The sequence below is a fragment of the Microcoleus sp. D2_18a_D3 genome, assembly GCF_036702455.1.
Lineage (GTDB): Bacteria > Cyanobacteriota > Cyanobacteriia > Cyanobacteriales > Microcoleaceae > Microcoleus.
Map to the genome: position 1 here is coordinate 1 of NZ_JAUBTK010000057.1, position 51,051 is coordinate 51,051.

At 45.0% G+C, this 51,051-nt stretch carries 51 protein-coding genes, 1 tRNA gene and 3 pseudogenes; 19 read left to right on the forward strand and 36 right to left on the reverse strand.

Features of this window, described 5'->3' with window-relative positions; translation table 11 throughout:
• Nucleotides 1–84: 84 nt before the first annotated feature.
• A complete protein-coding gene (locus QUB06_RS22995; protein ID WP_333437244.1) occupies nucleotides 85–2,565 on the reverse strand; it encodes a S8 family peptidase in 2,481 nt (826 codons plus the stop codon).
• Between the two features lie 7 nt (nucleotides 2,566–2,572).
• Nucleotides 2,573–3,571: an AAA family ATPase gene (locus QUB06_RS23000; RefSeq protein WP_333437245.1), complete on the reverse strand. Its 999-nt coding sequence runs from the start codon at nucleotides 3,569–3,571 to the stop codon at nucleotides 2,573–2,575.
• 716 nt (nucleotides 3,572–4,287) lie between these two features.
• Between QUB06_RS23000 and tnpC the strand changes: the two genes are divergently transcribed.
• The 7 genes from tnpC (at nucleotide 4,288) to rppB (ending at nucleotide 12,936) form a co-directional block, all read left to right on the forward strand.
• Entirely contained in the window at nucleotides 4,288–5,784 is a 1,497-nt protein-coding gene (gene tnpC, locus QUB06_RS23005) for an IS66 family transposase (protein WP_333437246.1), read from the forward strand.
• Between the two features lie 181 nt (nucleotides 5,785–5,965).
• Nucleotides 5,966–6,130, forward strand: a complete 165-nt coding sequence (locus QUB06_RS23010; protein ID WP_333437247.1) for a hypothetical protein — start codon at nucleotides 5,966–5,968, stop codon at nucleotides 6,128–6,130.
• A gap of 177 nt (nucleotides 6,131–6,307) precedes the next feature.
• A complete protein-coding gene (locus QUB06_RS23015) occupies nucleotides 6,308–6,685 on the forward strand; it encodes an HNH endonuclease (RefSeq protein WP_333437248.1) in 378 nt (125 codons plus the stop codon).
• A gap of 292 nt (nucleotides 6,686–6,977) precedes the next feature.
• A complete protein-coding gene (locus QUB06_RS23020; RefSeq protein WP_333437249.1) occupies nucleotides 6,978–7,640 on the forward strand; it encodes a hypothetical protein in 663 nt (220 codons plus the stop codon).
• A 103-nt stretch (nucleotides 7,641–7,743) separates the two neighbouring features.
• Nucleotides 7,744–10,893 carry an efflux RND transporter permease subunit gene (locus QUB06_RS23025; protein WP_333437250.1) on the forward strand — a complete coding sequence of 1,050 codons (3,150 nt, stop codon included), beginning with the start codon at nucleotides 7,744–7,746 and terminating at the stop codon, nucleotides 10,891–10,893.
• Nucleotides 10,890–11,603: a two-component system response regulator RppA gene (gene rppA / locus QUB06_RS23030; RefSeq protein ID WP_333437251.1), complete on the forward strand. Its 714-nt coding sequence runs from the start codon at nucleotides 10,890–10,892 to the stop codon at nucleotides 11,601–11,603. Before QUB06_RS23025 ends, rppA begins: the two co-directional genes overlap by 4 nt.
• Before the next feature lies 1 nt (nucleotide 11,604).
• The gene (rppB, locus tag QUB06_RS23035; RefSeq protein ID WP_333437252.1) at nucleotides 11,605–12,936 is read left to right on the forward strand and encodes a two-component system sensor histidine kinase RppB; all 1,332 of its coding nucleotides are present in this window, start codon (nucleotides 11,605–11,607) and stop codon (nucleotides 12,934–12,936) included.
• Between the two features lie 527 nt (nucleotides 12,937–13,463).
• On the opposite strand, the pseudogene QUB06_RS23040 reads toward rppB, so the two are convergent.
• The 9 genes and pseudogenes from QUB06_RS23040 to QUB06_RS23080 form a co-directional block, all read right to left on the reverse strand.
• Nucleotides 13,464–13,654 (reverse strand): annotated as a pseudogene (locus QUB06_RS23040) (IS701 family transposase); the annotation flags it as partial.
• A gap of 290 nt (nucleotides 13,655–13,944) precedes the next feature.
• On the reverse strand, nucleotides 13,945–14,184 hold the full coding sequence (locus tag QUB06_RS23045) for a hypothetical protein (protein WP_333437253.1): 240 nt from the start codon (nucleotides 14,182–14,184) through the stop codon (nucleotides 13,945–13,947).
• Nucleotides 14,185–14,193: 9 nt separating this feature from the next.
• The gene (locus tag QUB06_RS23050) at nucleotides 14,194–14,436 is read right to left on the reverse strand and encodes a hypothetical protein (RefSeq protein ID WP_333437254.1); all 243 of its coding nucleotides are present in this window, start codon (nucleotides 14,434–14,436) and stop codon (nucleotides 14,194–14,196) included.
• 32 nt (nucleotides 14,437–14,468) lie between these two features.
• Complete coding sequence (locus QUB06_RS23055; protein ID WP_333437255.1) at nucleotides 14,469–14,858, reverse strand: hypothetical protein; 390 nt, start codon at nucleotides 14,856–14,858, stop codon at nucleotides 14,469–14,471.
• Between the two features lie 14 nt (nucleotides 14,859–14,872).
• On the reverse strand, nucleotides 14,873–15,097 hold the full coding sequence (locus tag QUB06_RS23060; RefSeq protein ID WP_333437256.1) for a hypothetical protein: 225 nt from the start codon (nucleotides 15,095–15,097) through the stop codon (nucleotides 14,873–14,875).
• Nucleotides 15,098–15,140: 43 nt separating this feature from the next.
• Nucleotides 15,141–15,344: a hypothetical protein gene (locus QUB06_RS23065; protein WP_333437257.1), complete on the reverse strand. Its 204-nt coding sequence runs from the start codon at nucleotides 15,342–15,344 to the stop codon at nucleotides 15,141–15,143.
• A 46-nt stretch (nucleotides 15,345–15,390) separates the two neighbouring features.
• Complete coding sequence (locus tag QUB06_RS23070) at nucleotides 15,391–15,624, reverse strand: HNH endonuclease (protein ID WP_333437258.1); 234 nt, start codon at nucleotides 15,622–15,624, stop codon at nucleotides 15,391–15,393.
• A complete protein-coding gene (locus QUB06_RS23075) occupies nucleotides 15,614–15,949 on the reverse strand; it encodes a hypothetical protein (RefSeq protein WP_333437259.1) in 336 nt (111 codons plus the stop codon). Before QUB06_RS23075 ends, QUB06_RS23070 begins: the two co-directional genes overlap by 11 nt.
• A 35-nt stretch (nucleotides 15,950–15,984) precedes the next feature.
• On the reverse strand, nucleotides 15,985–16,308 hold the full coding sequence (locus QUB06_RS23080) for a hypothetical protein (protein ID WP_333437260.1): 324 nt from the start codon (nucleotides 16,306–16,308) through the stop codon (nucleotides 15,985–15,987).
• A 208-nt stretch (nucleotides 16,309–16,516) separates the two neighbouring features.
• On the opposite strand from QUB06_RS23080, the gene QUB06_RS23085 reads away from it, so the two are divergent.
• Nucleotides 16,517–17,254 (forward strand): hypothetical protein, encoded by a 738-nt coding sequence (locus QUB06_RS23085; protein ID WP_333437261.1) that lies wholly within the window; start codon nucleotides 16,517–16,519, stop codon nucleotides 17,252–17,254.
• Between the two features lie 194 nt (nucleotides 17,255–17,448).
• On the opposite strand, the gene QUB06_RS23090 is transcribed toward QUB06_RS23085, so the two are convergent.
• From QUB06_RS23090 to QUB06_RS23180, 19 genes are all read right to left on the reverse strand, one after another.
• Nucleotides 17,449–17,613: a hypothetical protein gene (locus QUB06_RS23090; RefSeq protein WP_333437262.1), complete on the reverse strand. Its 165-nt coding sequence runs from the start codon at nucleotides 17,611–17,613 to the stop codon at nucleotides 17,449–17,451.
• Between the two features lie 112 nt (nucleotides 17,614–17,725).
• A complete protein-coding gene (locus QUB06_RS23095; protein ID WP_333437263.1) occupies nucleotides 17,726–18,484 on the reverse strand; it encodes a hypothetical protein in 759 nt (252 codons plus the stop codon).
• 127 nt (nucleotides 18,485–18,611) lie between these two features.
• The gene (locus QUB06_RS23100; protein ID WP_333437264.1) at nucleotides 18,612–18,962 is read right to left on the reverse strand and encodes a hypothetical protein; all 351 of its coding nucleotides are present in this window, start codon (nucleotides 18,960–18,962) and stop codon (nucleotides 18,612–18,614) included.
• A 51-nt stretch (nucleotides 18,963–19,013) separates the two neighbouring features.
• Nucleotides 19,014–19,217 carry a hypothetical protein gene (locus QUB06_RS23105; RefSeq protein WP_333437265.1) on the reverse strand — a complete coding sequence of 68 codons (204 nt, stop codon included), beginning with the start codon at nucleotides 19,215–19,217 and terminating at the stop codon, nucleotides 19,014–19,016.
• 58 nt (nucleotides 19,218–19,275) lie between these two features.
• Nucleotides 19,276–19,560, reverse strand: coding sequence for a hypothetical protein (locus QUB06_RS23110; RefSeq protein WP_333437266.1), 285 nt, complete (start codon nucleotides 19,558–19,560; stop codon nucleotides 19,276–19,278).
• 106 nt (nucleotides 19,561–19,666) lie between these two features.
• Complete coding sequence (locus QUB06_RS23115) at nucleotides 19,667–19,888, reverse strand: hypothetical protein (protein ID WP_333437267.1); 222 nt, start codon at nucleotides 19,886–19,888, stop codon at nucleotides 19,667–19,669.
• A gap of 38 nt (nucleotides 19,889–19,926) precedes the next feature.
• Nucleotides 19,927–20,607 (reverse strand): MT-A70 family methyltransferase, encoded by a 681-nt coding sequence (locus QUB06_RS23120; protein WP_333437268.1) that lies wholly within the window; start codon nucleotides 20,605–20,607, stop codon nucleotides 19,927–19,929.
• On the reverse strand, nucleotides 20,604–20,942 hold the full coding sequence (locus QUB06_RS23125; RefSeq protein WP_333437269.1) for a hypothetical protein: 339 nt from the start codon (nucleotides 20,940–20,942) through the stop codon (nucleotides 20,604–20,606). Before QUB06_RS23125 ends, QUB06_RS23120 begins: the two co-directional genes overlap by 4 nt.
• 2 nt (nucleotides 20,943–20,944) lie before the next feature.
• On the reverse strand, nucleotides 20,945–21,322 hold the full coding sequence (locus QUB06_RS23130; protein WP_333437270.1) for a hypothetical protein: 378 nt from the start codon (nucleotides 21,320–21,322) through the stop codon (nucleotides 20,945–20,947).
• Nucleotides 21,323–21,400: 78 nt separating this feature from the next.
• Entirely contained in the window at nucleotides 21,401–21,817 is a 417-nt protein-coding gene (locus QUB06_RS23135; RefSeq protein WP_333437271.1) for a DUF1257 domain-containing protein, read from the reverse strand.
• 33 nt (nucleotides 21,818–21,850) lie between these two features.
• Nucleotides 21,851–22,162 carry a hypothetical protein gene (locus QUB06_RS23140; protein ID WP_333437272.1) on the reverse strand — a complete coding sequence of 104 codons (312 nt, stop codon included), beginning with the start codon at nucleotides 22,160–22,162 and terminating at the stop codon, nucleotides 21,851–21,853.
• A gap of 211 nt (nucleotides 22,163–22,373) precedes the next feature.
• Nucleotides 22,374–22,595 carry a hypothetical protein gene (locus QUB06_RS23145; RefSeq protein WP_333228070.1) on the reverse strand — a complete coding sequence of 74 codons (222 nt, stop codon included), beginning with the start codon at nucleotides 22,593–22,595 and terminating at the stop codon, nucleotides 22,374–22,376.
• On the reverse strand, nucleotides 22,582–24,063 hold the full coding sequence (locus QUB06_RS23150; RefSeq protein WP_333437273.1) for a hypothetical protein: 1,482 nt from the start codon (nucleotides 24,061–24,063) through the stop codon (nucleotides 22,582–22,584). Before QUB06_RS23150 ends, QUB06_RS23145 begins: the two co-directional genes overlap by 14 nt.
• Nucleotides 24,064–24,165: 102 nt before the next feature.
• The gene (locus QUB06_RS23155; RefSeq protein WP_333437274.1) at nucleotides 24,166–24,525 is read right to left on the reverse strand and encodes a hypothetical protein; all 360 of its coding nucleotides are present in this window, start codon (nucleotides 24,523–24,525) and stop codon (nucleotides 24,166–24,168) included.
• Nucleotides 24,526–24,612: 87 nt separating this feature from the next.
• Nucleotides 24,613–25,026 (reverse strand): DUF6876 family protein, encoded by a 414-nt coding sequence (locus QUB06_RS23160; protein WP_333437275.1) that lies wholly within the window; start codon nucleotides 25,024–25,026, stop codon nucleotides 24,613–24,615.
• Nucleotides 25,027–25,085: 59 nt separating this feature from the next.
• A complete protein-coding gene (locus QUB06_RS23165; RefSeq protein WP_333437276.1) occupies nucleotides 25,086–25,391 on the reverse strand; it encodes a hypothetical protein in 306 nt (101 codons plus the stop codon).
• 69 nt (nucleotides 25,392–25,460) lie between these two features.
• Nucleotides 25,461–27,029, reverse strand: coding sequence for an AAA family ATPase (locus QUB06_RS23170; RefSeq protein ID WP_333437277.1), 1,569 nt, complete (start codon nucleotides 27,027–27,029; stop codon nucleotides 25,461–25,463).
• A 343-nt stretch (nucleotides 27,030–27,372) separates the two neighbouring features.
• On the reverse strand, nucleotides 27,373–28,605 hold the full coding sequence (locus QUB06_RS23175) for a hypothetical protein (protein ID WP_333437278.1): 1,233 nt from the start codon (nucleotides 28,603–28,605) through the stop codon (nucleotides 27,373–27,375).
• A 167-nt stretch (nucleotides 28,606–28,772) separates the two neighbouring features.
• The gene (locus QUB06_RS23180) at nucleotides 28,773–29,033 is read right to left on the reverse strand and encodes a hypothetical protein (RefSeq protein ID WP_333437279.1); all 261 of its coding nucleotides are present in this window, start codon (nucleotides 29,031–29,033) and stop codon (nucleotides 28,773–28,775) included.
• 323 nt (nucleotides 29,034–29,356) lie between these two features.
• On the opposite strand from QUB06_RS23180, the gene QUB06_RS23185 reads away from it, so the two are divergent.
• The 3 genes from QUB06_RS23185 to QUB06_RS23195 are packed head-to-tail and all read left to right on the forward strand — an operon-like array spanning nucleotide 29,357 to nucleotide 33,289.
• On the forward strand, nucleotides 29,357–29,686 hold the full coding sequence (locus QUB06_RS23185; protein WP_333437280.1) for a hypothetical protein: 330 nt from the start codon (nucleotides 29,357–29,359) through the stop codon (nucleotides 29,684–29,686).
• On the forward strand, nucleotides 29,676–33,116 hold the full coding sequence (locus tag QUB06_RS23190; protein ID WP_333437281.1) for a VapE domain-containing protein: 3,441 nt from the start codon (nucleotides 29,676–29,678) through the stop codon (nucleotides 33,114–33,116). Before QUB06_RS23185 ends, QUB06_RS23190 begins: the two co-directional genes overlap by 11 nt.
• Nucleotides 33,113–33,289 carry an NblA/ycf18 family protein gene (locus QUB06_RS23195; RefSeq protein ID WP_333437282.1) on the forward strand — a complete coding sequence of 59 codons (177 nt, stop codon included), beginning with the start codon at nucleotides 33,113–33,115 and terminating at the stop codon, nucleotides 33,287–33,289. The genes QUB06_RS23190 and QUB06_RS23195 overlap by 4 nt, the downstream gene beginning before the upstream one ends.
• Nucleotides 33,290–33,477: 188 nt before the next feature.
• Here QUB06_RS23195 and QUB06_RS23200 read toward each other — a convergent pair whose 3' ends face one another.
• The 3 genes from QUB06_RS23200 to QUB06_RS23210 all read right to left on the reverse strand — a co-directional run bounded on the left by QUB06_RS23200 (nucleotide 33,478) and on the right by QUB06_RS23210 (nucleotide 35,201).
• On the reverse strand, nucleotides 33,478–34,638 hold the full coding sequence (locus tag QUB06_RS23200; RefSeq protein ID WP_333437283.1) for a tyrosine-type recombinase/integrase: 1,161 nt from the start codon (nucleotides 34,636–34,638) through the stop codon (nucleotides 33,478–33,480).
• Between the two features lie 134 nt (nucleotides 34,639–34,772).
• A tRNA-Ala gene (locus QUB06_RS23205) sits at nucleotides 34,773–34,845 on the reverse strand.
• Between the two features lie 152 nt (nucleotides 34,846–34,997).
• Complete coding sequence (locus QUB06_RS23210; RefSeq protein ID WP_190659577.1) at nucleotides 34,998–35,201, reverse strand: hypothetical protein; 204 nt, start codon at nucleotides 35,199–35,201, stop codon at nucleotides 34,998–35,000.
• A 407-nt stretch (nucleotides 35,202–35,608) separates the two neighbouring features.
• Here QUB06_RS23210 and QUB06_RS23215 point away from each other — a divergent pair, with 407 nt between their 5' ends.
• A complete protein-coding gene (locus tag QUB06_RS23215; protein ID WP_333437284.1) occupies nucleotides 35,609–36,196 on the forward strand; it encodes a Uma2 family endonuclease in 588 nt (195 codons plus the stop codon).
• Between the two features lie 54 nt (nucleotides 36,197–36,250).
• Nucleotides 36,251–39,586, forward strand: a complete 3,336-nt coding sequence (locus QUB06_RS23220) for an Eco57I restriction-modification methylase domain-containing protein (RefSeq protein WP_333437285.1) — start codon at nucleotides 36,251–36,253, stop codon at nucleotides 39,584–39,586.
• Between the two features lie 36 nt (nucleotides 39,587–39,622).
• On the opposite strand, the gene QUB06_RS23225 is transcribed toward QUB06_RS23220, so the two are convergent.
• On the reverse strand, nucleotides 39,623–39,901 hold the full coding sequence (locus QUB06_RS23225; protein WP_333437286.1) for a type II toxin-antitoxin system RelE/ParE family toxin: 279 nt from the start codon (nucleotides 39,899–39,901) through the stop codon (nucleotides 39,623–39,625).
• Nucleotides 39,888–40,157, reverse strand: coding sequence for a type II toxin-antitoxin system Phd/YefM family antitoxin (locus QUB06_RS23230; RefSeq protein WP_333437287.1), 270 nt, complete (start codon nucleotides 40,155–40,157; stop codon nucleotides 39,888–39,890). The genes QUB06_RS23225 and QUB06_RS23230 overlap by 14 nt, the downstream gene beginning before the upstream one ends.
• A 335-nt stretch (nucleotides 40,158–40,492) precedes the next feature.
• Here QUB06_RS23230 and QUB06_RS23235 point away from each other — a divergent pair, with 335 nt between their 5' ends.
• Both QUB06_RS23235 and QUB06_RS23240 read left to right on the forward strand, forming a co-directional pair.
• Entirely contained in the window at nucleotides 40,493–40,726 is a 234-nt protein-coding gene (locus QUB06_RS23235) for a hypothetical protein (RefSeq protein WP_333437288.1), read from the forward strand.
• Between the two features lie 37 nt (nucleotides 40,727–40,763).
• Entirely contained in the window at nucleotides 40,764–41,033 is a 270-nt protein-coding gene (locus tag QUB06_RS23240) for a type II toxin-antitoxin system VapB family antitoxin (protein WP_333437289.1), read from the forward strand.
• Between the two features lie 148 nt (nucleotides 41,034–41,181).
• Here the strand turns inward: QUB06_RS23240 and QUB06_RS23245 are convergent, their stop codons facing one another.
• Nucleotides 41,182–45,912 (reverse strand): glutamate synthase-related protein, encoded by a 4,731-nt coding sequence (locus QUB06_RS23245; protein WP_333437290.1) that lies wholly within the window; start codon nucleotides 45,910–45,912, stop codon nucleotides 41,182–41,184.
• 719 nt (nucleotides 45,913–46,631) lie between these two features.
• Here QUB06_RS23245 and QUB06_RS23250 point away from each other — a divergent pair.
• The 4 genes and pseudogenes from QUB06_RS23250 to QUB06_RS23265 all read left to right on the forward strand — a co-directional run.
• A pseudogene (locus tag QUB06_RS23250) lies at nucleotides 46,632–46,940 on the forward strand (hypothetical protein); the annotation flags it as partial.
• Between the two features lie 141 nt (nucleotides 46,941–47,081).
• Nucleotides 47,082–47,468, forward strand: a pseudogene (locus QUB06_RS23255) (sensor histidine kinase); the annotation flags it as partial.
• 138 nt (nucleotides 47,469–47,606) lie between these two features.
• Nucleotides 47,607–50,225, forward strand: a complete 2,619-nt coding sequence (locus tag QUB06_RS23260; RefSeq protein WP_333437291.1) for a phosphodiester glycosidase family protein — start codon at nucleotides 47,607–47,609, stop codon at nucleotides 50,223–50,225.
• A 215-nt stretch (nucleotides 50,226–50,440) separates the two neighbouring features.
• Nucleotides 50,441–51,051 (forward strand): serine/threonine-protein kinase (locus tag QUB06_RS23265; RefSeq protein ID WP_333437292.1); only part of this gene is annotated, 611 nt, incomplete at its 3' end.

Consider the following 51,051-nt stretch of genomic DNA (forward strand, 5'->3'; position numbering starts at 1 on the left):
CATAATGTTGTATTTTAATGAGTGTTATTTTTTGGTACTCGCACGACCACTTCATCATATCCTAATTCAGCAACGCCCAATTTTTTAAGTATCGATAGCAATAGACGTGCTAACAATGTTGGAAACAGGAGTATAAATGTCGGCTTCAACTTCGGGTACTCGAATTGAAATAATTAGTGAATAAAGAGCCATCTGATTCCAGCGATTTAAATACTTTTTCTCTTTCCACCACCCCCCCACGGGATATACAGCAATTGCATCTTTCTGTGCCAATTCTACTGCATTGCCATGCCAAATATCAGAATGAATTGAACCACTATCCCTCGTATTAGGTCCGAGGAACCAATTATTTTCATCCGACATAGTTGAGATTGTTCTACCTTCTTCTTCTTCTCTCGTAGCTTGATTGATTCGCCATTTAAAATCATCGTCTGTTTCCAAAGAGCCTTTGACTTTAAAGCGTAAACCGTGAGAAGCGTAACGGTGGCGATATGCCCATCCACGCTCTCCTGGGTTCGGTTCAATGAAGTAGGATAGGGTAATCTTTAGCTCTACTTTTTCCTCTCCTAATTTTTCTAGTTCTTCGCTAGGCCAAGGTAGCTTGTGGAGCTTCATCTCTTTAGTTTTAACCAGGTTCGCCTCTAAATAAAAAGGTTGTAGTTCATCTTCAATAATTAGTGTTAAATCATTACTAGCACTTTGAAGGGCGCGTCTTAAATCAGGAACTCCATAACCATAGCGTCTTAAAAGAGTGCGTCTAGCAGTTTTAGAAGATGCGACTTTGAAATGATTCTGCATTGCTGGAGTCCATTCCGCAGAGTGTACGATCAGCGCGCGTACAGTTTCTGGACGATAATGAGAATGTTCTGACATGATGCGTGCTGCCATGTAACTGGCGAGAGCAGTTGCACAGCTTGTGTCGTTCATTCTATCAAACATTCTGACATTTGGGCGGTAGTAAGTTGTAAGAAGGCAAAGATCGTCAATGGTTTCGGCTGAATTTTGACCGTTAAAAGCCATATTTCCACCTTCAAAAACGACATCTGGACGAATTGGCCATTGAGAGTCCCATCTTACCGAAGTCCTGCTGCGAGGCGAAAGATCGCCTCCAGGTGCTAATACCTGCCAGCCCGCATAGTTAGGGTCGAGAATATTAATTTGTTCAGTACAAGCACCCACAATTAGAGGGTTCCAGGCTTGTCCGGGATTTTCTATTGTTTCAAGATCGTTAATATTGAGGTAATCTTTTGGAAAGATTTCTTGAAAAATATTACCTGCGGAAACAATCATTAGTCGTCGGAATTCACCATCGTTAAAGCATAGCTGATCCACTGCTGCTGACCAAGACGATGGCGTTCCTGCATTGCTAGAGTCTATACTGCTCGTTACCGCCATACAAAAAACTCGACGGCGTTCGGGAGCTTGAATTTCAGGTAAGGAAACACCCTGCTCCGTGATGGCACCGTAAAGATCGGGTTCGTTTTGTCCCGTATGTGGCAGTATTTTGACTGATTCAAGGCGATGTAAAAGTTTCACTTTTTCGGATGTTGCCAGCATCGCGATGAGTGAGTCAGAATACAAACACAAACCAGCCATTGCAGTACCGTGACCCCGCCAATAAACACTATCATTAACCCCCCAAGAGGGTTCGACAGAGTGCATGTCGTCTAAAGCCATTCCTGATGAAAGTAACGGATGAATTCGTGCAACCCCACTATCCAACAAACAGATCGATACAGCGTGTTTACCAGGTTCAAGCAGTCGTTTTTCTAAATCGTTGACCCATTGAACTTGGTCTGAAGCTGCAATTTCAAAAAACATTGATGGAGTATCTTTGGCGATACGTAATTCTGCTACTGCATCAGAATTATGGATGACTCGTGCCATTCCTTCTACATCGGACATTGCTAGAACAATTTCGCGTTCAGGGAAAGAAATTGCATGAGGCTTTGTGTGAATTTCCAACTTTTGAGTAATCTGGTTAAATTCCTCCCGTTTATCCTTGCGGAGCCAAACCTCCCACCAAATTTTTCGCTCGTCTTCTGGAAATAAAGCTGGATTATCGGTGAATAGCGATGTTACTTTACCAATCTGAACATTTTCTAAACGAGATATCAGAGCTTCATTTTTGGGTTTTTTTGTTTTGGTATTTTTATCCCGATATTCTTCTACTTTTTTCATAAAGTAATCAGAGGATGACTCGGGAACGAAGACTATTGCTCCAACCATATCTTCCCGTTCGGGGAGTTTCTTTACTACCACCAATTCAATTCTTTTTTGCTGGTTTTCTAGGGACTTTAAAGCAATTGTTTCCTTAGCTTGAATCTCAAATTCTAGATAAAAGCCCGAGACTCCTGTAGCCAGTTTAGAATCGCGGGAGTTTAGCTGTTTGCGAGCTTCTTGAATTGCTCTGCCGATCGCTTGTTCTAGATATTTAGCATGAGCTGCCCTATTACGTTCGGGAGGGGAATTAGCTCCACCACCTCGCTTGGGTCTGGTGTAATTTTCACTTGTGCCATTTTCAAATAAATAGATATGAGGAAGCTCGCGTGATTGTTTGGACATACTACAATTAGGATTTTTTCAATACTCGGAGGTTCATTTCACGTCGTTCTAAGATAGTCGCCAGCAAATTTTCTTTATCAATTTTCTCATCCTGGAATAGTACAGCCTGCTTTGCAGATTCATCCGCAGCGCGAACAATTTCAGCTAGACTCAAGTGTTGTGCAGCATTCAAAATCTCTGACCAGTCATTCCATTGCAGGTCAAATAAGACAAGCCGTGTCTCTAAAAGACGGCGAATCATTTCTTCAGTAGGAACTGTATATTCAATGATATCATCGAATCGACGAAACAGAGCTTCATCTAGTAAATTTGGGTGATTTGTTGCGGCGACTATCAAACTCTCACTTCGATCGTTTTCTATAAATAGCAAAAATGAATTTAATACGCGACGGATCTCTCCAACATCATTGGCATTGTTGCGATGCGTTCCAATTGCATCAAATTCATCAAAAAAATAGACCCCCCGCGTGAGTGACATCGCCTCAAAAATTAATTTAAGTCGGCTGGCGGTTTCTCCCATAAACTTGCCAATCAGGCTACTGTAGATAGCAGTAAAAAGAGGAAGCTGTAGCTCACCGGCTAAAGCTGCTGCGGTCATTGTTTTACCAGACCCAGGAGTACCTACCAAGAGAATTTTTCTGCGAGGCGATAGATTATAATCTTGCAAGCGGTGGCGTTGTTTCTGTTCTGTAAGAATGCGCTTAAGTTTGGATTCAAGCTCGCGTGAAAGCACCAGATCAATTAGGTTAGTCTCTGGGTAGTGTGCTGAGAGTAAATTAGCTAATTCACCTTTTGGCTGAACTAACGGAATTGGATTAGTTTTACGCTCTATTGAAGAACGTTGGGTTTTTGCTTCTTCAATTAATTCACGAATTTCTTCAGCAAGTTTCCCGTGTCCCTGCCTTGCTTCATGCGCTGCAATCTGGAGAGCCGCAGAATAAAACTGCTGCTCTTCGCCTTCTATGTGGCTTTTTAAAAGCGCTATGATTTGACGAGCAGTAGACATAACTAAGCTATACCTTTCCAGAAAAACTCACGTTTGGTGATACTATAGTTTAACTATTATAACTTATCATGACACTTACCAAACACGAGATTATTAAAATTATTTTTAGCTAATTAAGAAGGATGTATTTTAATTAAAAAACTAAATATTTATCAACAAAAGACTCAGGCAAGATTTGCACTATAAAATATATAATTATGAAATGAGATTAAATAGAAGCCCTCCACGAGCTTGAGATGTTGCGAGATCAAAAAGCTAAGGTGGCAGATCAGGCAATCCATACGTTATGTGTGGCCGCCTTTTGTGCAACAGGTAGTGTTATCTTAGCTTCTGTACTTTCAATGTTATAAGCTGGAGCTTTTCAATGTCGGACTCACAGAATCAGCAATCTAACTCCCACGAAGACAAAACATCCCAGAGACAAAAGTCAGGTGAGCGAAGTCTGAAGAAACCAGCCCCGGAAGACCCTCCTTATAACCAAAGGACAAACTCCATAAATTTCGGGCAGGGTAAATCTGATGGAGAAGTAGAATTCTGATTCCAGAGGCGATCGCTTCGAGTGGATGTTGTGGTGGATGTTGGGGTGAAAGAAAGGAACCCGTAACTGCTCACCGCAACTGCGTTGCGGTATCGCCAATGATGGGTCATAGCGGGCCGGGGAGCAAGTGTGGTAAGAGTTTGAGCCAAATAGGTGAAAATAGAGTATAGTAGCTGTCATGCCGAATCCAACAGCGCGGACAAACCAACCAGTAGAGATAGCCATTGTAGTAGAGAAGATGGCTATTGCAGTGTTGTCTTTGGGAGAATGGCTACTAAAACAACAGCAGCAGCTCAAACAGCAACAACGAAAACTGGTAGAAAAACAACGCCTGATCGAAGAGCAGCAACAGGAGATTGAACAGTTAAAAGAAGCGTTAGAGAAGCTAAAAAACCGCACCTCATCAAACAGTTCTACTCCCCCATCAGCAGACCTGCTCCTCAAGCCCAGCGACAAAAGCAAGCGAAAAAAAGGAAAAAAACGCGGTCCCAAATATGACCATCCGGGCAAGACGCGCAATGGATTTGGTGAACCTGACCAAATTATAGAGCTAGAACTAGAAACTTGTCCGGTTTGTCAAGCAGCAGTGGAGCCAGTTACAGCAGCACCCCGTAAAGTGCAACAAGTAGCCGAGCTCATAGAGCAACCCGTAGAAATTAGAGAATATCGTCGTCCCTTATGCCAGTGTAACGATTGTGGCTGGTCGGGATACTCTCAATTACCACCCGGAGTATGGGAAGGATTTAGCTACGGCGGCAGATTGTGTAGTGTGGTTGGTTGGCTAGGATATGGGGGTAACTTACCGTGGCGAAAACAAGAATATTTTGTGGAACACGTCTTGGGAGTACCCATCTCTCAAGGTTCTCTAGCCAAGATGCAGCGTTACTTCCAAGAGAGCTTGCAGCCAATCTATCAGCAATGGTTGAGCTACGTACAACAACCGGGTGTGCGCTGCGTTGATGAAACTACTTACTGCATTGATGGAATCAAATATTGGTTGTGGGTAGCCACCAGTGACAAGGTTTGTGTATTACTATTAGCTCCCACCCGCAGTAGTGCCGAACTAAAACAGCTATTGGGAGAAGACTTTGAAGGCATTCTTAGTAGTGATTGTTTCAGCGCTTACAACCCTCAATCAGCGGCAGCTAAACAGAAATGTTTGACCCATCTGCAACGAGATTTAGAAGCACTAAAACTGAGTCGTTTTGAGGGCAATCGACTATTAGCTGGGGCAGTTAGTGAAATTTTAACCACTGCTAGAACCCGATATAGGGAGTATCATACTGGTCAATTGAGTCGGGAAGCGATGGCGGCAGAACGTCTTGTACTGGAAGCCAAATTGCAAGATGTCTTGACTAATGCGCCTGTCAAAGGTTGGCCGGCCGATGCCCAACGATTAGCCAACCGGATTCAACGTCATTGGACAGAGTGGTTTACTTTTTTAGATTATCCAGAAGTTAAACCTGACAACAATGATGCTGAACGAGCTTTACGCCCCGTGGTCGTGCATCGGAAAGTAACTGGAGGAGCGCGTAGTGATTGGGGCGCTCAATTAGTCGCTCAAATGTTTAGCTTTTTAGAAACAGTGCGCCTGCAAGGTGGCGAAGCGATCGCACAACTATATGAGTTACTTTCTTTAGCTGGTCGTAGTCCTCCAGGTTTACAATTCAACTGAACTTTCCGTTGAAAGAAATTGAATCAACCAGTTTTCCACAAACTTCCTTTTTGATTGTGGCCAGTTTTTCTGGAATACCACCTACTAACTAAAGTGCATAGCGCTCGCTGACATCATTGGCGATACCGCAACGCTGTTGCGGTGAGCAGTTACAGGAACCCTAGAAGTTGAAACGTGACAAATGACTGACCCGCCCATTGAACAACTGGATTTGTTAGATACCGACTATGCCGACATCCTTGCCAGCAGCAAATATCCCGCGTTAGAACTACAACTGGTAAAATCGGGCATTAACCCATCAGAAGCCCACATCAAAACCAATTTCCTCACTCTGGTGCTACTTTAACCGAAGCATGGGAAGTAGCTTGCGAATATAAGCCCACGGTTGAAGATTTTCGCTTATTGGCAGAATTCCTGTGGGAGATTCAAGACAGCGTTGAAGTTGATTAGCTGCTGATAATTTTGAATTGAATTTACTTAACAGAGCGATCGCCATATTTTGAAAATATAAGCTTTTACCGCTATGCCTAAACCAAAGAGGTATCCCGATAATTGGCAAGAGATTGCGCTCTCGGTGAAAGAAAACGCGGGGTGGCGTTGTGCAAAGTGCCATCAACAATGCCTCCGACCCGGCAAACAAAGCGGCTTAACCAAATCTGAACGGTGTGCTTTAACTTTGGCGGTGCACCATCGCAACCGGATACCGGAGGACAACCGCCCTGAAAACTTAATCGCTCTGTGTACCGCGTGTCACCTGTCGTACCACAACCGCAGGCAGTCTAACGTATCGCCGGGGCAATTATCCCTGTTCCCGGATGATGCGGTGGATTGGAATATCATTAATTTTTACCAGGAATCGGCACCGGACACTTTATCGGCTGTTAAATTGAAGAATTTGTAGCTATTGCTTCAAGCAGAAACAAACCGACTTTCTTGTGCAGTCCCTGGTTGTGTTGGGTACAGCCAATCTGAATCAAGCATTTAGGGCACCCGTCAGAACACTCGCAATGCACGAGGTTTACTGGTTTCTGCAAATATCTGTAGACTTCGTTTCAAAGTTTCATCAAATTTTTATTTCGGCCTGACATTCTAGCGGGGGAAGATACACGACAAGAAGGGTGAGACATAGATAACCCTTCAGAGGAGTGGCTATTTTCATCACACCCGTTCCTAAATGTGAGGAGGAAATTTCCATGTTATCGAAGTCGTTGCAGTTGAATTCTTTATCGATCGTCCGTTACGGATCTAGTTTTGTTTTGGGATTAGTGTTGTGCACGGGTTCAGCTCCGGTGCTAGGGCACGTTGGGCATGACAACGAGTTTGCAGGTGGCGATGCGGCGAAGATTATGCAACCCATTGAGGTTGATGCCAGTAAAGCAACCGCATTGGGAATTAAGACAGAGGCGATCGCCCCCACGACCGATGGAGGTATTCTAAAAATTCCCAGCACCAGTTTGATTGATGCCAATGGGCAAAAGCTCGTCTACATCCAAGAGGGAACGACATACAAACCCATCTCAGTTCAGGCTGGTACCGACTCTGGAGATGTGGTGGAAATTAAAGAAGGCAATTTAGTTCCGGGGAATCAGATTGTGATGCAGGGGGCAACGCTTTTGTACTCCGAGGCATTGCGAGGTAAACCTCCGGCCCAAACGCAGGCATCACCCGCTACATCGCAAGTAGAAACGCAGGCATCACCCGCTACATCGCCCGCTACATCGCAAGCATCGGCCGCTACATCGCCAGCAGAAACGCAGCCGGCTCAAGGATCGTCACCTTTGATGTGGGTAGCAGGCGCAGGAGTTTTACTGGTGGGTGGATTCGCCCTCTTTGGGTTAAAAGGCAAGGATCGGTAGACATTCAAAAACCAAGATTTTTGGTAACAGTCGATCGCGACTGAGTAAATTTCTTTACTCCGTCTCCTAAAAGCTTGCCTCATGCTATCCAAATTTCATCCTTATGTTAAACGTCATCCCCAAATGGTCTATTGCTCAACGATGGTTAGTGGTGTTCGGGGCGATCGCCCTAACCATCTGGAGCCTGCATACTGTAAGTCGAATGCCCCTCGACGTGTTGCCCAACTTTGCGCCCCCTCAAGTAGAAGTACAGACCGAAGCCCCCGGTCTAGCCCCGGAAGCGGTGGAATCGTTGGTGACGTTACCGCTAGAAAGTGCGGTCAACGGAACACCAGGAGTTGAAGTCGTCCGTACCTCCTCAGCCGTAGGAATTTCTGTACTGCGGGTAGTGTTTAAATGGGGTACTGACCCCTATCAAGCTCGTCAACTCGTGGCAGAGCGCTTGCAGGACGCGCAAGACCGACTTCCAGAAGGCATAGGTACACCGCAGATATCGCCCCTAGCTCCCCCCATCGGGACGGTGATTCAATATGCTTTCACGTCAGACACTACATCGATCATGGAAGTACGGCGTTTGGTGGATGGCAAAATCAACAATCGCTTGCTGGCAGTTCCAGGCGTATCGCAAGTGCTAGTCTACGGCGGAGAAATTCAGCAGTTTCAGGTCATTGCGAATCCTGAAAAACTCAAAGCGTTGAAGGTTTCGCTACAGGAAGTCGTCAAGGCTGCAAACGAGGCAAATGCCAAAACCGCCGGTGGATTGTTGATTGACCCCGAACGCGAATTAGTGATTCGGGGACAGGGACAAATCCAGAACATCGAAGATTTGCAAAAAGCGGTCGTCAAGGTGCAGGAAGGAAAAGCGATTCTACTGCGGGATGTGGCAGAGGTGAAGATTGGGGCTGCACTCCAGCGAGGCGATGCCAGTTGGAATACTAAACGGGCTGTGGTGGTGATGGTCAACAAGCAACCTTTGGTGGATAGTCCCACCGTCACGCAAGCCATCATCGAGGCGATGGAGGAAATTAAACCGGGCTTACCCAAAGATGTGAAGGCGAATGTCACTTTCCGGCAAGATGCCTACATTGATGCCTCAGTTGGTAATGTGCGATCGGCGTTGATCGAAGGCAGTTTGATTGTCGCAGCCATCCTGATTCCCTTTCTGATGAACTGGCGCACCCTCACCATCTGTTTGCTGGATTTCTTTCTCTCGCTACTGTTCTCACTGTTGGTGTGTTCCTGGATTGGACTGGAACTCAACACCATGACCCTCGGCGGATTGGTAGTGGCGATCGGGACAGCAGTTGATGATGCGATCGTCTACTGCGAAAATACCTACCGCCGCTTACGGGAAAATCGCCTCTCGCCCAATCCCCAGCCAGCAATGGAAATTATTTTTGAGGGTTCTCAGGAAGTGCGCGAGTCACTGATTGGAGCCACGTTAATTGGGATTATTGTTTTTTCACCAATCTTCACGCTTTCTGGTGTGGAAGGGCGCATCTTCACCCCAATGGGCATTGCCTATCTGGTGGTGGTAATCATCTCCAGCCTGGAATCCCTAGTAATCTCCCCTGCATTGTGTGCCATTCTGCTGCCCCACAGCCGGATGCAGACGACAGAACCCTTCCTAGCCCGGTGGTCTAAACAACTTTACGATCCGTTGCTGCGAATGGCGATGCGTCGCTCTACCTTAATTTTAGGATTGGCCACAGCCTCAATGGTAGCGGCAATGTTGATTGTGCCGACGTTAGGACGGGATTTTCTGCCAACGTTCCAGGAACGATCGCTCATGAATGCGATCGCCCTTTATCCGGGTTCCTCATTGGAATCAACCAATCGCGTCGGGTTAGCGATTCAAACAGCACTTAAGGATGACCCCCGGTTTGAATCAGTACAACTCCGGGCAGGGCGTGCTCCGGGTGATCCGGATGCGGCATCGGTGAACTTGGCCCACCTGGACGTGGAACTGAGTGAAGCTGCGATGCAAAACCGTCCTGCCTCGATTCAAGCCTTGCGGGAGGCATTGGGTCAGTTTCCGGGAGTTGCTACCAATATCGGTGGCTTTATCAGTCACCGCATGGATGAAGTGTTGTCGGGGGTGAGAAGTGCGATCGCCATTAAAGTATTCGGCAACGATTTACAAGAACTACGCCGCATTGGAGAACAAATCGAAACGACCATGAAAGGCGTGAAGGGATTGGTAGACCTTCAGCTTGAGCCCCAAATACCGATCCGTCAAGTACAAATTCAATTTAACCGAGATGCAGCCGCCCGCTACGGATTGACGATCGCCCAATTGTCAGATTTCACGGAAACAGCCCTGAATGGTCGCGTGGTTGCTCAAGTACCCGATGGTCAACAGTTGGTCGATGTGTTGGTTTGGGTCAACGAATCAGCCCGTCGCAATCTCAACACGATTCGCAACCTCCAAGTTAATACCCCAACAGGTCAAATCATCCCGCTTTCGCAAGTGGCAAAGGTTGACTTTGGCAATGGACCAAACACGATTAACCGAGAAAATGTCTCTCGTTTAATTGTGGTGTCAGCCAACGTACAGGGACGCGATGTTGGTTCGGTCGTCGGTGACATTCGTGCCAAGGTTAAGCAATCAGTGCAACTGCCCCAAGGCTACTATATTCAGTACGGCGGACAGTATGAGTCGGAACAACGCGCTGCTCAAAACTTCCTAATTTTCGGAATCTTAGCGGTGGTGGCGATCGCAGTATTGATGTACTTCACCGTAAAATCCGTTCCTGCGATGCTGATGGTGATGATCAATTTACCATTAGCACTGGTTGGCGGTGTCATCTCCGTGCTGCTAACGGGCGGTGTTCTTTCTGTTCCCTCAATGGTGGGCTTTGTGACGCTATTTGGCGTGGCGACGCGCAATGGATTGCTGCTGGTAGACAACTACAACACCAAACTGGCACAAGGAATGCCGCTTCCCAAAGTCATTGTCGAAGGCTCGATGGAACGGTTGCTGGCGATTCTGATGACTGCACTCACATCGGCATTGGGGATGATTCCCTTGGTGTTAAGCGGTGGAGCCGGAAAGGAATTGTTGCAGCCGTTGGCGATCGTTGTCCTCGGCGGACTCTTTACCTCAACTGCTCTCACCCTACTGGTTCTACCTGCATTGTATGCTCGATTTGGGAAGTTTCTGATGCCTAAACGGGTGATGAAAGTGCCCGATCTGAGAAACTACAACGTGGAGCAGCCACCAACGAAAGGGGATGAGGTAGCGATCGAATGAGAATTCTGCTGGCGGAAGACGAACCCGATTTGGGTGCCATTGTGCAACGCACCTTGAGCCGAGAAAAGTACCTGGTGGATTGGGTGCAAGATGGCACAACTGCTTGGAACTATCTGGAAGACCAATGGGCCGAGTACACGGTGGCGATTTTTGACTGGTTGCTACCGGGAACTTCTGGGCTAGAATTGTGCCAACGTTTGCGCCGGCAGAATAATCCTTTACCTGTTTTGATGTTGACGGCAAAAGATCGCACGGAGGATATGGTGGCCGGGCTGGATGCTGGGGCTGATGACTATTTGATGAAACCGTTTGTGAAAGCGGAGTTGTTAGCCCGGTTGCGGGCTCTCCAGCGACGGGGACGGAGTTTGTCGCCAGAACAGTCGCCATATTTCAATCCTGCCCAACTTGAGGCGGGGCGATTGCTGCTTGACTATACTAAATCCATCATCTCCACTACGGATGACGGAGGACAGCTAAGGGTGATTCCTCTAACGGCTAATGAGTTTCGGTTACTGGAATATTTCATGCAGCATCCGAATCAAATCCTCACGCGCGATCGACTTTTGACTCGGCTGTGGGATGTGGATACTGACCCGATGAGCAATGTAGTTGCTGCTAGAATTCGTCTGTTGCGCCGCAAGCTGGCAGATTCTGGCTGTGACGGGATGATTGAAACGGTTCATGGATTCGGGTATCGCTTGAACAAGTAATATGCACTCCAACAAGCTATTTAACCGCACGCGCTGGCAACTTGCAGGTTGGTATGCGATCGTCCTGGGGTTTTTGTTAGGTATATGCGGTGTTGCAGTCTATCAGGTTGTGTTTCACACGCAGCGATACATCCTCCAGGAAAAACTACAGTCCTTAGCCGGAACGCTGCATGACACTATCGAACCACAATTACAACAACCGGGACAGCTTTCATCCAGCTTGAAAACTATTTTGCCCGGTTTGTGTCTGTGGAATGAAAACTGTTACTCTTCAGGCAATGACGGGGTGCGACATACTGCTAGGGTGTTTCAGCAGGAGGGATATTATCTCCGCTTTTTAGACCAATCTGGGGCAATATTAGGGAAGGTTGGAGAGCAGCCGGATGTATTAGAAAACTTTGCACCAAAAGAGTTTTGGCAAATTCTGCATCTTTCTAATGGCGATCGCTTTTATCAAATTTCTTTATTACTGAGAACAAACAGCGGTTTGCCTTGGGGTTATATGCAAATTGGGCGATCGCTCAAAGAATGGGATGCTTATCTGAACACTTTGCGATTGTTGCTCTTTTTAGGCTTACCCTTGGTCATGCTGCTAGTGGGAGGAGCTAGTTGGTGGTTATCTGGATTAGCGATGCGACCAATTTATCAGTCCTATCTCCAGATGCAACAATTCACCTCCGATGCCGCTCATGAATTGCGAACGCCTCTGGCTGTCATTCAGACTACTGTTGAGGATACTCGTCTGGCTGAAGATTTACCGGAGGTTAGTCAAAACCTGGATATTATCGAACGACAAAACATCCGCCTTTCTAGGTTAGTGAAAGATTTATTGTTTATTTGTAGAATTGAGCAACAACAGATTCCGACTCAATTGCAGCATTGCTGTTTCCACTATCTAATCGGCGATTTAGTAGAAGAACTTGCAGGTTTAGCAATGATGGCTGAGGTGGAATTGAAGTTAGAAATTCGTGCTTCGCGAGCCGTTGTAATTCTTGGGGATGAAGCCCAACTTTACGGGATGGTGACGAACTTAATTACAAACGCCATTCACCACACCCCGCCAGGAGGGTTAATCCTTGCCATCCTCGATTGCACCGACAAGGAAGCCATAATTCAAGTTCAAGATACAGGTGTTGGTATCGCCCCAGCCGAACAAACGCGAATTTTTGACCGCTTCTACCGAGTGCAGAACGATCGCTCTAGAGCTACAGGTGGGGCAGGATTAGGGCTATCGATTGCGGCTGCGATCGCCCACGCTCATCAAGGTAGCATCCAACTTCAGAGTGAGTTAGGCAAAGGCAGTACATTTACAATCCGTCTACCGCTCAAATGAGAGCAATTTTTAATTATCACAGAATAAGGCGATCGCACAGAACCAAGATGCGATCAGCTGTACAAGGGTGAGGAAGCGAAAGTCTCCACAAGAGTCCTCAACTGTAGCAATCTGCGATTGCCACAGTTGACCCGCCCCGTCAATTTATCCCTCTTCTGTCACGTTTGGGAATAAGCAAGTAGTAAATAATCTAAATCATCCAAAAGCATAACAGGGTTTAAAGTGATTGATTGCAGCAATTAATTGATTGAATCCCAGCAATAAAGGTGAATTAGAAAAAATACTTAATCAGGGATAAATCAACCAAAATAGTGTAAGGATTCAGGTCACTGAACTCCTTGCTGGGCAAAGACTTTAGATCTGGAGCTTGATGCTAAATAAATCTCTATTCTCAATAAATGACAAAAAATGACAGTTTTTCGTCCTTTATTGACAATCAACCACGAAAGACAAAAACCCTTATTTTGCCCTAAAACCCTTGCCAGACAAGCGTTGGAGCCGCAAGTTTTTAGACCTGAATCCTTACAAAATAGTAAAAGCGGTTGATAATGAGACGCAGATTATTTAAAGTATTTTTCCATCCGTATTCAGGATTCCATTGTGGATAATTAAAAAAATCCACATCACTATTTTCTTGTGCCTCAGTCTCAAGTTGACGCGATTGATTTAAGCCTAAAAATGCTGGACAATTTAAACTAATCATCGTGTAAACACAAAAACTGCATTTCTATTCGGCATTTGAAAGCTCCTATTGCTAGGGTAAAGTTCAACTGGTCAATGTTATCTAGGCGGTGTCGAGGTCAGCCACACTACCTAAACCCAAATCGGACGTTTAATGACTGACAGCAGAGCCGAGAACTGTTGAAGCATTCTCGGGTGCTGTGACCTGGATAACGTAGCTCTCAAGGAGCTTAGACGGGTCAACTACAGACTTTTGCAAGCCCTCACTAGAATCTATGATTTAGTGCTGGGTCGTTGACTAACTCAAAACCTCAGAGCGAAGCATTATTAACTGAAAAGAGTTTTCAGGAAATATTTTTCATCAATTTTGTTGTCGCACACAACCATTGACTTAGCTGCTTGTTCGGCTAGCGATCGATTGCAGCCTTTGAGTTCCGATTTAGCTACCAACTCAAGTTCTGGCATAACGATTGCTTCTAGGTAAAATACATTGCCTGGTGAATCGTCGTAGTAGCAAGAGCTTTCGATCGTAAATTTCCAATTTGACCAGTAAAATGTACTTTTCATTGCTGGTTCTTAATCGCGGTACAGTTCAACCTCAACAATGGAACTATGAGGATTTTCAGAAGCACGATTCTCCTCAGTTAAGCGTAAGTCAGCATCCAATCGAGTATCGAAAAAATGGGCTGCTTCAAAGTCTTCAGTCCATTTTCCTTTCATTTCGAGAAGCCAGTAAACGCAGCCATATTCAGTAGCATCGCCAACCCAATAACTCGCCTTAAGAATCGCAAACTTGATTTCAGACTTAGGCTTAGACATAATTTAAGACCGGGAGCGACCCGGCAATCACGCTATTCACTACACAATTGATAGGCAAATATCAAGCACAGGATGAAATTGCTTTCCAATCCGTAGCCTTCCCAGCGACTATTTCTGATTCCAACAATGTGACGGCATCGCTTAAGCCATTCAACACCGCCTCGCTGTGTAATTGCTTCAAAGAGCCGAGGATGTTGCTGTAATTTGCACACAAGGATTTCCGTCATAATCTCGATCGATTCCTGCATATCAGGGCTTTTGTGCTTTTGATAGGCAGATTCAGCATCACGGAAATTCACACCATTGAATGTTACCGGGTAATGATTTTTGATTTTGTTCTTTCGGAAAGCTAGCTCTGTAGGATTGGTCAAAGCTGCACCAATCCCAATATCAGAGCCAGACCAAATATTAATGCCTTCCATCTTATCAGCTCCAATTAAATAGACTGAGCGATTTGATAGGCTTGTTGATAGAGTGGATCATTACTCTTTGGCTGCTGACCTTCTTTTTGATCGCTGACGGCTAAAACTACCTTGATTTTCTGAGTTTCAATCTCGGAAGGTAGTTTCTGATTATGATAGTAATAGTTGGCAGAAGTGTGGAAAAAGGTAGCGAGATCGGCTTCATATTTCAGAAACCGAACTAAATCTTCTAATTTCATAGCAGTGAAGAAAATAACACTACTTTACAGCGAAGCATTACTCTCAATTTTTCTTGTTACCTTCAAATTCTTCAATTTGAATGCCGATCGGATATGACTCTTCATCATATTCCCCAAGATATGGATCGACTTGGCTAGATTCAGTTACTTTGCCTGAAGTAAATAGAGGACTGGTTGCTGCTAGTGCGACGATCAAAGCTGTTGTAACGGCAAGAATCGTGTGTTGTGTTTTCAGGGAAATACCCAAAATGGTTTACTGGAACTGGAATAACTTATTTGAGCAAGCTGTTGATTTAAAGCCACAAATCGCCTACTTGAATCAGAGGAAGCTCGACTTCAAGTTTCTGTCTTAGAGAACGGACATGGTATCGTCCGTGAACAGAAGGACTAGAACAAATCACCAGGTTTTCTGGCGAGTTATTAGATTTGTCCTCGTCCAGGTGATGAACAACTTCGCCGGGTCTGAGCTTACGATCGACGGTTTGTTCTGCCACCATCCGATGCAGATACACTCTTTTATAGGTCATAGGTTTTGCGATTGAAGTAAATGGGAAATACTGCTACGGCGTTTTCTAAGTCCAGAGGCTCAACTTCGGTTTGTTGACGAATTTCTTCAAGCCAAACAACATTAAGAGCAAATATTCGAGCAATACTGGGTATCAACCAGTCATACTCACTGGATCGCACATCAACTCGGTTGTTTTCGATTTTTGCTAGCAGGCAGCGGTCGATCGTCTCAAAAAGCTCTGACGGCGTAACCAGCAATTTACACAAATCTTTCTGGCTCAACCCGTACTGTTGCCGAGCATTTTTAATGGTTCTACCCAGCGTTATTTTGCTTTGGTCGTACATAGTAAGAATTCTGGGAGCGACCCAGATATGCGCTATTAAAGTGTTATATAACCAAATTGTTGATTTGCTAGCTCAACAACTTTCTGAATTAGTTCCTGTCTTTTTGCATCAAATTCAGCATGAGGCAGTTTGATATACCGATAAACTGTTGAGTTAGACCATCGGCTTTCAGAGTCATATCCTTCATCGCCACTAATCACTACAATCTCAATTGATGTAGTTTTTGGCCATCTGGTAATTTGGAGATGATACTCGCTCCAATCGTCGTAACTATTAAGCTGGCAACTTTCTTTTGTGTATTTTATTAGTTTGCCATCTTTGCTTTCCCAAGTACCATATTTTATCTCGAACTCTGCCATTATTTAATCCTCTATCTCAAACCCTCACAAGCGAAGCATTAGAAACATTGCGAAAAACATTACTAAAAACATTGGGAGAAACATTAGTGGAAACATTACTGACAACATTACTGACAACATAGTAAATAAGGCTTTACAACTAAAATAGTTGCTCACTAAACAAATAAAGCGTTAAACTAGAAAAGATTTATTCTTGAGTAGAGGGAATATGGGCGAAGCTAAACGTAGAAGAGAGGCGGGATTAGGATTCGATCCAAATCAAAAGCTAATAACTGGTTGCTATATAGCTCCGGCGATGATAAGCGATCGACACACAGTATACTTAGGAATCAGAAGAAGAAAGGCTGATTTAGTGTGCAGCCAAATGTTGTCTATCCATACAAACATAACAGATGCTTGGAAAGTTTTGACAGGCTGTAAAGAAATCTTGAAGGATTGCTCTTTTTCTATGAACCAATCAGATGAAGAGGTTTTTAAGTTATTCAAGGGAATGCTTCTGTCTACCTATGGAAACCAGAGTGAGGAAGGCGATCGATATCAAGTATCGGGCAACATAGATGCTTTCAATGCCTGGATGAACGAAGGCAACTACCGAGACAAAAATAATCCACTGCCGGGGGTGAAAATTACCCATTTAACATCGGTTGTCAGGAAACGTTACAGAGTTTTCAGCAGTCCCATTAAAAAGGAATCACCCAAATTCTATGGAAATCCTGAAGATAATTCGGTGTTTCACGTAGGTGAAAACTTTGACCGCCCCATTGCCGGAACCAAAAACGAAATGTTTATCTGGCAAAGTTATGTAATTGCAGGATTCTTCGCTGATTACCTGAATCTAAATAATAAAAATTCCCTGAGCGCTGAGGAAGCCCAAAGACTAACTCACGAAGTACAGGATTTGATGAATCAGGAGCGATCGCCGGGAGTTACATTACAACGCGCTTGACGGGGCGCTACTCCCGTCACTGCGCTGCTGACTCTATACCTCGCCTATACCTCGCCTATACCTCGACTGGGCAACCAGGCTATACCTTATTCGCCGTGGTTGCCCAGTCGAGAGCAAACTTTGCCATTTTTGAAACCGAGGCCATGACCGGGACAAACCCTGTCGCAGTCATCGATGCGCTCCGCGCCCGCAAGCTACGAAGTAGGAAAAGTTTTGTAACCCTGGTGCGGGCAGATATTATCGACCAAAACCTGATTTTGGTAAGCTTCCTCCAAATCAGGCATGAAATTGTAATAGGAACCCATGAACGGCATTTCTTTGAGGCAAACCATCTTTTTCAGGAATGGTTCATTAATCACGTCCTCCTCAAGTTGAACCCGAGATGGCCAATCATCAGGCTTTCTATAAATTGAATAACTGACCTCAAATCATTTACAATCTGAAAGGAAAGCCTGGACGATCGTTAGCTGATTATTCAATCACTAAATCTTCAAATGAGGAAGAAATTAGTCTTGAGAAATCCTCTTCAAACCAAGGAAGCAAACTGTGATAAATGCCTTGGCTTAACAATCTGGGTTCAATATTGTTAGGAAACTTATTTCTAGGTATTTCCTTCTGATAAGCTACGCAAATATCATAATACGTTTGGCAGTAGTAAACAAAGTTCAAAATTATTACTCTTCTTAGCTTTTCGGCTGAAAGAATTTGTACTAAGTAGTTGATTGAATTGCTTAAAGTTTTTCTGTTGCCTTTAGCCCATTCCCAATTTTGAACTTGAGAAAAGGTGATATAGCTGTAGCCTCCGCCGAAATACCATTTCTTTTTCCCGTACAATGTGTTTATGTAAGCAAGAAGTTTTTCACAAGCTAATCGCAAAGTATCTATTTTGCTCTCAGGATATAACTGTCCATGTCCAATAAGATACCATCCCAAATCATCAGTCACTAAAGTATCGTTTAACATTGAAGAAACGTAAGTTTTCCCAGCCTTTTTTACTGCTGGGTCGATCGACTTATCGTGCAAGAGCTGGACAATCAAATCAAAACCAGCCTCACCATATTTGGAAGCTTCAGAGATGGCACCAATTTTGGCTCCCAGGTGAGGTGACGCTAAACGGCTCCTGACACCGGATAGACCTCCGAGTACCGCAGCACCGACGGGAACTGAGACTTGATTGCCTAGTACCGCGTCATATTCTGTGGGTTGAGTTGACTGTGTGGCATCTAGCATTGTTGTCACCTGATTAAAAATCGTTACCGACCAAGCGAAGCACTGCATTATGAGTGTGGGGCGCAACTCCCACGTAAATGCGCTGAAATTGATGCTAGTTACTGACTCTCGATCGATCCAAAGCGTGCTAACGTGAATGTGCTTGATAGAGTTTGGTTTCTCGTTTCACCAACTCTACCTGCTGTTTAGTGAGCAAGCAGAAATCTTCAATTTGTGGATCGATCGCCACAACGAGAACTTGTCCCTGAAGGATGACACGCTTTGGAGTAAGCATAGTTGGCTGATGAGCCTTCCGCAAGAAGTCATCATCAACCAAAACAGCGAGTGATTGGTCAGAATAACAGCCATAGACCGCTTCAAAGAAAGCTTCTTCGTCTGGAATTCCTACAACTTTTTGAATTTCAGCAACCATTGGCACTTCAGTTGCTTCTACTTCTTGAATTCCTGTTGAGTTGATTAAAGCGTAAAATCGTGACATTTTGGCTCCTGTAAACAATGTGAAATCAATATCCTATAGCGAAGCTAAACACTATCCCTCGATTGGGATTTCCAACAATATTTTTGCTGTTTGAATATCTTCGGCTAAAACGTAAAGGGTAAACTTGCCTTGATAAACGTAAAACTCTAGCTGATAAGGTATTTTCTTGACAGCATTCAGAACTGTATGATGCTGATTTAACGGAAAATCAGCTACTTTGTGGAATCCGGCAATATTTATCTCAGGTGAAACCATATTTAGGACTGGAGCGACCCAGTAATTACGCTATTATTTGCTATTTGCTGGTGAATTCCTAGTTTACAGGGGCTGTTTCTGTAGCTCTACACAAATCTCTGGCTGCTTCAAGATGTAAAAGAGCAACATAGACTCTGAAAGCACCTTCTCTCCACAGCATTTTCTCATTATGAGGATGAAACTCTATCTCATGCGGAATGTCACTATTTTTCATTGCGGTGACGATCGACTCATGCTGATATGCGAAGAAGTCACTCACAATAATAAATCCGTTTTCAGCAATCTCTGGCAATTCATTAGATTCTGATTCTGTCGTTGTGCAGTCGTTATGAACGGTTGTCATGATGGTAAATATGAGAGAACAAATCAACATCTCAAAGCGAAGCACTAACGGAGAGACTTAACCCTAGTAATTCCATTGAAAAACTAGGGAAAGTATTCAATTGCTATTAGTCAATTGAAAGACAGTCTTTGTTCACATCATTCCAATAGACCTTAAGAACCGAAACCTCAAAATAATTGGGTCGAAGGCATTGATTAAACTCAGCTAATGCACTGGCTTCATCATCAAATACCCTTGCATCGTCAAGATTATCAATCCATTTGCCATCAATTCCTAAGAAAAGAAGATTGCCAGTTTTCGCTACATCAAAGGAAAATCTAGCTGCCACAATTATGAATTTGAACATATCAACACCTAAACTTCATGTCATTCCTCGCTTGGCAAAGCACTAGGCAAATTAGCTTCAGCACCCCAGGCATCCCAGTTTGAGCGCTGTTGCCTTGCAAATAGCTCAATCCTCGACGGTTGCGACAATTGCCCCAATTCCTCACAATTCTCTAGTTTTTCTGCCAGTTGATTTGCGATCGTCCAAAACTCTTCCGGCTTCTGAGAATGCTTACCTCTCCGCGCTCTGATGATATTCGGGATGTTGGTTAGACCGTGGGTGCTAAAACTCCCTGGTTCACCTTTGGTAGCTACCAGGAAGTGCTCAGTACAATTTCTCCCGTAGTGACCCATTCCGATGTGAGGTCGGCCATCCTTCGTGACCTTCTCCCATGTGAAGGTCGATCGATGCGTGAATCCCCAGTTTTCTAAGCACCGGAACCCTAGCGCTTGATGGTTATTTGTCACCCACAGAAGTAGATATGAATCATTTTTGGCGATCGCACTGATTGGCATATTGAGAATTTCCTCCTCGGTCATAGATGGATAACTGCAACGGCCCCGGTGAGTTTTGTCTGTTTCCCGAAGTGAATAGACCCAAGGAGGATCTATTACGATAAGCCGATAATCCTTGCAGGGAATCGGGGGCAGATTCGGTATCAGATGGAGTGCGATCGATAGTTTCAGTTGTCCAACCGAGTCATCAGCTTTGTAAGTTTTCATTTAGCTACCCCAATTTGATTATTGATGATGAGCAAACCATCCAAAAGTAATTTGACTGCGCGTTGCATCGCTTCTTTTTTCCCTTCTCTTGATTGAGCAGCTAAATCATCAATGAGTTTATAAGTCTCGGCTGCTGGAATATTAGCTGCTTTCTCAACTAATATTGAGGCTAGAGTTTTTTCTGGGATAAGTCCAAGAATTGTCCCTAACCAAACCTTCACAGCAAAATCCTGAATTGACCAGTTTTGAATTTCTGCCTCTCTGAATAATCCTTGAATCTGTCGGCGGACAAGTAGAAATGCTTTCTCTTCTTTCATATTTTTCGTGTCAGACATGGCTAATTTCTCCTTTTCTTCGAGATTTGCTTCGATATTTTCTCTTCTGCCAACCGTTGTTCAGCTTTGTTTTTGTTGATAATTAATCCACGAACGAACATTTCCTGTGCTTGCTTAATTTTCAAAGTATCCTGTTGCTGAACTTTAAAAATCAAAAACTTGAGGACTTCGATCGCACTTTTGCCATCAATTTCTGTGACATTTTGAATAAGTTGAACACCAATTGCAAAATATCCTAAGTCAAAATCTGTAGCTCCCGCTAAAACTTTGACCGCAAATTGTTCCAAACTCCAGTTATTCGATCGAGCTATCTCAAAGATTTGATCAACCTCTATTTGAATTCTTTCAGCTTCTTGTACTACTTCTGTGCCATGCTCCATGATTTTCAATCCTTACTATTTTCACTTTACAAATCAGCTTTTTAAAGCGAAGCATTAACTTCGCTTTATAATTAATCATTAACACCACTTACCAGCAACTATGACAACTTCACCATTTTCTTCAGTTTGAGACTCAATATTAAACCCTTGACTTCTCAATACTGATAGAGTATTTTCCCGTGCATACCAGGGTAGAAGCTTCTCCATAAATTGCTTAGCAGCATGGATGGAACCATCACGAGTTAGAAACTCGTACTCGTCTGTCCCTTCTATCAATTTGAAGCCAAAATCATAACCACCCTGATAGCTTTGTTTGCGCCGAATAACAAACTCTGCTAGTTTACTGTTGCCGAAAGGGTCATGGATATGGCTGTTAGTTTCCAGATAGGCTCCTGTAAGAATTCCATCAAGCTCAGATTGAATCATTTTCTGAAGAATCTCTTGTAGGACGATCGGATTCTTGATTTGAGTTTTGATTTGTGTTAAGTGTGACATCTAAGTTTCCTAAGAGTTGGGACAATGAACGAGTTAGTCTTTTAAAGTTTCAGCAAAAGTTGCCCGTTGTGCGCCATCAATCTCAAGCTTTTTTATCTGGGAGTACCGCATTAATGCGAGTCGCAGAGCTAGATTATTGTTGCGAAGTTGATGGTAAATCCAGCCAACACATTCAAGCAGTTTCTCATCCGTGGAGTAGTGGCAACCCATTAATCGCATAGGGGTTGTTACTTGATGGATAACTTCTGAAATATCAATGTCTGGATTGGCGATCGTCTGATTCAAATTGCGGTGATTTTCCCGGTTATAGCCAGAATTTTGCTCAAATCTCGGTCTAGTTTCCACGGACAATTAGCGCATTGTTTTGTTTGTGTCAGTTGCATAATTAGTATTTGACAGAAATTATCCGGTCGAATTCGTCTCTGACAATTTTCGGACTTTTGCTAAAATTCATTCCACAGTGTCGGCAAGTAAAGTGTCTCAAGTATCCTAATTGACCAAGAAACAGTAGCTGACCGTTGCAGATTTGTATCGGCTCAATAAGTAGGGGTAGCAGTTATTCTAGTTGCCAAGACAAGCCCAAGGGATGAAGAGAAGATTTTTCGCGAATAATCGTGGAGAGAGAGGGAATGATTCCAAGTTGAGAAATTCGGTCACGGACATAATCAAAAAAACTGATTCCCAACTGACGAGTAGTGGCAACAAGAGACATAAAAGTATCCCATGCCTGAGTACCCTCAATCGTCTGAGTTGCATAGCTAATATTACGTCGCTGCACCTCGCGTTCTGGCAGCTAACTCAGCCGGATTATTGTGCAAGGGTAATTCAGGATGCTCTAAAACCCTGAGCAACTCCGATACTTTTGTCGCAGTTAATTGTTTGCGTTCATCTAACAATTCATAACCGCTTGGAGTTGTAAAAAGCCGCCCAAATTTAGACTTTAATTGGTGTGCAGATTCTGCACTAGGAGCATCTTTGTAAGCTAATAATTCCCGATAATAATCCCAAAAATCTTCGATAAATTTCCCTAAAATTACTTGATGGCAAGCGACTACCGGGCTTAACTTCTTGTAATGCCTTCCCTCATGCACCCAACATAACGCTCTATCAGCAGTAATTAACTTGAATTGCGGAGCATCATCACAACAAAGAGTTTGTACGACGGGACAATCGGTTTGCTGATGATAGAAAGCAATAGCTGCTGATTCCTTAATCCTGGTCAGTTGTTGAGAACCCAGTTTGGGTACATAATTATTGAGTAGGTAATTAAACTGTGCTTCACTCAACACTGTTTCTTGAGGTAATAGTTTGAGAGCTTTTTGCCATTTGGTTGGGATTTTGAAGTCCTGAATTAGTAAGAATGTCAGTGGATTCAGAATAAATTTGAGTTCTCGTCCCGGCTGTAATCCTTTCAGTACCGTCAGTCGGTCTTTATTGGCTGTCGTAAAGTAGACTGTATATAAAGGGTTGCAGATGACATTGGTGGTATAGTTTACTCCACCTACACGCGCACCAGTTTGGTCGAAGTGTTGCCAAGGGCTACTTGCTAGTCCTGAATCATAAACTTCTTTTTTCTCGGTTTCAAAACCTGAGTGGTTTTTGATTAATAGGTTGGATAAATAACCGGCTGACATGGAAATCCCTAAATCGGCTAAAAAATCTAGTAGTTTGCCTTGCGTCATATTGCCACCATAGTACAAACCGATCATTAGGGCTTTTATTCCTGGTCCAAATTCTCCTTCGTAGCCCACTGGTAATTCTGCTACATAAGTTTTCCCAATTGAGGGTGAGTAATATTTCTGTTTCCGGAATAATATATTGTCGGTTGCCAAGCTGATATCTTGAATGATTACTTGTTCGTATCCTTTAAATTCTGCATCTGCTGGCAGTTGGTCTGTGGGATATTCTAGTATTTCTTCTCGATCTATTTTAATCGTGGCGTTCTTACTGCGTTTGCTATGCTTTTTTGGCGTTTTTCGCTCTTTTTCTGATGAGTGCTGACTTTTGAATCCTTTGGACTTGGTTTTGATGTCTGGTTTTCCTTGTTCTCCCTTCAATCGGTTGTTTTCATCTTTCAACCGTTGATTCTCTGACTCCAAGTCTTTGACTTTTAATTGTAATTGCTCTATTAGGTTCAGTAATATCTCTACTGTGTGACGCATGGATTCGTCTGCAATACCTGGGGGGTCGATGGTTTGCAGTATCTTGAAGGATGACTTGTCTTCTGAAATAATCTTTTGCGTCATGTGTCCTATTTTATGACACTTTGTGTACTCTGCTTACTTTTTTTCTCTGCTACCCCTACTTATTGAGCCGATACGCAGATTTTGCAGTTCAAATTTGCCATTTTAGTTTTCTTGTTTGAGACTGAGACTATTGCTGATAATTAAACCATCATTTATTAAATTGACTGACCACTGTGCGATCGAAGCATTTTTATCAAGAGTTCCATCAGCTAAATATCGCAGAAACCGAACCATTTCGTCTCCCTGAAAATTTGTGCTGTGGTGAATCATGCGACTGGCGATCGCTACATAAGCTGCTTTTTCTTGCATTGCGTTTACCCAAATTTCAATGGCGAAATCGACTGTTTTGACTTGATTAGCAATTGCTTCAGCAAAAATTATGTCAACATCTACCTGCAATGCTTCCAATTGTTTTTGCTTTTGTTCCCCTGTAATTACGGGGGTTTCTTGGTTGTTACTCATTTGATTTGTTTCCAATGTTAGTTAAATTATGTAGCGCAAAACTCTGTCCAGTCTTCAGTCTCTGAAGACTGGACAGGCTCTTACTGCTTAGTTTTCGCTAGGCAACAGAAGCATTTTCTCTTGCATATAAAGCTTAATTTCAGGCAAGGGAAAATCGGTAAAAGGTATCTGTTGAATAATCGCAGGTTGAGTATCAGCGGTAGGTGTATCTTCCCAACAAGTCAAAACAGCAGCATTGTCTCCTCTAGGCTTAATAAACTCATGTGCATTTCCGACATGAAGGAACCAAAGCTGAAACTCTGTTAATCGGTGAATTCGGTTAGCTCTGGGCTGATGAGAGCCGATCGCATCAAGCAACCAAAAGCATTGAGCATTTTCTGCTAAATATTTGATTGCATCGGTGTAACAAAAACCCAGCCAATGCTTGTAATATTGCTCCGAACCACAAAACTGTTGCAAATTCTGTGAGAGTGTTTCAGCATCCATCATTGCATTCGCCATAATCTGATTCCTAAATTAACAAACATCATTTCCTTACAGCGAAGCATTGCATTACAATTTCAATGTTCTGAATCTTGATTTGGTTGAAATGCTTCGGCTAATTTATCATCAATGGCAAATGCAATAATTCCGATCGCATCTCTCATCGCTGCTTCATCTCCCTGCTTAGAACGCAAAAGTAGTAAAGGAATTCTGCTTTTATCAGGAAATACCTCATTAATCAAAATCAAAGCATTTTCGTTGCCAGCGAGGGCGGTTGACCAAATCACTGAGGCGAAAGCCCAACTATTTATTACTTCTTTTTTGCCTTCATCGGTATCGATTGTCTCCAAGCTTGACAAAGGATGAACAAAATGGGGTTCCATATTCTGCCTCAATTTATGTGATTTCATTATCAAAAAGCGAAGCAGTTGTACTTCGCTTTTTGATAGTGATTAATTTTCGTCAACCTCAAGAGGGGAAAGATGAGAGTAGGAAGTCACAGGTGTTTCAGTGCGATCGGCAATGCTGGCGGATTTAGCGCCCGATCGAATTGCCCAAGTTTTCAGCTCGTCAATTTGTGCTTGAGCAATCCGTGCCAGAGGAACGCAGCCGGTGATCGCTATAGTCAAATCTCGCTCTGTGAATTCTCTCCCGGCACTGAATGCGGTTTGCATTGCCTCACAGATAACTTGCTCAATCTCCGCACCCGACAGACAGGGCGACTGACTAGCCAGCATTCCGCAATCGAAATCCCCTGCCTTAACTCGCGAAGGCCGGACGCGGGTGAGGTGAACTCGAAAAATTGCCTCCCGCTCTGTGAGGTTCGGCAGGTCAACCCAGAAAATTTCATCAATGCGACCTTTGCGAATCAGCTCGGCTGGTAAGACTTCAGCGCGGTTCGCAGTCATCACCACAAACACTGGCGCGGTTTTTTCTTGCATCCATGTCAGGAGCGCACCAAACACCCGCTGGCTTGTCCCTGAATCTCCATCCATGCCAGACGTGATGTTGGCGAACGCTTTGTCTACTTCGTCTAGGAATAAAATCACCGGTGCGATCGCCTCCGCCAACTTAATGACTTGCCTGATGCGGTTCTCGCTTTCGCCGACCATGCTCCCGAACACGCGCCCGACATCGAGGCGCAGCAGAGGCAATTTCCATTCAGCAGCAATGGTTTTGGCTAAGAGACTTTTGCCTGTTCCCTGAATGCCGGCGAGTAACACACCTTTGGGGTTGGGCAAACCATACTCACGGGCTTGGTCGCTGAAAGAGCGCGATCGAACTGTTACCCATTGCTTGAGATTTTCGAGTCCGCCGATTGACTCCAGACCTGATTGAACCGGGATAAATTCGAGGATGCCTGTCTCTCGGATGGTTTGGCGCTTTTCCTCGATGACCGCAGCGAGGGCCCGAATATCAACTTTTCCAAGAACTAAGCACTTGGCAAGGACGCGAGAGATTCGGCACCGAGTCAGCCCCTGGCAAGCCTTTGTTAGCTGTTGCCTTTGTTCCGGGTTGAGTTTGATATTCTTGCCAACCAGTCGATCGATCAACTTCGATATCTCCTCGATGCCTGGTAAGGAGACATCTACCACCGTAATTTCTTCGCGCAGTTCTTGAGGAATTCGGAGTTGGTCGGAGAGAATGACGAGACAGCGACGGTCACGGGCGATGGTCACTGCCAAATTTTTCAGTTCCCGGACGATCGCTAGTTGGTTACTTGCTATCTGCCCATTCGCACCCGGTGCAATCAAAGTCGCAATGTCTTTCATGACGAACAAAGTGACTTGTTCCATTGCCGGCGCTTTGCTGATCCGCTCCAAGGCTTGCATCGGATTTCCCTTGGATGTACCCGAATCTGTCCAACCTCTGGCAAAATCCCAAAAGTAGATTTGCCCTTCCTTAGCTTTTGCTATATCACACAAAATTTCTTCGGCGGTTTCCTCTTCTGGGCTTACTACCCACAACAAAGGAAATCGTGCCATCAACATTAGCTGAATTTCTTTTTTTAGGTCTATCATATTTCTATCCCCTGATTAAGTAAGTCGGCGCTTTAAAACGCAACTATGTAAACGATGTAAAGTGTCCAAATGCTTTCTAATGGCTAACTTAAGCCTATTTACATACGGTTACATTATTCGGTTTAATCCCGCCTATCTACTTACTACCGATTACCAAGTAGCGATTGCCAATTACCCTATTACTGGTTGACGATTACTGGTTGATACGAGAGTGATTATGAGTTTTGAGTTTGAGTCCTCACTCACTACTCAAAAGTCAAACCACGAAACCCAAAATTTCTCTCTTTTTTCTCAGTAACAGTTGTTGAGAGCTGTTACTGAGTTTTTGTTTCTGTTTGCGTTTCTAGTGAACAAGAGCAAGTTTTTGTTTCTTGCTTTTACTGGAATTTTTTTCAGAAACGTTATCAGAAACATTATCAGAAACGTTATCAGAAACGTTATCAGAAACGTTATCAGAAACATTATCAGAAGTGTTTTCAGAAACGTTATTAAAAGTGTTGTCAGGAGTGATAACAGGTGATAAATGAGCTATCATGCTTTTCAATTCTTCAATTTCTTTGAGAGCATCAGACAAGTCACCATGCAAAGTCTCGTTTTCGACCATAAGCTGTGCGTCTGTAACGATACCATCATCACTATCATCAAATTCTCGATCGACTTCTAAAGCCCCACTAACTTTTTGTTGACTTTGCAGGTTAGTGATTGTTGTTGAAGCTTCTCTTAGCTGAGTTCTCACTTGTTCTAGTTGAGCTTCTAGGACTTGTTTCTCGCCAACTTGTGCTTGTAGAGCTTGGATTTGAGAATGCAGACTCGACACTTCTCGTTCTCGTGCTTCGATTTGACCGTTAAGTTTGGATATCTCACTGAGTCGATCGCGAGAAGCATTTTCAAATTCTGCAACTTCGAGCAACCGTTTTTCAGCAAGTGTCAATTTGGCTTTCAATTCATTGTTTTCGGCTTGAAGCAAATCTAACTGCTGACGAAATTCTTCAGAATCTGTCAACTTTTGCTTGTTGAGATTCATGTACGCTTCCCTTAGCTCATTCCGCTGGCGTTCGTACTCCGATTTATAAAACGTCAACTCCATTACATTTTGAGGAAAATCTTTGAGTTGTTGGCGCATCAACTCATTTTCCTGAGCTAACTGTTTCATCCGATCGCCACTCACGCTGGTATCAGCTTTTTGATAAGCCAGTCTGTAGAACGCGATCGCCATTTGATGAGAAACCTTGAGAATATCTTCAGGTATTTCGGAGTCCTCCAGCAAACCATCGTCCGCTGCTTCCAACAGTGCTGTTGCTAAATCCTTCTCTGATTTTCCTTGCTTCATCAGCGACAGATTATCTGTACGCCATTCTTTCAGCAATTTGCAGATAATATCGGTGCTCCCTCCGATTCCGTAAATTTCCTTGAGCGCTGCACCCACACTCCGAACCACAATGCCTATACGATTTTTGTTAAGCACAGCGCACGTAAAATCAATCATTTCTCGGTTGATTCCTGTGTATTGTTGAGTTCGATCGAACTCAAATCCTGTCAAGTCCAGCGCTTGAAACGTTGTCGGTAGTTTTGGCATGGTTTTTTTAACTCGGTAATTTTGGACGTTCTGTTCTTAAGTCAGCAACCATCTCCTGCAAAATTTGACAAAAAGACTCCGCACTTCACTTATGAAGCAATGTTGCGTTTGGTCAATTTTTAATGCCTGAGAAATTTAACCGAACATTGACGTTCGCTTACCTCATGCTAAATAACTTGCACCTTCCTGTCAATGGGCTGAATATTTTTTTTACTCGTTGCCAAAACTAAGTCATACAGATTGCATTGGAGAACGAGACACATCTCCAAAGTCTCTCTAGGCGTCAGTTTAGGCTCAAATTTTCCGTTATTCCATTCCCTAATGCTTTTGGGAGTAATTTTGCGGTCGCTTCCGATTTCAGCAAACCGTCTAGTCAGAATTTCAGCAAACTCTTTTTGGCTGAAACCAGCTCTCTGATACAGGTTCATAAAGCTATGCTCATCTATTTTTTTTTTCATGTGCGTAAATAACGCACACCGGTGTTCTATACTGACTATAGCGCACATCGGTGTTCGCTTCCTAGTAAATGATTCAAGACAGAGTAATGGCTGTCTTAAGTCATAAAAAACAACCAGCGATAGGACTGAATGACACCTCAGCCCTGTCGCTACTACTATTTTCGCAGCCTTCTCAGCAAATTCATGCAGATACGAATCCTGAACGCAAAACCGTCTCTCGTGAACCAGCTTTTCTGTGCAGGTAAAGTTTTCCTGCATATAAAAGCACGGGTTTGCCAAGCGGATTGTCGCCTGTGACAAGCTGCAACCACGAAAAACTGTCTCCTGAAAATCAAGTACGGAGTTTTATGACCAATAACGGATGGTGCCGCTCGAATTATCACAAAAACGGCAAACGTCGCTTTGGACAGCTAGCAAACGGATTCTGTAACGAATGCAGCATTTTATCCGTGATGCAAGTACAGAGCAAAGATGCCGATAAAATCACTCCTCTCGAAGGAAAAATATCAGATTTGGAAGAAAAACGCGATCAACTTAATTCAGAAATCCAAGGACTTCGGTTCAAATTAGCATCCCTCATCAAATCAAGGGAAAAATCAGGAGAACAAAATCATGAGAATTGAAATCGATCGTGAATTGGCACAAAAACACCTGAACTACTTGGGATATCAACCAGGTGAAGCTTTCTTGAGATTTTTCTATCACAGCTCGGACGATCGTAAAAAAAAGGACAAAGGTCGCAAAGAACATGGTGTGGACTGGGAAACAATAGAAAATCATCAGACAGACGGGCGCGGGGTGTACATCGTGGTTAATGGTGCGGGCGGAGGACACACCGATGCTGACATCACACAATGTTGTGCCATTTTCTGTGAATGGGATGATATCCCGCTAGCCGAACAATTTGAAAAATGGAGCGAAGTAGGTTTTGTTGAACCGACCTTCACCATATTTAGCGGTGACAAGTCAATGCAACCGTATTGGCTGTTTGAGGAGCCGATCGCACAGGAACAATGGCGGGAACTGCAAGTGCTTCTGATCGAAGTGATGGAAGCAGACGAGAGCAACAAAAATCCAAGTCGTGTTTTTCGGCTCGCGGGTGCGTGGCACGTTAAGCCCGATCGCGAACCCATTAAAACCGAAATTGTTGGAGAGGCCGGCATTCGCTACAGCTACAGTGATTTGCGCGATCGGCTTCTCATTCTCTATCAAGAGTTACTCGCTCGGAAACAACGAGAACTTGAGGAACAGCACCAAGCTTTACTGCAATTTTCTACCACTGCTACTGCCACTGCCACCCACAGCGCTACTGTCTTAGACAGTGCGACTGCCACGACGGGGCGCACTGCCACCGCAACTCTAACTGCGACACCGGAGGAAATATCTCAACGGTATAAAGACATCACTGTTCCGGTGCCGGTGCCAATTTCTCTACAGTGCGGTCTGGGAAAGCCCAACAAGGAATTTTTGAATGGAGTAGCGACTCTCAGAAATACCTCAATGGCAACACTGGCACGGGATTTAATTGGAGTTCAATCTGAGTTCAGCCGACTCGGACAAGTAACCAATGAGGATGCCTACACTCTATTTCTTGATGCTTGTCGGCGTTGTTCTCCCGGCGGTGGCTGGGATCAAGAAGAGTGGGATCAAATCTGGAATTACGCAGTTAAGTCGAACCCCATAGCCAGCATCTCAAAATATTTTAGTGACGGGATTGAGAGCTGCATCAAAGGTGAATACTGGCGATTCATCAAATCTCTGCAACCTGATCATTTAGTTTCGCGAATGGAGGCAGAGGCTGAATCTGATTTGGTACAGACGCCCTGGCAGGGCGTCTCTCCTAATGCTAATTCTGCTGCTAGCTCTGATTCATCACCTGAATTTAATATTTTAAATTCAGATAACAGAATGATTCAGGATTACCGAAAAATCATTAGAAAATTTGGCAAACGGCTTCGCTTGAATAAACTAAGCAAGCGAATCGAAATTGACGGTACACCAGTATCACTCGATCGAGTGCGAATTCAACTCGCAATCAAACACGGAATTCTCGTAAAATCCAGTCGAGAAGATGTTCAAGATATCCTGACAGAAATAGCCGTAGAAAATCAGTATTCACCAATTGAAGAGTATCTAAATTCTTTGCCACCAGCACCAGATACTTCGTTTTTAGATAGTCTCGCTGAAAAATATTTTGGTGTCAACGATCCAATTTATGAAATGTTTGTCCGAAAAACATTAATTGGTGCTGTGAAACGAACGTTTGAACCAGGATGCAAAATAGACACAGTTCTGATTCTGCAAGGGAAACAGGGCTATAGAAAGTCAACTTTTTTTAAGGTGCTGGCGGGAGGCAAATATTTTGACGATTCCCTGGGAACTGTTTCTGACAAAGATGAACGGCTGAAATTGCACCAAGCCTGGTTTGTAGAATGGGCAGAGCTAGAGAGTGTTTTCAGACGGCGCGATGTCAGTGCAACCAAAGCTTTTTTATCCACCGGAACAGACAAAATTCGACCGCCATATTGCCGAGATATTGAAGACTTCAACCGACCCAGCATCATTGTCGCAACCACCAACAAGCAAGAATTTCTCGCTGATGAAACAGGCAACCGGCGATTTTGGGTAATTCCGGTCAAGCACCGGATTGATACTAAATTGCTTAAGAAAGAACGAGATGCGATTTGGGCTGCTGCGATGCTGGCTTACAAATCTGGCGAAGAACCTTGTCTTGACTATGAAGATGAAGAAACTGCCGAACACATTGCTCAAGAGTTTCAGTCATCAGATCCCTGGGAAGATGTCATCGAAAATTTTATTGAACACCGCGAATATATCCGACTCAGCGACCTTCTCACTCATCTCCAAGTTGACCTGAGCCGACAAGAGCGATCGCACCAGATGCGCTGTTCCGCCATCCTCAAGAAATTTGGGTGGGAGCGAGAGTTTCGATCGATATCCAGCAAACGAGTTCGAGTTTGGTGCAAAACTGAACCCGAACCCGAACCTGTCTCCCTCCCTCTTGAGCTTGCTGAATCCGACCCCGAATTTGACGCCGAATTTGAGGCTGATTCAATCCCTGTTGAGGCTGCTGATCAACCTCAAGTTTTGAAAAGCCCCTTAAAAAGGGAGGTTGATCACGAGGTTGATCACCCTGCTACACAAGGATTTGATCAACCTGATCAACCTGATCATCCTATTTCTGAAAAAATACTAAATTCAGATCCGACCTCGAATCCAACTTCAGATCCAACTTCAGATCCGACCTCGAATCCGACCTCGAAAGGAACAGTAAACTGGATGGCTGCTTCCGCTTTTAGTAATTCCACGGCAGCGAAAGATTTTCCTAGTTTTGGTAACAAGGTTGATCAGGTTGATCAGGTTGATCAATCCTTTGCACAGCAAGGTGATCAACCTAGCGATCGACCTCAAAATTTGGAGCCATTTTCAAAAAATGAGGTTGATCAGCAGACTCAACAGAACAACGAAACAGGGGATCTGGTCGAATATATCCGGCTAGCGATCGAAGTCGGCGATCGAGAAACAGCTCTTGATATTCAGACCATGCTCAAGGAAGTTTGCAGCAAAGGCGCAGCCGATCGCCAGAAAGTCTGGAACTCCCTTACCGCTGATGAAAAAACCGCTTTTAATGGATTGATTTCCCCAGACCCGACACCAACTCCGACACTAGCTCCAACGACATCGGAATCGACAATGCCAATAGTAGAACCGACAACGGAGACAACGGAGAGAACCGAAGAACCAACACCCGAACCAACACCCGAACCAACACCCGAACCAGCAGCTATCTCCGGGGGAATAGATGAGAAGGATGCTGAAAAACTAAGAGAGATAGCTACTATTTGGTGGCCTGAATACTACCCAGAATACCTGCAAAATCTACTGACTCAGATGTATGGATGGAAAGCGCCAGGGGATAAATACGACGAACAGGTAATTGTGGATTGGCTGACTGGACAAACTGAAGAAGTTCGCGATCGAATCAACCTATTAATTGCCAAAAAAAATCAAACTGAGGAAATAGAATCATGACAACTATTGAACTCACACTTGAGCAACAACTTCGATTAAGAATATACACTTCTCAAGCTCAATCACTTTCAGTAGAAGAAGCACGAGTCCTCTTAGTTGAAATGATGCGCCAAAACATGATCAAAGATAACACAATTCGCAACCTATTAGGAACTCAGAAGAATGTTTTGTAACACCAAAATAGCAGAACAACTGCTGAATGTTTGTGATCGGACTCTGTTGCGGTATCGAAAAGAAAACAAGTTGCTGGAAGGGATTCATTGGGGTAAAAATCCTAGTGGCAAAATTCTTTATAATCAGCAATTGATTGAGCATTTGGTAATGTGTGGAGGTGATGTGAATAATCCAGAGCATCAGAAATTTATTCAGAGGTTTGTGAACGATCGACCTGAGAATCAGCCTTTAAAACCAGGTCGGAAACGGGTATCAAACCTGGCATCAAATCTGGCAACTGTGGGGGATTGACCAATCCGGCATAATTTTCATAGAGAGTGCGGACATTATGGCCAGTGAGGGAGGCGATCGCAACCGGATTCATGCCAGCTTCCAGACCATGAGAAATTAGCGTGTGCCTGGTGTTGTAAGGTTTTCGGTAATCAATCCCTAATTCTGCTAGCGCAGGTTTCCAGTAGCGGTTGCAGAAATTCTTGGAGTCGATCGCAGAGCCGTTTGTGCTGGTGAAGATTAGATCATCCGGCCGTCGGTCAGTCGGTCGCCGATCGAGCAATAGCTGTTGCAGCCGTGGTGTTAGCGGCACCGTGCGCGCCTTGTTAGTTTTGGTTGATTTGCGAGATTCAGAGCCGTTGCTCAAACTTTCTCCGATCCAGATGCGATCGCATTCAGGTGAGCAATGTCGCCACAGCAGCGCAGCAGCTTCCCCGGTGCGAAGGCCAACGCCGAACTTGAATTCCACATAGTCAGCGTAGTGACTGAGATTTGAGTCTGAGCGGAATTTTTGGACGATCGCACTGATTTCTGTCAATGTGAACGGTTCCGGGCGCTGTTTGGGCGGAACTGAAACCTTAACATCTGACCAAGGATTTTCGAGAACCAGCTTCTTTTTTTGGGCCCATTCCCAGCAAGCATTGATCAAAACGATCCGTTCGCGTACCGTAACGGGTTCAAGTTTCTGTGCCAAAAATTCCTTAAATTTTTGTGCCACACTTTCAGAAACGGAAATCGCTGTTTTGCTTCTGAAAAACTCAGAAACGTGTTTTTGTAATGCGAGATATTTATTTAAGCCACCGATCGAGATGGTATGGCGCTTGTATTCGACAAATTGGTCAAAAAGCTGAGAAACAGAAATGGATTCATATTTCTGAGGCTTGTACTTGCTCAGGGAGGGGTCAAAGTTGTTGGTAGCCATATCAAGCTCAATTTGCTGAGCTTTCATGGAAGCAACTTTCTGATTAATGGTTGTGTCCGATAAACCCATGTATAACGAAAAGCGTTTACCCTGCCATGACCAGGCAAGTCGTAGACGCTCTTTGAAAACTTCAATATTTACTGAACCTTTTGGCATATCGAAAATTTATCGTAAATTTATCGTAAAAAATGTCTGGAGTTGTCTGCTGCTGTCGTCCTAATTGAGAATGTCCAATATAACACCTTTGATGGAAAAACGACAAAACCCGCTCTCTGAACGGGTTTCTAGGATGGAGAATAGCGGGCTCGAACCGCTGACCCCTACAATGCCATTGTAGTGCTCTACCAACTGAGCTAATTCCCCTTTCTTTTCGCGCTCTCAATCATGCCTTAACTGACCAATATTTGTCAAGCTTTTTGGAGAAATTAGTTTTGAGCCTTCGGCTGGCAAGGCTTTCGGCTTCTTTTCCACAAAACTCTCCTCGCTTCTGGACAATGGTCAATCCCTACTATGATCTAGTAAGTGTGTTGGGATATTTCGGTCAAATGGCTCAAACAAGACCCCATGAGGAAGTATACGACTAGCAGGGCGGCGGCTGAGACCGCAACTAGGGTGCCGGCTAGCATTAGTGAAAATTCCCGTTGCGCGATCGCCTCTTGCATTAAGTGCAAAGACCAGGCAACGAGGGCAACGTCAATTATTAAAATAGAAACCAGCATAAGTTACGATTTGTAACAGCTTACCTATTGTAACAAAACTTTTCGCTCCGTGCAGATAAGCTCACCTGTATTTAACTTTTGCTGTAAAACCCCAAGGGAGCAGTGGAAAGCGAGTGAGAAAAAATTATAGCTTTTGGTGATAATTACAATATGCAAAGTAAATGAGAGCTAGCTCAGCTTTAGAGGTTGCCTTTTTGACTCTTGAGCCAGCGATTAAGAACCCGAACGCTGCGCTTTACACGCTTTTTTGAGGGGGTAGGGTGCGTTAGCGAAGCCCTCGAAGAGGCTCGGCCTTTGAGTATAACTGATTTGATAGCAGTGCGATCGCACCCTGACCCGATTCAAATTTGGTAAAATATGTGTACTTTTAATTAAAATAAAATGAACGGCTGTTGAGGATATAAACTATGTTAACCCAAACTCAAAAACTCTACTCGCCAGAGGAATATTTGGCACTAGAGGAAGTGGCCGAGTCCAAAAGTGAATATATTGATGGCGAGATAGTTCCTATGACTGGTGGTACTCCAAATCATAATGATATTGCGGGCAATTTTTATGCTCATTTAAAATTTGCTCTCAGGGGGCAAAACTATAAGGTTTTTATCGGTGACTTACGGTTGTGGATACCGCGCTATCATCTCTATACTTATCCAGATGTGATGGTGGTTCAAGGCGAACCAGTGCTTTTAGACGATCGCACAGATACAATAATTAATCCTTTGATGATTGTTGAAGTTTTGTCAAAAAGTACGAAAAATTACGATCAAGGGGATAAGTTTGATTATTATCGTTCGATTCCTGAGTTTCGAGAATACATTTTAATCGATCAGTATAAATTTTATGTCGAACAGTTTGTCAAAACTTCGGAAAATAAGTGGCTTTTAAGTGAATACGAATCTGCCGATGCAGTGCTGGCTTTGTCTTCGCTGCCGTTTCAAATTCAATTGGGCGAAATTTATGAAGGGATTAGATTTGAAACGACTCCCGCTAGTTAGGATTTCACAACCGCTTTTTTGCTGTAAAATTAAATCGCTCGCCTTTTCAACTTTATGACAAATCGCTCTACTCGCGCCCTTTTTCACAGCAAAACACTCAACACTGCTTTGCGTGCTTTTAGCTTTCCGCAAGATATGGAAGTGCGCCGCCAAAAATTGGGAACGTGGATTGCTGCACTTAAAACGGGTACGTTAGACGAAGTTAAAGAAGTTTCGCTGCACGGCAGTTTTATTAATGATATTTTTCAGGATATTTTGGGATATTGCTCGGTAATTCAAGGTGGGGGGAAAGCTTGGGAAATTAACGCCGAACAAACGATATCTGATGGCGGCGGTTCTGCTGACGGGGCGATCGGCTTTTTTACTGCTGCTGGCAATCCTAAAGGCAAAGCCGTGTCCCTGCAAGGTAAAGTGATTGCTCCGATCGAACTCAAGGGAGCGAAAAATGATTTAGATCGTCCCGCATCTGGGCGAACCGAATCAGCAGTTGACCAAGGTTGGCGCTACGCTAATTATACACCAGATTGTCGCTGGATTATTGTCTCGAATTATCGAGAATTGCGACTTTATCATACCAATAAAACTCCCGCTTATTACGAACAATTTTTTCTGACTGACTTGGCAGATATTGCAGCTTTTAAGCGGTTTTACTTTCTGCTGTGTCGCCGCAATTTTTTGCCTCAAAACCAAGCTCAAACAGTTTCTGTTATTGACAGACTGTTAAAAGACTCTGACGAAGCTCAAGAGGAAATTACCAATAAATTATATCAAGAGTACAAAGCAATTCGACTTGCTCTCGTCAAGCATTTTCGCTTTTCTGGGCCGCAGGATATCCCCAACCGCGATCGCGTACTCATAGAAAAAGCTCAAAAAACTTTAGACCGCGTTTTATTCATTGCTTTTTGTGAAGATAAAGGGTTGCTGCCGCGAAACACCCTCAGCAACGCTCACGACCACAAAGACCAATACAATCCTAGATTAATTTGGGAAAATTATCAAGCTGTATTCCGCTGGGTTGATGTGGGAAATGATGACCCTCCTGTACCGGGATACAACGGCGGTTTATTTAAATTCGATCCGGTTTTAGACGCACAATTGACCGTGCCAAATCCCTTATGCAGTCAGCTTAAGAATTTGACGCGATTTGATTTTGATACTGAAGTTTCCGTCGATATTTTGGGGCATATTTTCGAGCAGTCTGTTACAGATTTGGAAGAATTAAATGCTGAAACTACCGGACAGGAATACAATCAGAAAAAAGGCAAGCGGAAAACTCAAGGTGTGTTTTACACGCCAGCTTTTATTACTCAGTATATTGTCGAGGTTTCTCTCGGCGGTTATTTGCAGCGGCGAGAGCAAGAATTGCGCGATTTGTTCCTAATGGGCGAAGTTGCTGAAGTGTCGGTTCAGCTACCCAATAAAACTGCAATTAAGTTTTGGAAAGCGTATCGAGACGAAGTGCTGCAAAAAACGCGCGTCATCGATCCGGCGTGCGGTTCGGGTGCTTTTTTGATTGCGGCTTTTGATTATTTGATGCAGCAGTACGAAAGAGTCGATCGAGAATTGAATGCTTTGGGATGTAAGCCAAAAGACGGCAACTCGCTGGAATTTGACAGAAGCATTTTAAGCAACAACCTGTACGGCGTAGATTTGCTGCCGGAATCGGCGGAAATTACCAAACTTTCCCTGTGGTTGAAGACGGCCCAAGCGGGTAAAACGCTGACTTATTTGGATGATAATATTAAAGCGGGAAACTCGATCGTCGCTGACAGTAATGTAGCAGATACAGCGTTTGATTGGCAAGCTGAATTTTCCCAGATTTTTGCTGATGGCGGTTTTGATGTTGTCATTGGCAATCCGCCTTACGTGCGACAGGAGTTGCTATCTCCAATTAAACCATACTTGCAAGCAAATTATGAATCCTATAATGGCGTAGCAGACCTTTATACTTACTTTTATGAGCTCGGATTAAACATTCTCAAACCGAAGGGAGTGCTTTCGTATATTGTCACAAATAAATGGCTGAGGTCGGGATACGGCGAACCTCTACGCAAGTTCTTTGCCAGTCAAGGTTTACTAGAGCAAATTATTGATTTCGGACACGCGCCAATTTTTGAGGATGCTGATACTTTTCCCTGTATTGTCGCAGTCAGAAAACCTAACGCTTCTCTATGTATCTCTGAAACTGAAAGCGAGATTGAGCAAGGTAAATCTGAACCTAATTCGCCTGTGATTGTTTGTCCGGTTCCGCGCGAGGAACTTGCTAATATCAACCTTACACAATACGTTCAACAACACGGCTATCAAATTTCGCGAGATCGTTTCACTGCGACTGCTTGGAGTCTGGAACCTCCTGCTGTTGATGAGTTGATGCAGAAAATTCAACGAGTGGGTGTTCCGCTCAAAGTTTTTGCAGGGGTTAAGCCTTTATATGGCATAAAAACAGGATTTAACGAAGCTTTTTTGATTGATGAAGCCACTAAAAATAGTTTAGTTAAAGCAGACCCTAAATCCGCTGAAATCATCAAGCCATTATTGCGAGGTCAGGATATAAAACGCTGGTATCCTCAATGGGATGAAATTTGGATAATCTTCGCTCATAGAGATATTGAGATAGAAAACTATCCTATAATAAAATCTCATCTGGAAAAATATAGAACTAAGTTAGAAGCAAGAGCAGGCAAACAATTATGGTGGCAGTGGCAAGCATCGCCCTCTTTTTGTAACCTATTTCAACAGCCTAAACTGAGCTATCAGGAAATTCAATTTCATCCAGCATATAGTTATGATAATCGGGGTTATTTAACAAACAATAAAGGTTTCATTATTCCGACTTCTGAATTGTATATTTTGGGAGTGCTTAATTCAGCACTTATGTGGTGGCACAATTGGCGGTATTTACCGCACATGAAAGATGAAGCACTGACTCCGGTTGGTGAATTGATGGAAAAGCTTCCGATCGCACCACCAACTGACTCAATTCGTGCCGAAGTCGAATTAATTGTCAGCCGTTTAATTGAAATCACAAAAACTAATCAAGAAACTCACCGAGATGTCTTGCAATGGCTAGAAATCACTTATTTAATTGATAAACTCGGACAAAAACTCGAAGATTTTTCTGCCCTTTCCTTTGCAGAGTTCGTAGCAGAAATCAGAAAGCGAATGCCGAAAACTAAATCCTCCGATCCTCTCGGCGTTGCTGGACTAAAAGCAGTCCGCGAAACTTATAATGAATATGCACCGGGCATTCAATCTCGCAAAGCTGAGGCCTTGAGACTCGAACACCGTTTATCCGACTTAGTTAATCAAGCTTACGGATTGACACCGGAAGAAATAGATTTGATGTGGAAAACAGCACCTTCGCGAATGCCGATCGCCCGACAGATTTGATAAAATATTAAAGCAGCATCGTTGAGAATGAGTTTATTATAAAAGGCGCTCTAGTTTTTTGTACACTTCATCATCGTTACGCTTGCCAACTAAAATAACTTCTACCAAATCTTCATCTGGATTAAAGTTGTAAACAATCCTATACTCGCCACTATCTACCCGATAATAATCAGGATATCCTATTAATTGCTTGCTATCATTAGGTAAAGGATCGACATTCAGCGCTAACACTTTTTTAGCAATTTGAGCCGCTATTTTAGGTTGCAAACCCTTGAGAAAGTCGAGAACTGTTTGTAAACCATCAAGTTTCGCCATTTGCCATTTGTTTTAGTGTTTCTACAAAGGTTTGGGTACCCACCATTTGAGACTGACTCAGGGCGGATTTTGCTGCTTTGCCTAAAAGCATATCTTCTAATTCCATCAGTCGCTCTATCAAGCGCTGATAGGCCTCAGCGGACATAATTACGTGACTGGGTTGCGATTTATCAGTGAGTAAAACTGGCTCGACAGCAGCTTGGTTAAAGACTGTCCCCTGTGGATTGCAGGCTTCTGCGAGGGTGTAACTTTGCATGACAGATGTTATGAGTGTGGGTTATGTCTATTTTAGGCAAAATCGGCAGGGATTGGGAAGTCGATCGATCGCCAATGTGACGTTTAGCCAACAGCAAACCTAGCCAACAGCAGAACCTCGTCATCAGGAATTCCTTCAGTCCTGGATGCACTATAAGCCTAAAAACAAAAAGGTTGCAATTAGTCGGCGCTACGCTCGTAATGACAGAAACACGTTGTTTTTGCGCCCCGGACTATATCATATCAAAAAAATGTGTTTTTTGGGGAAGATTTGTTAGACTGGGATTGTGAGCTAGCGAGTCAATAGACCATACTTTGTACGCGAGGTGAATCATTATGCTCCAAGCATTTGAAGGAATTTACAGAAATGGAGTCATCGAACTTTTAGAAGTTCCTGAAAACATTTATGAAACCCGCGTCCTGATTACTTTTTTGGCTACGCCATCCATTCCTCGATCGCCTACATTTATCCAGTTTGGAATGTTTGCAGGTTCTCATCAATCCACCGAAGCTGATTTCGAGATTGCCGAGTTTCAACAGGATACTGACGATGAATTACATTGGTCATAGCTGCTGATGAAATATGTCGTTTAAAAGAGGAAAGCCAATGGTGACGAACCTAAATGTAGATACGGCACTGCTGCAAGAGGCGATCGAACTGGAGCGAGAAATTGCCATCGAAACCCTAGTTGAAATAGCCTTGCGCGAATATATTCAACGTCGTAAACAGCCGCAGCATCTCAAACTGAGCTTTGGAGAATCTCTCAGTGCATTTCGTGAAAAATATCAACTGCATGAACTGGGTTTAAATCCTGATGAAATTTGGGGAGATATCCGCGATCGAACTTTTGCAGGACGCGAGGTCATTTTTGAATGACGCTAAGGAATGATTAAACCGCAGAGAGCGCAGAGGACGCTGAGGATGAGAAGAGAGAGATGAAAAATTTCGATACCAAGGGGTTTGATATGAAGATTAAAAAAGGGGCAACTCGCGTCGCCCCTCATCTATTTAACAAACTGGAAAATTAAACTTCCACAGCAATCTTTTGTTCCGAAGCCTCCGGCGAATTCGCTTCACTCGGCGGCACAACTTGCCAGAACTTAGGCAAATATTCAGCCCAATTTGCTAAAATCTTCTCAGCTTTCTTGCTGCCCGTTCGATCGCGCTGAGCCTCAATCAACTCCTTCAATTGCGCCTCCCCAGCAGCCGTACAAACCCGCTGCATCTTCACAATCTCCCCGTTGACATGAGCCGGGAAAGTCCCATCTTCATCGAGGAAATAAGCCAAGCCGCCAGTCATTCCAGCGCCGACATTCCGGCCGACTTTTCCTAACACCACAATCACGCCGCCAGTCATGTACTCGCAGCAGTGATCGCCCGCACCCTCGATCACAGCTTTCGCCATCGAGTTACGCACCGCAAACCGTTCGCCAGCTTTACCCGCAGCCAACAGAGTTCCCCCCGTCGCACCGTACAAACAAGTGTTACCGACGATCGCATTTTCGGAAGCATCATAAGTCGCACCAGCCGGCGGTGCGATCGCGATTTCGCCGCCGTGCATCCCTTTACCAACGTAGTCATTGGCTTGGCCTGACAGTACCAGCGTCATCCCCGGCAAATTGAACGCGCCGAAGCTTTGGCCCGCGCTACCAGTGAAGTTGAGGGTGATGTGACCGCTAAAGCCGGTGTTGCCGTGTTGCTGTGCGATCGCACCTGCCAAACGTGCGCCTACAGTGCGATCGGTATTCACCAATTTTACATTCTTGCTAACAGTGCCGTGATTGGCGATCGCACTTTGAATCTCAGCATCCGCCAGCAATTCATCGTCTAACACTGGCCCGTTGGTGTGTACCTCGCCGTGGATCAAGAAAGATCGATCGCTCTTAGTATCAGGTAACTTGGTCAAACAATCCAAATTAATCGCTTGGGTTTTAGTTAGTTGCACCCCCTCGCGCATTTTCAGCAAATCCGCGCGGCCGATGATATCTGCGATCGACTTATAACCCAATTTCGCCAGCAAACTCCGCACTTCTTGCGCTACGAAATAGAAGAAATTAACAACGTGTTCCGGCGTTCCGGGGAACCGTTTCCGCAAGTGTTCTTGCTGAGTTGTCACCCCTACTGGACAACTATTCATGTGGCAAACGCGAGCCATAATGCAGCCTTCTGCAATCATTGCCACCGTGCCGAAACCGTACTCTTCGCCGCCCATCAAAGCGCCTACAATCACGTCCCAGCCGCTTTTAAAGCCACCGTCAACGCGCAGCAAAACTCGATCGCGCAATTTATTTTCCATCAGCACCCGGTGGACTTCTGTCAAACCGAGTTCCCACGGAGAGCCTGCGTGCTTAATCGAACTCAGTGGCGAAGCACCGGTGCCGCCATCGTGGCCGGAAATTTGAATCACATCAGCATTTGCCTTGGCGACACCGGCTGCTACAGTCCCGATGCCGACTTCCGACACCAACTTCACCGAAACTCCCGCTTTCGGATTGATTTGGTGCAAGTCAAAAATCAACTGCGCCAAATCCTCGATCGAATAAATGTCGTGGTGAGGAGGAGGCGAAATCAGCGTGACACCAGGTTTCGATCGGCGCAAATAAGCAATGTACTCGCTCACTTTGGGTCCCGGCAATTGACCGCCTTCACCCGGTTTCGCACCTTGTGCGATCTTAATTTCGATTTGTTCGGCGTTCATCAGGTACTCAGGAGTCACCCCGAAGCGTCCCGAAGCTACTTGTTTGATGGATGAAGAAGCTGTATCGCCGTTCTGCAAACCTTTTAAGTGAGGTAGCGTTTGTGAGAAACCGGCTGCGCTCACATCGTTTAGCACTTTGTAGCGCACCGGGTCTTCGCCGCCTTCGCCGGAGTTGGATTTGCCGCCGATGCGGTTCATCGCAATCGCTAGCGTTTCGTGGGCTTCCGGGGACAAAGCGCCGAGGGACATACCGCCGGTGGCGAAGCGCTTGACAATATCTGCTACAGATTCTACGTCTTCGAGAGGAATCGGAGGACGATCGCTCGCAAAATCCAGCAAATCCCGCAAAGCCGTTACCGGGCGATTTTCTAGCTGTTGCTTGTAAACCTCGTAGTGATCGTAGGCACTTTCACCATTTTTGTCACCAATTGGTGTCATTTTTGGTTCGGCCCCGTTGCCATTACTGTTAGTTTGAGCCTTAAAAGTAGTCACGGCTTTGTGCAAAGCCTTGGCCATTTCCGGGCTGTTCATGTGATATTCACCGCCCCGGCGGTACTGCACGAAGCCGTAATTTTCCAGCTTTTTGAGGTGCAATTCTGGGAAAGCCTGACTGTGGAAAGACATTACCTCGTTAGCCAGTTCCGCGACACTCAAACCGCCGATGCGAGAAACAGTGCCTTTGAAGCCCAAATCGAGCAAATCACCGCCAATGCCGATCGCCTCAAAGATTTGCGCCCCCTGATAGCTAGCCAGCAGTGAAATCCCCATTTTCGAGAGAATCTTCAGCAGCCCATTTTCCACCGCTGTGCGATATTTAGCTTGAGCCTGTGTGACGGTAATATTGGGAACTTTGCCATGCTGCATCAAGTTTTGAGTCTTGGCGTCAGACCACCAGGCGCGCACGCTTTCCAAGGCCAAGTAAGGGCAAACAGCCACCGCACCGTAACCGATCAAACAAGCGAAGTGGTGAGTGCTCCAACATTGGGCGGTATCGACAACTAGGGAAGTTTGCATCCGCAGCCCGACGCTAATTAAGTGGTGGTGAACCGCGCCAACTGCCAGGAAGGGCGGAATATAAGTGAATTCTGCACTCAATCCACCAGAAGATACATTGCCTTCTTTCTTCAAAAGTCGATCGCTCAAAATCAGAATTCTCGAACCCTCGCGCACCGAAGCAGCCGCCTCTTGACAAAGTTGCTCGACTGCGGTTTTCAAACCAAAAGGCCCGGCCGCAATTTTGTAAAGCGTTGACAATTCGGTAGCTGGGAAAGACTTTTGGTCTTTCAAGAAAGACAGTTCAGCGTCGTTGAGTACGGGGGAATCAATTTTCAGCCGCTTGGCATTTTCTGGTACTGCTTGCAGTAAATTGCCCCGCAGGCCCACATTCATCGTCAGCGACATCACCATCCCCTCGCGCAGGGGGTCGATCGGCGGATTTGTCACTTGAGCGAACCGCTGTTTGAAATAGTTGTACAGCAACTGAGGCTTTTCTGACAATACAGCTAAGGGAGCGTCGTCGCCCATGCAGAAAGTCGGTTCCTTCCCAGAACTCGCCATCTCGACGATCACCATGTCCAAATCTTCTGCTGTGTAGCCAAAAGCAGTTTGGGTTGCTAACAGCGTTTGCGAGTCGAGGGTTGCTGTTTCGGCAAAAGGCTGCGGTTGCAAGATTTCGCGGTTTTGTTGCAGCCATTCGCCGTAGGGGTGCCGCTTAGCAATTCGCTGTTTGAGTTGCCAATTTTTGAGAATTTCCTTGGTTTGCAGGTCAACTGCAATCATTTGTCCGGGCCCCAAACGGCCTTTTTCGACAATATCTGCTTCGGGAATATCGACAACTCCGGCTTCGGAAGCGACAATTACCAAACCGTCTTTAGTAATGCAGTAGCGGGCCGGCCGCAAACCGTTGCGATCGAGCGTAGCACCTACTTGTTTCCCGTCGCTGAATACCAGCAGTGCGGGGCCGTCCCAAGGTTCTTGAATGCCACTGTAATATTCGTAAAAATCGACAATTTCTGGATAGTCAGCCAAATCCGGCTGATTTTTGTAAGCTTCGGGAACCAGAATTGTCAGGGATTCCAGGGGGGTGCGGCCGGAGTGCACCAACAACTCCATCACGTTGTCCAAGTTTGCCGAATCGCTGCTTTCGGGATTGACAATTGGGTTAAACGTGTCGATATCAGCTTGACTCCAATTCGGGTGAGCTAAATTGGCTTGCCGCGCTTTCATCCAGGTAATATTGCCCAACAGCGTGTTAATTTCCCCGTTGTGTCCCAGCAAGCGCATGGGCTGGGCTAAGTGCCAGCGGGGCATCGTGTTGGTGCTGAAGCGGCGGTGATAGACGGCAAAGGAGCTTTTATAAGCGGGATTTTTCAGGTCTGGGTAAAATTCTGCCAATACAGCCGATCGCACCATGCCTTTATAGACGATCGTGCGACAGGAGAAAGAGCAAGTATAAAAGTCTTGGCGGGTGAAGTTGGGCCGATTTGACAGCGCGTGTCCGATCGTGCGGCGGGCCAGAAATAGATGTTTGTCGAGTTCGTCTCCGGCTAAGTGCGGTGAACTGACAATTACTTGTTCGATTTGAGGTTGATTTTCTAGCGCTTGCTCGCCCAAAACCGACGGTACAATGGGAACTTTGCGCCATCCCAAAAGTTTCAGCCCGCGATCTGTCAGAACTTGCTCAACCACCTGCCGCGCTATAGTCGCTTGAAATTTATCTTGAGACAGAAACAGCATTCCCACGCCGCAGTTTTCCCGCGCCGGAGGCACAATTCCCTGTTCGGCAAACCAAGCATCCAGCAATTCCCAAGGAATCGCGGTCATTAAACCCGCACCGTCGCCGGAATCTTGGTCGGCGCTGCAACCGCCGCGATGTTCTAGACAAGTTAAAGCTGGGAGGGCTTTCTCAATAATCGAGTGGGTGGCTTCACCGCTTTGGTTGGCAATAAAGCCCACACCGCAGGCATCTCTTTCTTCCACTAACCAGCTTTGGCCGGCATAGGGAGTTCCTCGCTCAGTCTGATGCACGTTTCTGTTTGGATCGATCGTGTTACCCATGTTGATTGAATGTTATTTCCGTGATTGTGTGGTTGATGCGTTTTTATAGCTCGGAGAGAGAAGGCTGCCGAGCGGTGGGAGCCTAGTAAACTTTAAGACAGCACATTGGAAGCTGATTTGATTAAAAATTTACGTCTATGCGGCCTGTACCTAGCACTGAAACCCTGTTTGCAGATTTTAAATTATCTCGCTCGCATCGCCTCAGAGATGTCTCCTAGAATACCCTGCTGTTAAAAAGCAGTGATTCTTTGGGCGATCGCCGCCCTGCAACTAGATACATTGCAGCCGATCTAGTTTTTTGTGTGGGTTTTTCCTGAGCTCGGAAGGGTAGCCTTGCGGACTCAGGTAGATAGTAACTTTAGCGTTATTTTGCTTGCTGCGCTGTTGAGTTGCTTTCGTCAGCGCCCGCAGACACAAAAGCAACCTGCCCGCTCAGTCGGTAGGTGCAATGTAGCAGCGCGGTTCACAACTGGTGAAACCTGTCTTATTGTGAAGTCAACTCTCAAGCCGCGAACATCAAGTTTATCAAAAAATTGATAAAATTTCACCCATTAGACTTAGAGTTTGCGTGCAAGTCTTGTCAGCGATCGTCCAAAACCGAGGCTAAGATACCTAGCCGAAAAAGGTTGACAGTTGTCCATAACCCTATTTTGTATTTTTTTCCCACCAACTTTTTTGACACTCTCAGGTCTAAAGACGCGCTTGATTCTTGATTCGTTGATTTGCTCGAGCTAATCGATGTATATCAAGATAGTTTTCCCAAGCCCGGAGCTAAAGTTGCAGAAAAAATCGAGGCCATAGACTTGGAGTATTTGCGAGAAGATTTGCCCAAATTGATTGGCTCGATGAAGGAAGGAGTCGATCGCATCCGCAATATCAGTCCAAGTTTGAGAACGTTTTCCCGGGCCGATAGCGATCGACCAGTTTCTTTCAATATTCACGATGGACTCGAAAGCACTCTGCTAATTCTCAAGCACCGTTTAAAAGCCAGCGAGTTTCGCCCTGCCATTGAAATTGTGAAAGAGTATGGTAACTTGGGGAGCATCTCAATGAAAGCAGCCCAGCCCAAAATTGGAGTTAGGAGTCAGGAGTCAGGAGCCAGGAGAAGAGAGTCAGAAGGAAGAAGGAAGGAGCCAGAAGAAGTGTTTTTACAAAGATGAGATGCTCCCGGTAACTTGCCCCTAGTGAAATGCTTTCCCGGACAGTTAAACCAGGTATTTATGAATGTGCTGGCTCATGCAATTGACGCTCTGGAGGAGTCAAATAAGGGTCGGAGTTTTAGTGAAATTAAAGCCCTACCTAATCGAATCACGGTTCAAACTGCTCTGAGCGAAGACCAAACTCAGGTTTTGATTCGCATTAAGGATAATGGAGTGGGGATGTCGGCCGAAGTCAAGGAAAACATCTTTAACCACTTATTTACAACCAAGCCTGTGGGTCAAGAAACTGGATTAGGATTGTCTATAGCCCACCAAATTGTTGTGGAAAAACATGGAGGTACGTTACTCGTGAATTCTTCTTTGGGGCAGGGTTCGGAGTTGGTGATTTCTATTCCGGGGTTAGCCTTGTGTAGTAGGCCTTTACCGCAATTAGTGCGATCGCCAAAAATATCGGATTTAGTAAGAACAAACATACGGATTTTCCGGGTTTCTAAATCCCCATGCGTTTAGAAGTGAAATTGTGAGTTGTAAGCTGTGAAACGTAATTTTGTCTATTGGCGTCTAATATTGTCAGTCTCAATTTTACCCGTACTGGCGATCGTCCCGTCTTTGCTCTGGAATCAACCCGGAAGAACACAAGAGAGGGAGATGGCTGGGTTGATTGATGCTTCGAGAACCCCCCAGGGAATGAATTCCCTGGCTGATAGCGAAAGTCGGTTAAAACCGACTGAAATATTGACAGATAGTCCTCTTGAGAGGACTTCAGCTATGAGACAGGGGTTTCAACCCCTGTCGGACTATAGGTTTTTGGCTCAATCTGTACCGCCATCTTCGATAATTAGACAAGGCCGCCAAGTATCCCTAAACGGCCGCATTCTCCCCCTAAGTGGGACTCAGCATTTGATTGATGCTTCCAGAGCCCGCCAGGGAATGAATTCCCTGGCTGATAGCGAAAGTCGGTTGAAACCGACTGAAATATTGACAGATAGTCCTCTTGAGAGGACTTCAGCTATGAGACAGGGGTTTCAACCCCTGTCGGACTATAGGTTTTTGGCTCAATCTGTACCGCCCTCTTCGATAATTAGACAAGGCCGCCAAGTTTCTCTAAACGACCGCATTCTCCCACTAACTTGGACTCAGCATTTGATTGATGCTTCCAGAACCCGCCAGGGAATGAATTCCCTGGCTGATAGCGAAAGTCGGTTGAAACCGACTGAAATATTGACAGATAGTCCTCTTGAGAGGACTTCAGCTATGAGACAGGGGTTGAAACCCCTGTCGGACTATAGGTTTTTGGCTCAATCTGTACCGCCCTCTTCGATAATTAGACAAGGCCGCCAAGTGTCCCTAAACGGTCGCATTCTCCCCCTAACTTGGACTCAGCAGCCGGCAAACAGCACTTCTGCGAATTTCCGAACTTGGATTGCTGACGTTGGATTGATGCAAAGTGCGGGAGTGGATTTGCTTAGCAGCGCCGACAGTGCGAAACAACCAGTGCAGTGGTTTTCGGTATCTTTAATCGGCGCTCAAAGCTTAGCAGCGCGGGCAACAGGCTCGTATCGTTACTTAGATGTTACCGATTTTGCGTCCCTTGCGGGTTGGCAGATATCAGCAGATGGTAATGTTTTGAGAATCACGTCTCCCGCGGCAAATGTGACTGGAATTCGGCAAGCAGAAATAGAATCGGGCGATCGCATTGTTGTAGATATCGATCGACCCGCCCCTTGGCAAGTCAACTTTGTCAATACGCCAAGCCCGTCGCCGACACCCACACCCAACCCCCCGGACGACCCCACAAAGCCCGCTATCCCACTGCAAAACCTCCGCGCAGCGCCAAACCTCGAAACACCAGACGACCCGACCAAACCCGCCCTCCCGCTGCAAATAACGCCCGCAGCGCCGATCGCCGGTCAAGAATGGTCGATCGCGATCGATGCCAAAGTCGCACCCGCCATAATTCAGCAGACTTTCTCAACCAGCAAACAATTGCTATCACTAAAAGTCGAACCTGACGGCGCTCAAACCAAAGTCAAAGTGACGATTCCTTTAGGTTGGCGGCCGCAAGTTTTCAGCCTGGGAAATCCCAATCGATTAGTTATCGACATTCGGTCAGATTCGTTAGTAGAAAAAAACATTGTTTGGGCGCCCGGTGTGCAGTGGCGGCAGCAGTATCAAAATTTAGGAACCGCGCGTTTTCCGGTAGTTTGGTTAGAAGTTAATCCGCGTCAAGCTGGTGTAAAAATTCGACCAATTCTCAGCAATCCGCCTGCCGGTCAAGGCACTGCACCTTTATTGCAAACAGCAGAAATTTCGGGAGCGGCTGCGTCGATTAATGCAGGTTTTTTCAATCGAATTAATCGCTTAGCTTTAGGGGCAATTCGGCGGGACAATAAATGGCTTTCCGGGCCGATATTGAACCGGGGGGCGATCGCCTGGAACGATCGGGGAGAATTTGCGATCGATCGTTTAACTTTGCAAGAAACTTTGATTACCTCCGCAAATCAATCTTTGCCCGTTTCTCATCTCAATAGTGCCTACGTACAACCGGGAATCGGTCGCTACAATTCTGATTGGGGAACAACTTATACTCCGTTGTCTGGCAATGAAATAGTTGTGACAGTTGCGGGTGATCGAGTTGTCAGTCAATCCCCCGGAGGTGCGGTGGGAACAACAAGTTTTCCCATTCCAGCTAACGGTTATATTTTGGCTTGGCGTGCCGATTTGTTCCCTGCATCTGAACTCTCCATAGGCACTTTATTACGTTTAGAAACTAACACTTTTCCTGCTGAATTTAACCGTTTTCCTTACATTCTCGGCGGCGGGCCGGTGTTGGTACAAAACAGTCAAGTTGTGCTGGATGCTAAGGCGGAAGGGTTTAGCGATGCCTATGTTAGACAGACAGCAATTAGAAGTGCGATCGGGCGAACTGCTGCGGGGAATTTGCTGATTGTAGCCGTGCACAATCGCGCGGGCGGGGCGGGGCCAAATTTCGCAGAACTGGCGCAGATATTGCAGCAAATGGGTGCTGTGGAGGCTTTAAATTTGGATGGGGGAAGTTCGACGAGTTTGTATTTGGGAGGTAGTTTGCTCGATCGACCTCCGTCAACTGCTGCGAGAGTTCATAATGCGATCGGTATTTTCATTCAACCATAAACCGTCACGTTAAATTGTAGGGTGCGTCAGTATGCGTTATCTGCTCAAAAATCGAGAATCTCCGCACTGACGCACCTTACAAACTCTTGTTCCCCCCTTATTAAGGGGGGCTAGGGGGCATCGAGAAGACTGTACAAGAAAGAAAAAACTCAACAAACTCCCCCCCGTCTCAGTTATAATCAAAACCATCCTCTCCATCTCCTCACATACCCATCATGAGGCACTGGCCCCCCGGACAACAACTGCACCAAGGCAAATACCTAATCGAAGCCATCCTCGGCGGTGGCGGATTCGGTGTCACTTACCGCGCCCAAAACCGCAAAGAAGGTAAAGTAGTCGCCATCAAAACCCTAAATGCCAACGTTCAAGGTAAGCCAAACTTTCGCGAATTCCAAACCAAATTTGTCAACGAAGCTTTATCTTTAGCCAAGTGCAGCCATCCCCACGTCGTCCAAGTTTACGAAGTGTTTCCCGAAATGGTGGAAAATATCGAATTGTGGTGCATGGTGATGGAATTAATCGACGGAATTGACTTAGCAGAATATCTCGAAGATAACGACATTTTGTCGGAAGAAAAAGCTTTGCTAATTATTCAACAAGTGGGAAGCGCGCTCAGTTTTGTTCACCAGCAAGGATTTACTCACCTCGATGTTAAACCCCAAAATATTATGCTAAGAACCCCCCCCAGCCCCCCCTTGGTAAGGGGGGGAGTAAGAGAAAATCCCCCCTTCTCTTCTTCCCTCCTTAATAAGGCTTGTCATTACCAACATTTTTCAAACGACTGGGTTGTAAAATCAGCAGCCCAGCACATATCCATCAATCGACT

Bases quoted from the DNA above. Each gene is read 5' to 3' on its own strand.
- QUB06_RS22995 (WP_333437244.1), bottom strand. From the start codon at position 2,565: ATGTCCAAACAATCACGCGAGCTTCCTCATATCTATTTATTTGAAAAT.
- QUB06_RS23000 (WP_333437245.1), bottom strand. From the start codon at position 3,571: ATGTCTACTGCTCGTCAAATCATAGCGCTTTTAAAAAGCCACATAGAA.
- tnpC (WP_333437246.1), top strand. From the start codon at position 4,288: ATGCCGAATCCAACAGCGCGGACAAACCAACCAGTAGAGATAGCCATT.
- QUB06_RS23010 (WP_333437247.1), top strand. From the start codon at position 5,966: ATGACTGACCCGCCCATTGAACAACTGGATTTGTTAGATACCGACTAT.
- QUB06_RS23015 (WP_333437248.1), top strand. From the start codon at position 6,308: ATGCCTAAACCAAAGAGGTATCCCGATAATTGGCAAGAGATTGCGCTC.
- QUB06_RS23020 (WP_333437249.1), top strand. From the start codon at position 6,978: ATGTTATCGAAGTCGTTGCAGTTGAATTCTTTATCGATCGTCCGTTAC.
- QUB06_RS23025 (WP_333437250.1), top strand. From the start codon at position 7,744: ATGTTAAACGTCATCCCCAAATGGTCTATTGCTCAACGATGGTTAGTG.
- rppA (WP_333437251.1), top strand. From the start codon at position 10,890: ATGAGAATTCTGCTGGCGGAAGACGAACCCGATTTGGGTGCCATTGTG.
- rppB (WP_333437252.1), top strand. From the start codon at position 11,605: ATGCACTCCAACAAGCTATTTAACCGCACGCGCTGGCAACTTGCAGGT.
- QUB06_RS23045 (WP_333437253.1), bottom strand. From the start codon at position 14,184: ATGAAAAGTACATTTTACTGGTCAAATTGGAAATTTACGATCGAAAGC.
- QUB06_RS23050 (WP_333437254.1), bottom strand. From the start codon at position 14,436: ATGTCTAAGCCTAAGTCTGAAATCAAGTTTGCGATTCTTAAGGCGAGT.
- QUB06_RS23055 (WP_333437255.1), bottom strand. From the start codon at position 14,858: ATGGAAGGCATTAATATTTGGTCTGGCTCTGATATTGGGATTGGTGCA.
- QUB06_RS23060 (WP_333437256.1), bottom strand. From the start codon at position 15,097: ATGAAATTAGAAGATTTAGTTCGGTTTCTGAAATATGAAGCCGATCTC.
- QUB06_RS23070 (WP_333437258.1), bottom strand. From the start codon at position 15,624: ATGACCTATAAAAGAGTGTATCTGCATCGGATGGTGGCAGAACAAACC.
- QUB06_RS23075 (WP_333437259.1), bottom strand. From the start codon at position 15,949: ATGTACGACCAAAGCAAAATAACGCTGGGTAGAACCATTAAAAATGCT.
- QUB06_RS23080 (WP_333437260.1), bottom strand. From the start codon at position 16,308: ATGGCAGAGTTCGAGATAAAATATGGTACTTGGGAAAGCAAAGATGGC.
- QUB06_RS23085 (WP_333437261.1), top strand. From the start codon at position 16,517: ATGGGCGAAGCTAAACGTAGAAGAGAGGCGGGATTAGGATTCGATCCA.
- QUB06_RS23095 (WP_333437263.1), bottom strand. From the start codon at position 18,484: ATGCTAGATGCCACACAGTCAACTCAACCCACAGAATATGACGCGGTA.
- QUB06_RS23100 (WP_333437264.1), bottom strand. From the start codon at position 18,962: ATGTCACGATTTTACGCTTTAATCAACTCAACAGGAATTCAAGAAGTA.
- QUB06_RS23105 (WP_333437265.1), bottom strand. From the start codon at position 19,217: ATGGTTTCACCTGAGATAAATATTGCCGGATTCCACAAAGTAGCTGAT.
- QUB06_RS23110 (WP_333437266.1), bottom strand. From the start codon at position 19,560: ATGACAACCGTTCATAACGACTGCACAACGACAGAATCAGAATCTAAT.
- QUB06_RS23120 (WP_333437268.1), bottom strand. From the start codon at position 20,607: ATGAAAACTTACAAAGCTGATGACTCGGTTGGACAACTGAAACTATCG.
- QUB06_RS23125 (WP_333437269.1), bottom strand. From the start codon at position 20,942: ATGTCTGACACGAAAAATATGAAAGAAGAGAAAGCATTTCTACTTGTC.
- QUB06_RS23130 (WP_333437270.1), bottom strand. From the start codon at position 21,322: ATGGAGCATGGCACAGAAGTAGTACAAGAAGCTGAAAGAATTCAAATA.
- QUB06_RS23135 (WP_333437271.1), bottom strand. From the start codon at position 21,817: ATGTCACACTTAACACAAATCAAAACTCAAATCAAGAATCCGATCGTC.
- QUB06_RS23150 (WP_333437273.1), bottom strand. From the start codon at position 24,063: ATGACGCAAAAGATTATTTCAGAAGACAAGTCATCCTTCAAGATACTG.
- QUB06_RS23155 (WP_333437274.1), bottom strand. From the start codon at position 24,525: ATGAGTAACAACCAAGAAACCCCCGTAATTACAGGGGAACAAAAGCAA.
- QUB06_RS23160 (WP_333437275.1), bottom strand. From the start codon at position 25,026: ATGGCGAATGCAATGATGGATGCTGAAACACTCTCACAGAATTTGCAA.
- QUB06_RS23165 (WP_333437276.1), bottom strand. From the start codon at position 25,391: ATGGAACCCCATTTTGTTCATCCTTTGTCAAGCTTGGAGACAATCGAT.
- QUB06_RS23170 (WP_333437277.1), bottom strand. From the start codon at position 27,029: ATGATAGACCTAAAAAAAGAAATTCAGCTAATGTTGATGGCACGATTT.
- QUB06_RS23175 (WP_333437278.1), bottom strand. From the start codon at position 28,605: ATGCCAAAACTACCGACAACGTTTCAAGCGCTGGACTTGACAGGATTT.
- QUB06_RS23180 (WP_333437279.1), bottom strand. From the start codon at position 29,033: ATGAACCTGTATCAGAGAGCTGGTTTCAGCCAAAAAGAGTTTGCTGAA.
- QUB06_RS23190 (WP_333437281.1), top strand. From the start codon at position 29,676: ATGAGAATTGAAATCGATCGTGAATTGGCACAAAAACACCTGAACTAC.
- QUB06_RS23195 (WP_333437282.1), top strand. From the start codon at position 33,113: ATGACAACTATTGAACTCACACTTGAGCAACAACTTCGATTAAGAATA.
- QUB06_RS23200 (WP_333437283.1), bottom strand. From the start codon at position 34,638: ATGCCAAAAGGTTCAGTAAATATTGAAGTTTTCAAAGAGCGTCTACGA.
- QUB06_RS23210 (WP_190659577.1), bottom strand. From the start codon at position 35,201: ATGCTGGTTTCTATTTTAATAATTGACGTTGCCCTCGTTGCCTGGTCT.
- QUB06_RS23215 (WP_333437284.1), top strand. From the start codon at position 35,609: ATGTTAACCCAAACTCAAAAACTCTACTCGCCAGAGGAATATTTGGCA.
- QUB06_RS23220 (WP_333437285.1), top strand. From the start codon at position 36,251: ATGACAAATCGCTCTACTCGCGCCCTTTTTCACAGCAAAACACTCAAC.
- QUB06_RS23225 (WP_333437286.1), bottom strand. From the start codon at position 39,901: ATGGCGAAACTTGATGGTTTACAAACAGTTCTCGACTTTCTCAAGGGT.
- QUB06_RS23230 (WP_333437287.1), bottom strand. From the start codon at position 40,157: ATGCAAAGTTACACCCTCGCAGAAGCCTGCAATCCACAGGGGACAGTC.
- QUB06_RS23235 (WP_333437288.1), top strand. From the start codon at position 40,493: ATGCTCCAAGCATTTGAAGGAATTTACAGAAATGGAGTCATCGAACTT.
- QUB06_RS23240 (WP_333437289.1), top strand. From the start codon at position 40,764: ATGGTGACGAACCTAAATGTAGATACGGCACTGCTGCAAGAGGCGATC.
- QUB06_RS23245 (WP_333437290.1), bottom strand. From the start codon at position 45,912: ATGGGTAACACGATCGATCCAAACAGAAACGTGCATCAGACTGAGCGA.